Origin of the sequence: Streptomyces arenae (assembly GCF_022343545.1) — a bacterium.
Lineage (GTDB): Bacteria > Actinomycetota > Actinomycetes > Streptomycetales > Streptomycetaceae > Streptomyces > Streptomyces humi.
Genome location: NZ_JAKQYH010000090.1, coordinates 110,120 through 166,059 on the forward strand (window position 1 = coordinate 110,120; position 55,940 = coordinate 166,059).

Here is a 55,940-nt window from a genome sequence, read left to right on the forward strand (position 1 = left end):
TGGAGATGCTGCTGCGCAACGCGGGCCGTGTCCTGACCCGGATGCAGCTCATCGACCGGGTCTGGGGCGCCGACTACGTGGGCGACACCAAGACCCTCGACGTCCACGTCAAGCGGCTGCGCGCGAAGATCGAGCCGGACCCGGGCGCGCCGAGGTACCTGGTGACGGTCCGCGGTCTGGGCTACAAGTTCGAGCCGTAGATCGCCGAGCCGGTCCTACGGACCCTGTTCCGGCGACCGTACGGCGAAGGGCGGCACCCCGACGGGGTGCCGCCCTTCAGCGTTCTCGTACGACCGCTCAGCCCGCGTTCGCCGACTCCGACGCCGAGTCGCTCGGCGTGACCGAGGCGCTCTCCGACGCCTTGCCCTTGCCCGGCTTGGCGCTCTCGCTGGCCTTGCTGCCCGCGGCCGGGGAGCCGGAGGCGGACGCGGAGGCCGAGGCGGAGGCCGACGGGACCGAGCTCGGGCCCCAGCCGGTGAAGTAGCTCTCGGCGGGGACCACGAACGCCCGCAGGCTCACGTCACCGGTCTTGCTGAAGGTGAACGTGATCTTCTGGGCGTTGCCGTCCTTGACCGCCTCGCGGCTGCTGGGCAGCACCGCGGAGGCGTTGTCCTTGCCGCCCAGGATCAGCCGGCCACCGCCCGGGATGGTCAGCGGCTGCGACTTGGTGGCGTGCAGTTCGGCGGTCTTGTTGGTGCCGGCGACGACGATCGACTGAAGCGTCTGCGGCTCGGTGCCGGTGTTGAAGATGGTCGCGGAGACCACGGCGGGGCCGGTCGACGTGAGGTCGGGCTGGGTGATCACGGTCGCGTTCTGGACCTTGATGTCGCCGACACTGGTCGCGGCGTTGTCAGGCTTGATCTCCAGCGTCTGGGAGTTGTTGCCGGCACCGCACGCGGCGAGCGAGGCGACGGAGAAGGCGAGGGCGGAGGCGGCGAGGGCGCCGCGTCGAAGGCTGCTGCTCACGGCGGCGGCAACTCCTTGAACGCACGGGCGACTCCCTTATAAAGCCACCCTAAGTGTCTGTCAGCGGCCTTAGGTTACCGAGCCGTTCCCGCGCGACCGCACCCGACCCTCCCCAAGCCCCTCGCTTCCTTCGAGCAGGGGGTGCCCCGGGGCGCCACAAGTGGCTCTCCGGTCACTTTGCGGCGGCGCTCGTCAGGCATTCACATAACTCGTTCGCAACACGGGACGCAAAACTTGCGTGAAGGAATGCGCGACCACCGGGGAAATGGATCACGTACCGTTCGGTCGGACGCGTGTGATCAATTCCGGAAACGTCTGGGATCCGGTCCCGGATCCGGCTGCGGCCGCCGAACGGAGTAGCGGAAGTCGTACGCTTGGAAGCGGACATATGTGGACGTTAAGCCACTTGGGTGGGTGTCCGGATGTGTGTAACGTGCGCGTTTCTCCTCGCCCGGACAGCGGCTCCGACCTGCGAATACCTGCTTCCGGACGGCCCGCGCAGCACGTTCCGGTTGCTGTTGTCAAGCCCCGAGATATGCCCTGACCTGCGAAAACGCCATTCAGAACCGCCGGTTTCCGTGTTACCCTGGATAGCCACGGAAGGGGTACCTGTCACATGACGTTCAAGGTTGGCGACACCGTGGTCTATCCCCATCACGGGGCCGCGCTGATCGAGGCCATCGAAACTCGCCAGATCAAAGGCGTGGACAAGACCTACTTGGTGCTGAAGGTCGCCCAGGGCGACCTGACGGTACGTGTGCCAGCGGACAATGCGGAGTTCGTCGGCGTGCGTGATGTGGTCGGTCAGGACGGGCTGGACCGGGTCTTCGAGGTGCTGCGCGCGCCGTACGCCGAGGAGCCCACGAACTGGTCCCGTCGTTACAAGGCAAACCTGGAGAAGCTCGCCTCCGGCGATGTCATCAAGGTCGCGGAAGTCGTGCGTGACCTGTGGCGTCGTGAGCGCGAGCGCGGACTCTCCGCAGGTGAGAAGCGGATGCTCGCCAAGGCCCGCCAGATTCTGGTGAGCGAGCTCGCCCTCGCGGAGAACACGAACGAGGACAAGGCCGAGGCCCTGCTGGACGAGGTTCTCGCGTCCTGACGCGGTCCGGCTCGGCACGCTGAAACGCTGAACTCCGCACACGAAATGCCGCGGTGCCCGATGACACAGCAACTGTCGCCGGGCGCTGCGGCATGTCTGTACCCGAAGCCGCGTGCTGTCCGTACCCGAAGCCGCGTGCCGACTCGCCCGGGAAAACCCGCCGACCACTCGGATCACTCGGAGATTCCGGCCCCGAAGCCCACCCCGGCCCGAACCCCCGATACTAGGCGTGCCGGGCCCGGGCTGCTGGCTCGACCAGTGTCACGGAAGGGTCCGGTCAAGGCGTCGCGCCCGGCACTTCCCAGGCCATACCCACGCCAGGCCCGCACACAAACCTGACAGGAACCGATGTCTGACGATTCGCGTCCTTCGCGCACGGAACCGCCTTCGGAACCGCGCACCGCACCGCGCACGGCAGCCGTGATTCCCGCCGCCGGCCGGGGCGTACGGCTCGGTCCTGGCGCCCCCAAGGCGCTACGCGCGCTGAACGGCACCCCCATGCTGATCCACGCCGTACGCGCGCTGGCCGCCTCCCGCGCCGTCTCCCTCGTCGTGATCGTGGCCCCGCCCGACGGCGCCCCCGAGGTCAAGTCCCTGCTCGACGCGCACGCGCTTCCCGGGGGCACCCCCGGCGGCAGCTGGGGGAGCACCGACTTCCTCGTGGTCCCCGGCGGCGAGTCCCGCCAGGAGTCGGTCAAGCTCGGCCTGGACGCGCTGCCCCCCGACTACGACATCGTCCTCGTCCACGACGCGGCCCGTCCCCTCGTCCCCGTCGACACGGTCGACGCGGTGATCCAGGCCGTCCGGGACGGCGCCCCGGCCGTCGTGCCGGCCCTCCCGCTGGCCGACACGGTCAAGGAGGTCGAGCCGGCGGCCGTGCCCGGCGACCCCGAGCCGGTGGTCGCGACCCCGAGCCGGGCCCGCCTGCGCGCGGTGCAGACCCCCCAGGGCTTCGACCGCGCGACGCTGGTCCGCGCCCACGAGACGGTCACCGACAACGTCACCGACGACGCGAGCATGGTCGAGCAGCTCGGCGAGCAGGTCGTGGTCGTCCCCGGCCACGAGGAGGCCTTCAAGGTCACCCGCCCCCTCGACCTGGTCCTCGCGGAAGCGGTGCTGGCCCGCAGGAGGCTCAACGATGGGTTCTGAGGTCGTACTGCCGCGGGTCGGCATCGGCACCGACATCCACGCCTTCGAGGAGGGCCGCGACCTGTGGTGCGCCGGCCTCAAGTGGGAGGGCCAGGGCCCGGGCCTGGCCGGCCACTCCGACGCGGACGTCGTCGCGCACGCCGCGTGCAACGCGCTGTTCTCGGCGGCGGGGCTCGGGGACCTGGGGCAGCACTTCGGCACGGGCCGGCCGGAGTGGTCCGGCGCGTCCGGGGTGACCCTGCTGACGGAGGCGGCCCGGATCGTCCGGGCCGCGGGATTCGTGATCGGGAACATCGCCGTACAGGTCGTGGGCCCGCGCCCGAAGATCGGAAAGCGCCGGGACGAGGCCGAGAAGATCCTCTCGGACGCGGCGGGCGCCCCGGTCTCGGTCTCCGGGGCCACGACGGACGGTCTCGGATTCCCCGGCCGGGAAGAGGGTCTGATGGCGGTGGCGACGGCGTTGGTCGTCCGACAGGACTGACCGGTCTCGTACGAGGGGCGCGGGTGACCGCGCGCTCGACCCCCACTGACCCGTACACGCCCACGGTGCTTCACATACCGGTGCCACGCACCACCCTTCGCCCACTACCCTTGGTCCCGTGACTATTCGCCTGTACGACACCAACGCCCGGCAGATCCGTGACTTCGCCCCGCTCACGCCGGGCTGTGTCTCGATCTACCTCTGTGGTGCCACCGTGCAGGCGGCGCCCCACATCGGTCATATCCGCTCCGGCCTGAACTTCGACATCATGCGCCGCTGGTTCGAATACCGCGGCTACGACGTGACGTTCATCCGCAACGTCACGGACATCGACGACAAGATCATCGCCAAGTCCGCCGACCAGGGCCGTCCCTGGTGGGCGATCGGCTATGAGAACGAGCGCGCCTTCAACGACGGCTACACCGCGCTCGGCTGCCTCCCGCCGACGTACGAGCCCCGGGCCACCGGGCACGTACCGGAGATGATCGAGATGATGCGCGGGCTCATCGAGCGCGGGCACGCCTACGAGGCCGACGGCAACGTCTACTTCGACGTGCGCTCCTACCCGGACTACCTCCAGCTCTCCAACCAGGAGCTGGACAACCTCCGCCAGCCGGGGGGCGAGGGCGAGACCGGCAAGCGGGACCAGCGGGACTTCGCGCTCTGGAAGGCCGTGAAACCGGGCGAGCCCAGCTGGGAGACGCCGTGGGGGCGCGGCCGTCCCGGCTGGCACCTGGAGTGCTCGGCGATGGCCCACAAGTACCTCGGTGAGGCCTTCGACATCCACGGCGGCGGCCTCGACCTGATCTTCCCGCACCACGAGAACGAGATCGCGCAGGCCAAGGCGTTCGGCGACGACTTCGCCCAGTACTGGGTGCACAACGCCTGGGTCACCATGAGCGGCGAGAAGATGTCGAAGTCCCTCGGGAACTCGGTCCTCGTCTCCGAGATGGTCAAGACCTGGCGTCCGATCGTGCTGCGCTACTACCTCGGCACCCCGCACTACCGCTCGATGATCGAGTACAGCGAGGAGTCGCTGCGCGAGGCCGAGTCGGCGTTCGCGCGGATCGAGGGGTTCGTGCAGCGCGTGGTGGAGCTGGCCGGGGGCGCCGTGGAGCCCTCGTCCGAGGTCCCGCCGGCGTTCGCCGAGGCGATGGACGACGACCTGGGCGTCCCGCAGGCGCTCGCCGTCGTGCACACCACGGTCCGGCAGGGCAACAGCGCGCTCGCCGCCGACGACAAGGAGGCCGCGGTGGCCCGGCTCGCCGAGGTCCGCGCCATGCTGGGCGTCCTCGGCCTCGACCCGCTCGACGCCCACTGGGCGGGCGAGGCGGACCAGGGCGAGGACCTGCACGGGGTCGTCGACAGCCTGGTACGGCTCGTCCTCGACCAGCGCGAGTCCGCCCGCGGCCGCAAGGACTGGGCGACCGCCGACGCCATCCGCGACCAGCTCAACCAGTCCGGGCTGGCGATCGAGGACAGCCCCTCGGGGCCCCGCTGGACCCTCAGGTCCTGACCGTCGGTCGATCGCCGGTCGTTGAAGATCAACTGTGCCGCCCGGCCCCCCGGGCGGCACACTGCATAAGACGTACGTACGAAACGAAGCTCACGGAGACGGGTAACTCATGGCAGCCAACAACCGCCGCATGTCCGGCAAGAAGGGCGCGCAGGTCGGCAGTGGCGGCCAGCGGCGCCGAGGCCTGGAGGGCAAGGGCCCGACCCCGCCCGCCGAGATGCGCAAGGGTCACAAGAAGAACCGCATCGCCACCGCCAAGGCCAAGCAGACCCAGCGCCGTCCGGTGGCGCGCGGCCGGGGCGGCAGGGGCACGTCCGAGATGGTCGTGGGCCGCAACCCGGTCGTCGAGGCGCTGCGCGAGGGCGTGCCCGCCTCCACCCTCTACGTCCAGCAGTTCATCGACAACGACGAGCGGGTCCGCGAGGCCCTCCAGCTCGCCGCCGAGCGCGGTGGCATCAACCTCATGGAGGCCCCGCGCCCCGAGCTGGACCGCATGACCAACGGCCTCAACCACCAGGGTCTGGTCCTCCAGGTCCCGCCGTACGAGTACGCGCACCCCGAGGACCTGGCGCACGCCGCGGCCGACGAGGGCGAGGACCCGCTGATCGTCGCCCTGGACGGCGTCACCGACCCCCGTAACCTCGGCGCGGTCGTCCGCTCGGTCTCCGCCTTCGGCGGCCACGGCGTGGTCGTGCCCGAGCGGCGCGCGGCCGGTATGACGGCGGGCGCCTGGAAGACGTCGGCCGGTACGGCGGCCCGCACCCCCGTCGCCCGCGCCACGAACCTGACCCGGGCGCTGGAGGCGTACAAGAAGGCGGGGATCGCGATCGTCGGCCTCGCCGCGGACGGCGAGCACGAGGTCGGTGACCTGGAGGCGCTGTCCGGCCCGGTCGTCATCGTCGTGGGCAGCGAGGGCAAGGGCCTGTCCCGACTGGTCGGCGAGACCTGCGACTTCCGGGTCCGGATCCCGATGCCGGGCGGCGCGGAGTCGCTCAACGCGGGTGTGGCGGCGGGCATCGTGCTGTACGAGGCGGCCCGGCAGCGGGGCTGACGGCGGTACCGGGCGGCTGGGCAGCGGGGCCGGCGGCGGTGCGAGGCGCCTCGCCGCCCGGGTTGAACAAACGTCCGTAACCTCACCCGTGCGGGGTAATTCCGGCGTCCAGGACATCCTTGACGGGGTCCGGACACATCCGGCCGGTCAAAGCAGTGTCCTAACTCCACGTCACTCGGTTAGATGAGTGTGGACACCAGAACACCCCGCACACCCACGGGGGACCGCTCGCCGGGATTCCGCTCCGGATTCGCTTCCGGGCCCGACGACGCTCCCGCGCTGAGCATGGTGAAGGTGCCGAGCGATCCGGCGCAGGTCATCGTCAACCACGCGAGTTTCCGCGTGCAGCTGGGCGTATCGACACGGCGTACCCAATCCCCCCGGGTCGCACGGCACCTGAGCGCCACCGAGGACACCGCGCGCATCCCGGTCGCAGGCCCGGCGGGCAGAGCGGGGGCGGCACCCGGCCGGCGCCGCCCCGTCGTCTGGAGCGGCAAGTCCGCGCCCGACGACACCGGCGCCCACCGGCTGCTCCAGGCCGTCCGGGGCGGCAGCGTCCGGCACGCCGAGGAACGCCTCGAACCGGGCGGCGCCACCCAGGTCATCCCGCGGGTCGGCGACGGCTACGGCGCGCTCGACCAGACCGTCGAGACGCCGCTGGTCGGCCACCCGCGCTCCCCGGTCTCCGGCGAGAACCGGCTGCTCCCCGACCTGCCGACGGTCGGCAGCGCCTACGACGAGCCCGGCTACGGCGGACCGGGCTACGACGAACAGGGCTACGACGACGACCGGTTCGAGGACTTCGGCGAACCGCTGTCGAGCCGGCGGTCCGGCGACGGCGATCCGGCCCGGCACGCGTACTACCCCGGCCGCCGGATGAACCTCGGCGTCGTCCTGCTCCCGCTCCGGATCTTCCTCGGCTTCATCTCCATCTACGCCGGCATGGGCAAGCTGTGCGACCCCGTCTACTTCGACGGCGGCAAGCGCGGCTCCATGGTCAAGTGGCTCAACACCCTGCACCCGTGGGAAGTCGCCGAGCCGCTGCGGCAGTTCGCCCTCCAGCACCCGGTCGGCTCCGGCCTGGTCATCGCCTTCCTCCAGGTGATCGTCGGCGTGCTGACCGTCCTCGGCTGCTGGCAACGGGTCGCCGCGGTCGTCGGCGCGCTGCTCTCCGCGGCGCTCATCGTCACCGTCAGCTGGAAGACGGTCCCCGCGTACGACGCCCCCGACATCATCTACCTCGCCGCCTGGTCGCCGCTGATCATCGCCGGCGCCCCGGTCTACTCGGTGGACGGCCGCCTCGCGGGCAGCGCCTGGCGGCGCCTCGGCCCTCACTCCGACATCTGGGACCTGCGCGCCTTCGTGCTCCGCCGGGGCGCGCTGGTCACGGCCGTCACCATCGGCCTCACCCTGCTCATCGGCTCCCTGCTCGGCGGCGCGGTCCGCGACTCCAGCCGTGTGGTCGTCCCCGGTCCCGGCGAGGCCCCCCGCAACAACCTGCCCGGTTCCCCGCTGCCGGGCGAGCCGACGAAGCGCCGGGAGGCCAGCCCGCCGGCGTCCAAGGCGCCCTCCGCGGATGCCTCCGCCAGCCCGTCGCAGGCGGCGACCACCCCGGGCGCCACCCACAGCACGGGCACGACCACCACGACCCCCAGCCAGACCCAGGGCACGACGGGCCAGGCGCCGCCCCGGCACACCGCCCCGGCCCCGACCACCGCGGGCCCGACCTCGGGCGGCACCGCGACCGGCGGCACGTCCTCCTCCGGAGGCACGGGCGGCTCCACCGGCACCACCACCGGCGGCGGCACGTCCTCCTCCGGCCAGCCGGGCCTGGTGGGCGGCCTACTGGGCTAGCAGGACCAGCAGAGCAAGAAGCCCCGTACCGCGAGAGGTACGGGGCTTCTCGACGCGCGCCCGCTGCAAGCGCCCCTTTAGGGGCGCGGGGAACTGCGCGAGCACCCCCCCACGCACCCGCAGCCGACAACTGGCCGTAGGTCCCCTGTCGGCTACCGCCCCAGCGCGGTCAGCTCCTTCGCCGCCTCCGTCAGATCCTTCGCCGTGTCGATGGCCCGCCAGTACGCCCCCTGCGGGATCGGGAACCCCGCCAGCTGCCGGCTGCGTGCCAGGTGCGGGAACGTGGTCCGCTCGTGATCCCCCCGCTCCGGCAGCATCCCTGCGAACGCGGGGGAGAACACGTACACACCCGCGTTGATCTCGAACGTCGACGGCGGCGCCTCGATGAAGTCGGTGATGTGCCCGAAGCCGTCCGTCTTCACCGCGCCCCAGGGGATTCGCGGCCGGGCGAGCGCCAGCGTCGCCACCGCGTCCCGCTCCGTGTGGAAGTCGGCCATGTCACGCAGTGAGAACCGCGTCCAGATGTCACCGTTCGTGGCGTACCAGGGCCGGTCGGGGTGGGGAAGGTGCCGGGCGGCGTACTTGAGGCCGCCGCCGCGGCCCAGCGGCTCGTTCTCCACCACCGTGGTGACGGAGAGCGGCAGGTCGGCCGTCGCCAGCCACTTCTGCAGAACGTCGGCGAGATGGCCGCAGGAGACCACCACGTCCGTGACGCCCTCCTCGGCGAGCCACGTCAGCTGGTGGCCGATGATCGGCGTGCCGGTACCGGGGATCTCGACCATCGGCTTGGGCCGGTCGTCGGTGTACGGGCGAAGCCGTGAGCCCTGGCCACCGGCCAGGACCACGGCTTGAGTGGGGCGCAACGCGGCGTTCGGATGGGTCATGCCCCGAACTGTACGACGCGTCCCCGGTGCGGCTGCCCGCCGCCCGGGGACCCCTTAAGGAGCTGTTACCTGCGCACCCGCCGGCGGTCAGCTGTGCGCGGCCAGGACACCGGACGCGAACGACGTGTCACAGACCGGGCGGGCGTACCCCTGGGCGCGCGAGGCGCCATAGATGCGCACGGCGGCGCGGCCCAGCGCGCGGGCGATGGACGAGCAGTGCTCGGCGAGCGACGGGTGGCCGTTGACCGCCTGCTGAAGGTGGGTCAGGACCTGGCCGGGGTTCTTGTCCTGGAGCTCGGTCATCAGCTGGTCGCGCAGCACGTCCTGCGGGGCCTGGACGGTGGCCTTGCGGGACACTTTCGCGTCGGTCACGTCGGTCGCGGTGAGCACCGAGTTCCGCGGGCTCCCCGTCCAGTTGACGCGGGTGACGGCGAGGGTCCCGGAGAGCACCAGGACGACGGGGAGGACGAGGGCGAGTGTGCGGCCGATCCGGCGGGCAGGGCCGCCCCGGTGGCCACGTCGCGTCTGAGGGGTGGTGGAGTGCTTCACGCGTGTGAGGGTAGCGTGCGGTAATGATTTGGCGACATTTAGTCACCGGTTCGGGGGATGGAGAAGGGCTTTGTTCTGGGTAGGGGGTTGACGCACACTGCTCGAAAACCACCCGCTTGCCGGGGTAAATCGGGCAACGGAAAGGGCCCCGCAGCAGGCTGCGGGGCCCTCATCGTCAACCTGGGTAGATTCACCCTGGTCAGAGGTTTGTCACCGGGACGGGCGCTCAGTCGGAGAGACGCTCACCCGTGGAGGTCGAGAACACGTGGGTCTCGCCCGGGCGCGGCACGACGTGCAGGGTGGCGCCCTTCTCCGGGACCGCGCGGCCGCTGACGCGGACGACCAGGTCCTTGAGGTCGTCGCCGACCTTGGCGCTGCCGTAGACGTAGCCGTCGGCGCCGAGCTCCTCGACGACGTTCACGGAGACCGCGAGGCCGGCCGGGGCGTCCTCGGTGTCCTTGGACAGGGCGGAGGCGACCTCGCCGTTGTGCTCGACGACGTCGAAGTGCTCGGGACGGACGCCGACGGTGACCGTGCGGTCGCCCTTGTCGGAGGCGGCCTTGAGCGCCTCGCGGTTGACCGGCACCACGCTGTTGCCGAACTTCACGCCGCCGTCGGTGATCGGGACCTCGACCAGGTTCATGGCCGGGGAGCCGATGAAGCCGGCGACGAAGAGGTTGGCGGGCCGGTCGTACATGTTCCGGGGCGAGTCGACCTGCTGGAGCAGACCGTCCTTGAGGACCGCCACCCGGTCGCCCATCGTCATGGCCTCGACCTGGTCGTGGGTGACGTAGACGGTGGTGATGCCGAGGCGGCGCTGGAGCGACGCGATCTGCGTACGGGTGGAGACACGGAGCTTGGCGTCCAGGTTGGACAGCGGCTCGTCCATGAGGAAGACCTGCGGCTCACGGACGATGGCCCGGCCCATCGCGACACGCTGGCGCTGACCACCGGAGAGCGCCTTCGGCTTGCGGTCCAGGTAGTCGGTGAGGTCGAGGATCTTCGCGGCCTCCTCGACCTTCTGCCGGATCTCCGCCTTGTTGACGCCGGCGATCTTGAGCGCGAAGCCCATGTTGTCGGCGACCGTCATGTGCGGGTAGAGGGCGTAGTTCTGGAACACCATGGCGATGTCCCGGTCCTTGGGCGGCAGGTGCGTGACGTCGCGGTCGCCGATGCGGATGGCGCCGCCGTTGACGTCCTCGAGCCCCGCGAGCATGCGGAGCGAGGTGGACTTGCCGCAGCCCGACGGGCCGACCAGGACGAGGAACTCGCCGTCCTCGATCGCGATGTCGAGGCCGTCGACGGCGGGCTTGGTGGAGCCCGGGTAGATCCGGGTCGCCTTGTCGAACGTGACAGTGGCCATGGCTCAGAGGCCCCCTTCTACCGGCAGGAACGTGCCGGACGATCCGTTGTAGGAAGGTGGTGTAGTCCACGAGAGTGAACTGGCACAGGACGGTACCCGGCGTTCACCCCGTATGTCAGTACCTGGAGGCCTGTGAACTTCGCGGAAATTTTCGACAGGGCCCGTCCGGGACCTGGGTACACTGCACAGGCGCAGCGCCGCCGCACGCGCGCGCACGCCTCCTTAGCTCAGCTGGCCAGAGCAACGCACTTGTAATGCGTAGGTCGTCGGTTCGAATCCGACAGGGGGCTCGGACAAGGCCAGGTCACACATCGTGACCTGGCCTTCTGGTTGTGGTGTGCGTCTTGCGCGTCCGGTGGGGGAGTCCGGCGTCGTGGAGGTGATGGCCGTGTCCGGTGGGTCCTCCGCGGGTGAGTCCTCCGCGGGTTCGGGTTCGGGTGCGGGCGGGTTGTCGGGGGCGCGGGAGCGGTTGCGGGTGGTGGAGGCGTTGTCGGCGGCGGCTCGGGGGGTGGAGCCGCCGGCGGGATGATCGCCGAGCACGGCGGTCTGAGCGTGACCCAGGTCCAGCACGTCCTGCGCGCCTACGCGGTGCGCTCCCGCGAACGCCTCACCCACGTCGCCCACGCCCTGGTCCAGCGGACCCTGCCCCCCGACACCGTCCTCACCACCTCCTCGTAAGACAGCGGGACCGGCCCGGCTGTCCGCCCCGGTCGGTCCGCATCGGTCGTCGTGTCGCGGGCACTCGGCTGCGAGCACCCTCCTGCCGTCGGAACCGGCATCGGTGCCGAATCTGCTTGCCGCCCAGGAAGGTGCCGTGACCATGGCTGAGGGTGCGGATCCGTCGGACGACGTACGGCTCTCCCCGTACGAACGCCTCGCACTGCTGGGGATCGAGGCCGGACTGCGCCGCGACCGTCGCTTCGCGCGCCGGATGGGCGCCCCGCCCGCCCGGGGCTGGCTGTGGCTGTCCGTCGCGCTGCTGGGCGTGGCGTCCGTCTTCCTGATGGTCGTGGGCATCCGCACCTCGGACCCCGTCGTGCTGTGGTGCCTCGCCGCGGTGTGGCCGCTGACGTTGGTCCAGGGGATACGGCTGCTGTGCCACCCCGGCCGCGACGGGCGCCCCCGGAACAGGTACCGGCGATGCGGCTGAGAACCAGCGACGTGCACGCCCCGGGATACGCCCGGCGGCGCTGCGGTCGTGGCTTCAGCTACCTCGACACCGCGGGACGCACGATCACCGACCCGGCGGTGCGCGAGCGGATCGAGACCCTGGTGATCCCGCCGGCCTGGACGGACGTGTGGATCTGTCCCGCACCCGACGGCCATGTCCAGGCGACCGGCACCGATGCGGCGGGCCGCCGTCAGTACCTCTACCACCAGCGGTTCCGCGAGCAGCAGGAGGCGGCCAAGCACGAGCACGTGCTGCGGGCGGCCGCCGCCCTCCCACGGCTGCGCGAGCACGTGACCCGGGACCTCGCCCTGCGCGGCCTGTGCCAGGACCGTGTCCTCGGGTGCGCGGCCCGGCTGCTGGATCTCGGCCTCTTCCGGATCGGCAACGAGGCGTACACCAAGGACAACGACACCTACGGCCTCACCACGCTGCTGCGCGAGCACGTGTCCTGCCGCGGCGGCGAGGTGCGCTTCACCTACACCGCCAAGAACTCCAAGGACGTGGCACGGACCTTCGTCGACGAGCCGGTGTCCCGTGCAACCCGGGCCCTGCTGCGGCGGCCTGACGACAGCGCACGTCTCTTCGCCTACTGGCGGCACCGCTCCTGGCACGACGTCCACGCGGCCGATCTGAACGCCTACCTGCACGAGTCCGCGGGCACGGACCTGACGGCGAAGGACTTCCGCACCTGGCACGCCACCGTCCTGGCGGCCGTCGCCCTGGCCGTCTCCGCCCCGGTGGCCGAGGAGTCCGGCGCCTCCCGAAAGCGGGCCGTGCGGCGGGCGGTTCGGGAGGTCGCCGGCTATCTCGGCAACACCCCCGCGGTCTGCCGGGCGTCGTACATCAACCCGCGCGTCATCGAGTGCTTCGAGGAGGGCCGGACCATCGCCCCGGCCCTCGGCTCCCTGGGCGCCGGCACCGCGCCGGGCGGTCCGGCCACCCAGGGGGCGGTGGAACAGGCGGTGTTGCGGCTGATCGGCCCGTGACCACGGTGGCCGATGTTTGCGCGCGGGGCGGTGGGCTACTCGGTGAACAGGCAATACGCAGAGAGAAGATGAGACGCCGTGACCAGGCCAACCGCACAGAAGCCCGCCCTACGAGTGGCGAGGACCGGCTGGGCGAAGAAGCGTCATCTCCCGCGCAGGGGCGTCCGTACCTGTGTGGCCGCCGTCGTGGACGAGAGCGCGTCGCCCGCCGCGCGTGCCGGCGCCGAGTGGAACATCGTCCGAGGTGACGACTGAGCGACGGCCGGACCCCGGGCGGTCAACGTCCTCGGTCCTGGCACACCGTCTCCCGTGTGTCCTCCGAGCGGGTGCCCCCGCGGACCCGGGAGACGGCCGCTGTCAGCTCCCGCTGGACCGGTTCCGGCAGCGAGGCACCCTGCACCGTCGTCACCACGTCCTCCGCCAGCCGGTGCAGTTTGAGGTTGGTGTGCTGGGAGGTGAGGACCAGCGCCTGCCATGCCTGTTCGGCGTTCAGCCCGAAGGTGGCCATGAGGATGCCGCGCGCCAGATCGATGTCAGGGCGGGTCCGCAGCGCACGACGGAGCTGCACGACCTCGGCCCGCATGGCTCCGTCGGGTTCCGTGGGGGACGGGTCCGTGGCGTCGGCCGGGGCGGTGAAGAGGGTGTAGGTGTCCGTGAACGTCAGCAGGCGTTCGGCGGCCGGGCTGACGGCGGTGACGGTGACCGTCTTGTCCGCGGCGGCCGCCTGGCCGCGCACGGCCAGCAGCACGTTGAGCGCGGAGCAGTCCGCGAACGTCAGGTCGGAGAGGTCCAGGTCCACGCCCGCGGCCGAACGGCCGAGGGCGTCGTGCAGGGCGTGCCGGAGGGTCTGGTCGTCGTCGAGGCAGTACTCGCCGCTCACCGCGACGGTCACCCGGTCACCGGTCGGTCCCGCCTGCACCAGCATGTCGCCTCCTCGGTCTGTCTCCTCCAGATTCGTACGACCATGAAGACGCGTCAAGACATACGTGAAATTGTGTTCGTGTTTTTGTCTTCGTGAACAGACGGTCGTACGCTGAGGGGCATGGTGGGAGTTGACGCAGTTCCCGAGCCGCACAACGGGTGGACGTTCCTCACGAGCCATGCGCGGGTGCTGGCCAGCATCGCCGACAACCACAACGCGCGGATCCGGGACATCGCGGCCCGCTGCCGGCTCACGGAACGTGCCGTCCAGAAGATCATTTCCGACCTGGAGCAGGACGGTTACCTCTCCCACACCCGCAACGGCCGCGCCAACCAGTACCGGATCGACCCCAGCAAGGTGCTGCGCCACCCGGCCGAGGCGGGGCTCACGGTGGCTTCCCTGCTGGCGATGCTGGTCCGGGTCGAGGCGGAGCGCCAGGCCGGGCCGAGTTCGCAGGAGACGGAAAAGACCAGGTCACGTCGTACGTGACCTGGCCTTTCCGGGTGCGGTCGGTCAGCTGGAGGTGGGGAAGTCGAACCCGGCGGTGAGCTGCTGCCTGGGCTCGGGCCAGCGGGTGGTGACGACCTTGGGGCGGGTGTAGAAGCGGATGCCTTCGGGACCGTGGATGGGGTTGTCGCCGATGAGGGAGTCCTTCCAGCCGCCGAAGGAGTAGTACGACATCGGGACGGGGACGGGCACGTTGATGCCGATCATGCCGACCTTGATCTTGCGCTGGAAGCGGCGGGCGGCCTCGCCGGAGGCGGTGAACAGGGCGGTGCCGTTGCCGTAGGGGTTGGCGTTGATCAGGTCGATCGCCTCGTCCAGGGACTCGGCGCGGACGATCGCGAGGACCGGGCCGAAGAGTTCCTCCTTGTAGGCGTCCATGTCGGTGGTGACGTGGTCGAGGAGGGAGGGGCCGGTGAAGAAGCCGTCCTCGTGTCCGTCGATCTTCAGGCCACGCCCGTCGACGACGACGGTGGCGCCCTGCGCTGCGGCGCCCCCGACGGCGTTCTCGACGCGTTCCTGGGCGGCCTTGGTGACCAGCGGGCCCATCTCGGTGCCGGGCTGGTCGCCGGGACCGACCTTCACCTCGCCTGCCTTGCGCTGAAGGATCTCGACCAGGGCGTCGGCCGCGTCGCCGACCGCGACGGCGACGGAGACGGCCATGCAGCGTTCGCCCGCGGAGCCGTAGGCGCCGGCGGTGATGTGGTTGGCGGCGAACTCCAGGTCGGCGTCGGGCAGGACGACGGCGTGGTTCTTGGCGCCGCCGAGCGCCTGGACGCGCTTGCCGTGCGCGGTGGCCTGCTCGTGGACGTACCTGGCGATCGGGGTGGAGCCGACGAAGGAGACGGCCTCGATGCCCGGGTGGGTGAGGATCGCGTCGACCGCGTCCTTGCCGCCGTGCACGACGTTGAAGACGCCGTCGGGCAGGCCGGCCTTCTTGTACAGGCCGGCGACGAAGTTCGCGGCGGAGGGGTCGCGCTCGGACGGCTTGAGGATGAAGGTGTTGCCGGTGGCGATCGCGACCGGGTGCATCCACAGCGGCACCATCGCCGGGAAGTTGAACGGGGTGATGCCCGCGACGACACCGAGGGGCTGGCGGAAGTTGTGGACGTCCACGCCGCGTGAGACCTGGTCGGAGAAGCTGCCCTTGAGGACGTCGCCGAGGCCGCAGACGTACTCGACGACCTCACGGCCGCGGGTGATCTCGCCGCGGGCGTCGTCGACGGTCTTGCCGTGCTCGGCGCAGATGATCCGGGCCAGCTCCTCCTCGTGCTCCACGAGCAGCTGGCGGAAGTTGAACATGACCTGGGTGCGCTGCGAGAGCGAGGACTCGGCCCAGGTCTCGAACGCGGCGGAGGCGGCCTGGACGGCGGCGTCGACCTCGGGGGCGGCACCGAGGACGAGGCGGGCCTGCTCGGCGCCGGTGGCCGGGTTGAAGACGGGGGCGGTGGTCTCGGTGGTGACCTCGGCGCCGTTGATCCAGTGCGGGATGGTGTTCACGGGGTGGGGTGTCCTTAGAGGTAGTGCCGCTGGGCGCGCTTGTGGGTGGCGTAGGTGTCGTGGGCGGCCTGGGTGGTGTCGAGGGCGGAGACCTCGCTGACGGGGACGTCCCACCAGCCGTGGCCGGGCGGGTTGGGGCCGTAGAGGTCGGTCTCGACGTGCACGACGGTGGTGCGGGTGGCGGCCTTGGCCTTGTCCATCGCGGAGCGGAACTCCTCCACCGAGGTGGCGTGCAGGACGTCCGCGCCCAGGGAGGCGGCGTTGGCGGCGAGGTCGACCGGGAGGACGTCGCCGTCGAGCTGGCCCGAGTCGTCGTTGCGGTAGCGGTACTTGGTGCCGAATCGCTGCGAGCCGAGCGACTCCGACAGCGAACCGATCGAGGCGAAGCCGTGGTTCTGCACCAGCACGATGATGACCTTGAGGCCTTCGGAGACCATGGTGACGATCTCCTGGGCCATCATCAGGTAGGAGCCGTCACCGACGAGGACGACGACCTCACGCGAGGGGTCGGCCATCTTCGCGCCGACACCGGCGGCGACCTCGTAGCCCATGCAGGAGTAGGCGTACTCGACGTGGTAGGCCTTGGGGTCGCGGGCGCGCCACAGCTGCTGGAGGTCACCGGGCATGGAACCGGCCGCGTTGATGACCACCGCGCGGTCGTCCAGGACGTCGTTCAGCGCGCCGAGGATCTGCGTCTGCGCGGGCAGGTCGCCGGTGTTGCGGTCCGGTGCAAAGCACTCCTCCTCGATCTCCCGTGTGCGGGCGATGAGTTCACGGCTGTGACGCCGGTACTCCGGGGACACCTCCCAGCCGTCGAGGGCCCCGGCGAGGGCCTGGATGCCCAGGCGGGCGTCGGCGACCAGCGGCTCGGCGGAGTGCTTGACGGCGTCCAGGCGGGCCACGTTGAGGTTGACGAAGGTGACGTCCGGGTTGCCGAACACGGTGTGGCTGGCGGTGGTGAAGTCGCTGTAGCGGGTGCCGATACCCACGACGACGTCGGCCTCGCGGGCCAGCTCGTTCGCCGCGTACGACCCGGTGGAGCCGATGCCGCCGACCGCGTAGGGGTGGTCCCAGGGAACGGCGCCCTTGCCGGCGTGGGTGTCGGCGACCGGGATGCCGGTGGCCTCGGCGAAGGCGCGCAGCGCGGTCTCGGCTCCGGAGTAGACAGCACCGCCGCCGGCGACGATCAGCGGCTTCTTCGCGTTCTTGAGCAGGGTCACGGCCCGCTCGATCGCGGCGGGCTCCGGCACCGGGCGGCCCACGTGCCAGACCCGGCGCCGGAAGAAGTCGACCGGCCAGTCGTACGCCTCGGCCTGCACGTCCTGCGGCAGCGCCAGCGTCACGGCGCCGGTCTCGACCGGGTCGGTCAGCACCCGCATCGCTGCCAGCGCGGCCGGGATCAGCTGCTCCGGACGCTGGATGCGGTCGAAGTACTTCGACACGGCCCGGAAGGCGTCGTTCACGGTGACGTCGCCGCCGCGGGTGTCCTCCAGCTGCTGGAGGACGGGGTCGGCGGCGCGGGTCGCGAACATGTCGGAGGGGAGCAGCAGCACCGGCAGCCGGTTCGTCGTCGCCAGCGCCGCACCCGTGATCATGTTCGTCGAGCCCGGGCCCGTCGAGGCCGTGCACGCGAAGGTGGCGAGGCGGTCGCGCATCTTGGCGTAGGCGACCGACGCGTGGACCATGCCCTGCTCGTTGCGGGCGAGGTAGTAGGGCAGGTCGGCCTCGCCGGTGGTGGCGGCCTGGAGCAGGGCCTGCCCGATGCCGGCCACGTTGCCGTGGCCGAAGATGCCCCACACGCCGGGGATCAGGCGCTGTTCCTGGCCGTCGCGCTCGCTGTACTGGCCGGCCAGGAAGCGGACCAGGGCCTGGGCGGTGGTCAGTCGTACGGTGTTCATCGGTCCTCTCCGAAGGGCAGCCGGTCGTCCACGTCCTGGGCGTCCCAGGTCCCGCGCACCCAGCCGTGTGCGGGGTCGTCGCAGATCAGCCAGGCCCGGTCCGGTCCCGGACCGGCCATGACGTTGAGGTAGTAGAGGTCGTAGCCGGGCGCGGCGATGGAGGGCCCGTGCCAGCCGTGCGGGATCAGCACGGTGTCGCCGGAGCGGATCTCGGCGAGCACGTCGATCGGCCGCTCCGGGGTGCCGTACACCCGCTGGTAGCCGAAGCCGTTGCCGTCCTCGCCGGAGACCTCGAAGTAGTAGATCTCCTCCAGCTCCGACTCGACCGGGTTGCCGTCCGCGTCGACGCGTACCTCGTCGTGCTTGTGCGGCGGGTACGAGGACCAGTTGCCGCCCGGCGTGAGGACCTCGCACACCAGCAGCTGCTCGGCGTCGAACGTGCCCGGCAGGCAGTAGTTGTTGACCTGCCGCGAACACGCTCCCGCACCCCGCAGCTCGACGGGGACGTCCTCCTTGCGCCCGTACCGAGCCGGTTGACCTCCCCGCTCGGTACGGGCGGAGGGCAGCGCGAACCGTCCCCCGGCCGCGCTGCTGATCACGGCCTCGGCTTCGCGCGGGAGGTAGGCGAAGTCCGTGGCCGAGGCGAACACGCCCGTCCGACCGGCGAGTTCGAAGGTGCCGCCGTCCGTGGTGACGGTGCAGGAGCCCGCCAGCGGCAGCACCAGGAACTCGGAGTCCCCGGTGGACAGGGCGTGCGTCTGGCCCGGCCCGAGGGTCAGGATCCGCAGGCCGGAGTATCCCCAGCCCGCCGACTCCGGCGTGACCAGGAGGTCGTAGGGCCCGTCGGCCGAAGTCCCCTTCGGCAGGTGGTACTTGCTCGTGTCGCTCACAGCAGGCCCACCGCCTTGTCGACGGCGCCGGCGACGTCGCCGCCCGCCGGGTAGAGCAGGGAACGGCCCACGACCAGACCCTGCGCGGTCGGCTGCTTCAGCGCCCTGCCCCAGGACGCGAACGCCGCCTCGGCGTCCTTGACCTCGCCGCCCAGCAGCAGCGCGGGCAGCGTCGAGGCGGCCAGGACGCGCTCCATGTTCTCGACCACGGGCAGCTTCAGCCAGGTGTAGGCGGTGCGCCGGCCCAGGCCCGACGCGATGGTGACCGACTTGACCACGCCGTCGGTCGACAGGTCGTTGCGGATCTTCCCGTCCTGCCAGGTGGAGATGAACGGTTCGACCATCGCGATGAGCCGCCGGTCGTTGAGCTCGTTGACGGCGCGGGCGCTGTCCTCCAGGACGGAGGGGGTCGCCGGGTCACCGAGGGCGATGCGGGTGAGCATCTTGCCGCCGTCGAAGCCCATCTCGGCGATGGTCCGGGCGTCGTACCCGGTGAACCGGTCGTCGATCTCGAAGACCGAGCCGGCCAGGCCGCCGCGGTTCATGGAGCCGAAGACGGACTTCCCGTCCAGGACGCCGAGCAGCAGCAGATCTTCGAGGATGTCCGCGGTGGCCAGCACCCCGGTCACGCCCGGCCGCTCCAGGGCGACGCACAGGCGGTCGAGGAGTTCGAAGCGGTCGGCCATGGCGTTCGGGTCGTCGCCGACGCCGTTGGCACCGCGGGCCGGGTGGTCGGCGGCGATGATCATCGCCTTGCCGTGCTCGCCCAGCAGCGAGGTGGCCTTTATACGGCGGGCGGCGGCCGCCGCGATGGCACCGGGGTCGTTGACCCGGGCCGCCGCGATCCGGTTCAGCTTTTCAGACAGCACTGGTCACCTCGTCCAGCTTGGCGTTGACTTCGGCCTCGGTGGGCATCGCGTCGGAGCAGGACAGCCGGCTCGCCACGATGGCGCCGGCCGCGTTGGCGAAGGAGACCGTGCGCCGGGTCTCCCAGCCGGACAGCAGGCCGTGGCACAGGGCACCGCCGAAGGCGTCACCGGCGCCCAGGCCGTTCACCACGTCCACCGGCACGGGCGGGATCTCGGCGGCCGAGCCGTCCCGGTCCACGGCCAGTACGCCCTTCGGGCCCTGTTTCACCACGGCCAGTTCCACGCCCGCCGCCAGCAGCGCCTGCGCCGCCGCGTACGGCTCGCGCTCGCCGGTGGCCACCTCGCACTCGTCGAGGTTGCCGACGGCCACGGTGGTGTGCCGCAGGGCTTCGGCGTAGAACGCGCGGGCCTCGGCGGGCTCCCGCCAGAACATCGGGCGCCAGTCGAGGTCGAAGACCGTCGTGCCGGACTTCGCCCGGTGGGCCAGGGCCGCGAGGGTGGCGGAGCGGCTGGGCTCCTCGCTCAGTCCGGTGCCGGTGATCCAGAAGATCCCGGCGTCCCGGACGGCGTCCAGGTCCAGCTCGTCCGGCTGGATGTCCAGGTCGGGGGCCTTGGGGAGGCGGTAGAAGTACAGCGGGAAGTCGTCCGGCGGGAAGATCTCGCAGAACGTCACCGGGGTCGGGGCGATGTCCGACGTCCCGACGAAGCGGGTGTCCACGCCGTAGCCGTCCAGGGCCGTGCGGACGAAGTCGCCGAAGGGGTCCCGGCCGGTCTTCGTGATCACGGCCGCCGACCGGCCGTACCGGGCGGCCGCCACCGCCACGTTGGTCGGGCTCCCGCCCAGGTACTTGCCGAACGAGGTGACCTCGGCCAGCCCCACGCCGGTCTGGAGCGGGTACACGTCCACTCCCACGCGGCCGACGGTCAGCACTTCGAACGACATCAGACTGGTTTCCCTTCACCTGGGGTGCCCCACTGGGGCGCTCCGTCCAGAGTATGTCAGGACATACTGATGTCAATATCCAGGGCGGTGAGGTTTCTCCCGGCAGTGCGACGCCCCCCGTGATCACCGATCACGGGGGGCGTCGCACTGCCGGGCTGAGGTGGTGGGGTCAGTGCCGTCCCGCCACCCGGTCCGCGACCTGGGCCAGCCGGGACGAGGTGGTGCTCGGATGCAGGCGCTCGCGCTGGTCGGCGGCGCGGTAGGTGGCGTACATGCCCTGGACGCCGAGCCAGCGCAGCGGCTCCGGCTCCCACTTGCGGACCTTGTGGTTCACCCACGGCAGCTCGGTCAGGTCGGTGCGGCCGGCCTGCCCCGAGTCGAGCTGGACGAGGTCGCGCAGGGTCCGGGCGGCGAGGTTCGTGGTGGCCACCCCGGAGCCGACGTACCCGCCCGCCCAGCCGAGGCCGGTCGAACGGTCCAGGGTGACGGTCGCGCACCAGTCACGAGGCACCCCGAGCACCCCGGACCAGGCGTGCTCGACGGCGACCCCGGCCAGCGACGGGAAGAACCGGACGAGGATCTCCCGCAGTGCCTCGACGGTCGCCGCCTGCGTCCGGCCGTCGTTGTCGGTCCGCGAGCCGAAGCGGTACGGCACCCCGCGCCCGCCGAGCGCGATCCGCCCGTCGGCGGTCCGCTGGGCGTACATGTAGGCGTGCGCCATGTCGCCCAGGGTCTCCAGGCCCGACCAGCCGACCGACTCCCACTGCTCCCCGGTCAGCGGCGCGGTGGCGATCATCGAGGAGTTCATCGGCAGCCAGGTGCGCCGCTGCCCCTTGAGGTTCGCGGTGAAGCCCTCGGTGCAGCGCAGCACGTAGGGGGCGCGGACCGTGCCGTACGGCGTGACGGCGTGCTTGGGCCGGATCTCGGTCACCGGGGTGGACTCGTAGATCTCCACCCCGAGCGCCTCCACGGCCGCCGCCAGCCCCTTCACCAGCTTCACCGGGTGCAGCCGGGCACCGTGCGGGGTCCAGGTGGAGCCGACGGCGTCCACGACCCGGATCCGCTCCCGGGTCGCCCCGGCGCCGTACAGCTCGCGGTCCTTCTCGCCGTACGACAGCTCGTGCTCGTGGAAGGCCCGCAGACGGGCCAGCTGGGCCGGGGTGGTGGCCACTTCGAGGACCCCGCCCTTGTGCAGGTCGGCGTCGATGCCCTCGGCCCGGGTGACCGCGACGACCTCGTCGACGGTCTCGTTCATCGCCTTCTGGAGGCGTACGGCCGCCTCCCGGCCGTGCAGCGCGGCGTACCGGTCGCGGCCCGCGACGCCGTTGTACAGCCAGCCGCCGTTGCGGCCGGAGGCGCCGTAGCCGCAGAACTTCTGCTCCAGGACGGTCACCCGGAGGAAGGGGGCGGCCTTCTTCAGGTAGTACGCGGTCCACAGACCGGTGTAGCCACCGCCGACGATCACCACGTCCGCCGAGGCGTCACCGGCGAGCGGCTCCCGGACCGCGGGGAGACCGTCGTGCGCGTACCAGAAGGAGATGCCACCGTTGACGACACTGCTTGCCGAGCTGCTCATGCCGGGACGCTAACCCTTGAGAGCGGCCAGTGTCTCCTTCGGATTCCATGCTTTTCCGCGCCCTCCGGCCAGCGGGTAACAGGCGAGACCGATCAGTACGGCGACGAAATGTCCCAGGTCGGTGAAGCCCGGGGACTCGGTCAGGGGCAGTCCGTACACCAGCAGGACGACCACGGCGTACCCGTACCGCCAGGGCGTCGCGATCCGGTACGAGAGCACCCCGATCACCCCGGCCAGCGCGTAACTCACCCCGATGTCGAGGGTGTTGACCGCGGACGGCGGGGCGAGGCCGTCGTGGATGCCCGCCAGCAGGGCGCCCTCGCTGATCAGCGTCGCCAGCACGTGCGCGAGGACGCACACCGCCAGCCAGCGCAGCGTCCCCAGCCAGCGTTCGGCGGGTGCGTGGAAGACGGTGTAGAGCAGGGCGTACGGCACCCAGTGCCCGCCGTCGATCCACATCGCGCTGGCGATCAGCACCCGTACCGGGTTGTCCGACAGTTCCCGCAGGTTGGTGGAGCGCTGCCGCAGGAACTGCTGCTCGAACTCCGGGGACATGTGGTGCAGCGCGACGGTCGTCACGAAGAGGATCGCCAGCCAGACGTACGTGCCGGGGGCGCCGCGGACGTACGCCCACGCCCTGCCGCCGAGGCCCCGGAGAAATCCCATGAGGCGATTCACGCACGACCGTAACGTCACATGGGTGATTGACATTCCGGCATCGGCGTCTCGGCCGGACTGTCGTGCTTCGCGGGTTCCGCCGTCACCAGCAGGCCCGCGACCAGGCCGGCCAGCAGCATCACGCCGGCCGCCCACCAGATGGCGACCGTGTAGCCGTGCACGACGGCCGCCGGGACCACCGCCGCCCTCCGCGCGGGGTCGTGCAGGTGGGCGGTGAGGTAGGCGGCGCTGCTGGTGGTGGCGACGGTGTTGAGCAGTGCCGTGCCGATGGAGCCGCCCACCTGCTGCGAGGTGTTGACGGTGGCCGAGGTGACCCCGGCGTCCCGCGGGGCGACACCCGAGGTGGCGGTGGCGAAGACCGGCATGAAGGTCAGGCCCATGCCGAGGCCCATCAGCAGCAGGGCGGGCAGGATCTCGGTGGGGTAGGAGGAGTGGACCGTGATCCGGGTCAGGAGCAGCAGACCGCAGGCGGCGAGCAGCGTGCCGGGGACCATGAGCAGCCGCGGGGCCAGCCGGTACAGCAGGCGCGCGGATATCTGGGTGGAGCCGATGATGATCGCCACGGTCAGCGGGAGGAAGCCGAGACCCGCCCGGACGGGGGAGTAGCCGAGGATGACCTGGAGGTAGTAGGTCAGGAAGAGGAACAGCCCGAACATGGCGACCGTCGCGAGGGCCATCGTCAGGAAGCTGCCCCCGCGGTCGCGGTCCCTGACGATGTGCAGGGGCAGCAGCGGGCTCGGCGCGCGGGTCTGCCACCGCACGAACGCGACGAGCAGGACGGCCCCGGCCGCGAACAGACCGAGCACCAGCGGATCGCTCCAGCCGCGCGGCTGGGCCTCGCTGAAGCCGTAGACGATCGCGACGAGCCCGCCGCAGCCGAGCAGCGCGCCCGGTACGTCGAGGCGGCCGCCGCTCTGGCCGGGCCGGTCGCGCAGCAGCACGAGCGCGCCGGCCACGGCCAGGACCGCGATGGGCACGTTGACGTACAGGCACCAGCGCCAGTTCAGGTACTCGGTGAGCAGCCCGCCGACGATGAACCCGATCGCGGAGCCGCTGCCCGCGAGGGCGCCGTAGATCCCGAAGGCCTTGCCGCGCTCGCGCGGGTCGGTGAACGTGGTGGTGAGCAGGGAGAGCGCGGACGGCGCGAGGACGGCGGCGAAGGCGCCCTGGAGGGCGCGGGCACCGAAGAGCATCCCCGGGGTCTGGGCGGCGCCGCCGAACGCGGAGGCGGCGGCGAAACCGATCAGCCCGATGACGAAGGTGCGCTTGCGGCCGACCAGGTCGGCGACCCGGCCGCCCAGCAGGAGCAGGCCGCCGAAGGCGAGCGTGTAGGCGGTGATCACCCACTGCCGATTGCCGTCGGACATCCCGAGGGCACGCTGCGCGGACGGCAGCGCGATGTTCACGATCGTCGCGTCGAGTACGACCATGAGCTGGGCCAGCGCGATGACGACCAGCCCCCACCAGCGGCGCGGATCGGCCCCGTCGGCACCGGCGTTCGTCCCACCCGTCCGGGCGCTGCTCATTCGGTCAGAAGACCACGGATCGGGACGGGCCGCATCCCGTGCTGTGCTGTTCCTGGTCATGGCTCCAGGACCCCCTTTCCGGCCGTACCGGCCGAGGACTGCGCGTCATGCGCTTCATGCGCGGCACGCGCTTCATCGCCGGTACGACGGATCGGCGGGGCCGGAATGTGACATCGCCGGGGCCGGCCGGGCGTTGGTGCTGCTCGGGGGCGTTGTCAGTGGGGGGCTGCACTATGAGGGCATGGCGAGGACTGGGACCGGCGCGGCCGGCGGCAACAGGGTGAAGGGCGCACGGCGGCCGGAGTTGCGGCTGCCACCCCTGGAGCCGTGGAGCGACGGCGCACTGGAGCCGGACGGGGACTACGACGGGGTGGAGATCCGGGGCGCGGACCTCGCCGGGCAGGACGGCGCGGGCGCCCGCTTCATGGACTGCGCGCTGACGGACTGCGCCTTCGACGAGACGGGACTGCGGCACGCCCGGGTGCTGGACAGCGTCCTCACCGGGGCCAGAGGCGTCGGCACCGACCTGGCCGAGGCGACCCTGCGCGACGTCGAACTGGTCGACGCCCGTCTCGGCGGCACCCAGCTGCACGGCTCCGTGCTGGAGCGGGTGGTGATCCGCGGCGGCAAGATCGACTACCTGAACCTGCGCACGGCCAGGCTCAGGGACGTGGTCTTCGAGAGCTGCGTCCTGGTGGAGCCGGACTTCGGGAACGCGAACCTGGAGCGGGTGGAGTTCGTGGACTGCACGGTGAAGGCGGCCGACTTCAGGGGGGTGACGATGAAGGACGTCGACCTGCGGGGCGCCGCGTCCCTGGAGATCGCCAGCGGGGTGGAGAGACTGGCCGGGGCGGTGATCAGCATGCCCCAACTGATGGACCTGGCCCCAGTACTGGCAGCACAGCTGGGAATCCGCGTGGAGGACTGACCGACCTGGGATCAGCGCGCCCCGAAGGGGCGCGGGGAACTGCGCGACAAGCCCCCACCGGCCCGCGGCCGAGAACCGGCACTCAGCTCACGGGAGGCACGGCCGCCGCCTTCTTCCGCAGGCCCAGGTGGTCGTCCGGATCCTGGACCCGGTCCGGCTGGGCGGCGAGCATCCGGCGGACCGCCGGTTCCGGCATCCGCACCACCACCGGCCGCGGCAGCGTCAGTTCCCGCACGGCCGTGCCGGTACGGCCGGCGCGGACCCGGTCCGTCACCCGCGCGACCACCCGCACGTCCAGCGTGAACTGCACCAGCACCGACGCGGACTTGGGCTTGTGCAGCGGCATCGAACCGGCCGCGTTCGCCGCCAGGCCGGCCGCGCCGCCCGCGCCACCGGCGTTGCCCATCAGCTGGTTGAGGCGGAACTCGTCGGCGTTGAGCAGCCCCGCGCCCGCCAGGCCGCGCGCCGACCTGCCGTGGTCGGCCGAGCTCAGCCCGTCCGTCTGGGTGGGCCGGGGCGCGCCCGGGTGGCTCTGCCCCACCGTCTCGAAGGTCATCTTGTCGCCGACGCCCAGCACCCGCCCGTCCCGCAGCCGTGCGTGCAGCGACGCCCGCAGGTCCTGGCCGGTCGCCCCCGTGGCGTGCACCGGCGGCAGCTCCGCCCCCGCGGCGGTCAGCAGCGGCAGCGCCGCGGTCAGCCACTCGGTGGAGACGGCCTCGTGCAGGGTGTACGCGGCGGCCTGGCCCTTGCCGCGGAAGCGTTCGCCGCCGCCCGCCTCCCGGACCGCGGAGTTGACCAGTTCCCGCACCTGCGGGGCCCCCTGGAAGCCGTTGACCTGCGCCTCCATCGGCAGCCGTGCGCCTGTGGAGCGCCAGGCGCCGAGTGCGGCCGGGCGGTCGTCGCGGACGCCGGACGCCGGGCCGGGGGCGGCTGCCGGGCCGGGGGCGGTGGCTGCCGGGCCGGTGGCGGTGGCGGTGGCGCTCGTGACCGGGGCCGGGCGCGGTGCGGTGAGCCGGCCGAGGGCGGCGAGGTCCTGGTCCAGGACGCGGTGGGTCAGCGTCTGGCGGCCCAGGGAGACCAGTGCGACCCGGCGGTCACCGCGGTGCAGTTCGAGGGTCGCCTCGATCGGCACCCGCATCCTCGACGACTTCGCGGTCTTCGCCTCGGCGACCGTCTTCATGCCGAGCTGGCCGCGGCCCGCCGTGCCGGAGCGCCGGGCGCCGCCCCAGCCGACGCCGAGCCCCGCCGCGCCGCCCGTGCTCTTCAGCTGCCCGGCCCCGCCGTCCGGTTTGCCGGAGCCCGCGAAGATCCCCTCCACGCCGGTCGTCACGCCCTCGTCGTGGGCGGTGGCCTGCTGGGCGACGGCCGCGGTGATGTACTCCATGTCCCGGCCGTCGCCCGCCGCACCCTCGTAGCCGCCGTCACCGAGACGGTTGACCTTGAACACCGCCCAGTACGGGATCCGGCGGCCGTCGAACAGCTCGACGGTGACCCCGCCGTCCATGGCACCGGAGAGCAGCCCGGTGCTGCCGTCGCGGTCCAGGACGCGCAGCAGCCGCTGCACGTTGTCGTTGCGGTCGGCCAGCTGCCGCCGGGGCAGCAGGTCGTCGGCGAGGCGCTGCTGTCCGCTCTCCGCGAGGCGGGTGCGCAGCCGGGCCAGCAGCGGCACGAAGTTCGGCAGGTTCTCGATCATGCCGAAGCCGAGCGGGAGACCGCGGTCGAAGGCCGGACCGGTGCGCGACGGTACGGAGGTGGACGACCCGCCCTCGCGCCCACCGCCCGCACGAGACCCGCCGACCGTCCGCGCCCCCTCCGCCGTCCGCGACCCCTCGGCCGTTCGGGAGCCCTCGGCCGGCCGCGAGCCCTCCGCCGTCCGCGACCCGTCGGCCGTCCGTGCCCTCTCCGCCGTCCGTGTTCCCTCCGTCGGTCGGCGTCGCGGTCGGGGCGAGGGCGCCGGTGAGGTCATCAGGGGCGGTTCGGGGTCGAGTCCCAGCTGCCGGCGGATCGCCGCCGGCAGCTGTGCCTCGGTCAGCCACACCGCCGCCTCGGCCGGCAGGGTGCGGCCGGCCGTCGCCACGTACGGGCCACCGCCGGTGACCTTGACCTCGGCGACCATGGTGACCAGCAGATCGCACTGGACCAGGTAGAGCGGCGCCTTCTTCGGGGTGTGGGCGTTGCGCTCGACCGTGCCCGACAGGGCCGCCGCCCTGGTGTCCCCCGCGCTCGTGGTCCGGCTGCCGGAGAGGCCCTGGCCGAGCCGCCACTCGGCGTCGTTCTCCGAGCCGGTCGCGCCGAACTGCCAGGTGCTGGTGGTGGCCTCCCCCTCCTGGCCGGCGGCCTGGTGACCGCCGAGCACGAAGGTCTCCGTGCCCGGCCCCGCGCCCCGGTGCAGGAACTTCGGGTTGGTCAGGGTGAGCCGGGTGCCGACCGCCCCGTCGAGCGCGGCGAGCCGCCGCGGATACCGCAGGTTCTTCACCACCCACCCGGAGGACGCGGCCTGCCGCAGCGCCGCCGTGATGGCCTGCGGCGCGAACCGCTCCTCGATCGCCAGCCGCGGCGCCAGCCCCTCGGCCCCCAGCGCGGGATCCTCGCGTACGCCCTTGTCGCGGGCGGCGGCCCGGGACAGCAACCGGAAGGCGAGGTCGCGGACGGCCTGGCCGTCGCCGACCGTCTCCACCAGCTGCCAGTCCCGCAGCGGCTGTCCGGCGGACGGCCGGGGCACCAGCGTGGCCAGGTCGCCGATGCCCTCGGCGGTGACGGCGTGCTCGGGGCGCGGTGCCTGTGCCGTGCGCCGAGCACGTACGGTGTCGCGCCGCTGCCTGCCCTCCTCGTCGAGGGTGAACTCCGCGGGGGTGACCAGCCGTACGTCCTGCTCGTCCAGGCGCAGGCCCGCCAGCGGGGTGGCCTCCGGCGTGTCCCGGCCCGGGGTGCCGGGGGTGAGGGCGCGGCCGAGCTTGCGCTGCCGGGAGGTCATGGTGACGTCGACGTCCAGGCGCAGGGCGGCGCCGAAGGTGGCGGCCTGCTCGGAGCCGTTGGTGAGGACGTCCGTGCGGGTGCCGGGTCCGGCCTGGTTGCGGCGGGTGCCGGTGTGGTGCTTCTCGTAGCGGGCCGAACCGGTCAGGGCGCCGGGGACGAGCCGGGCCTGGCCGAGCACCAGACCGCCGATCGAACGGGAACTGCCGCGCCCGCTCTGCGCGTTGGCGGTGACACCGGAGTGACTGCGTACCAGCCAGTTGTCGGTGTCGCCGAGGTAGCCGGTCTCGCGGAGCTGCCCGCGGACGCGGAGCTGTACGTCGTGCGCGTGCAGGGCGGTCTTGCGGCGCAGCCGGACCCGGATGCCGGTCGAGGTCAACTGGTCCTTGTTGACCCGCAGGTTGGTCTCGGACAGCGCGGCCATCAGCTCGCGGTGGTTGCGCCGCTGGAGCGCGGCCTCCTCCTTGCCCGGCGTCGAGGTCACCGCCTCGGTACCGAAGCCGGGCAGGTAGCCGGCCAGCCGGGGATCGGTCGCGAACAGCTCCCGCACGGCCCGCACCATCGGGCCGGTGTCGAGTTGGCTGAGGGTGACGCTGGAGCCCATGGCGCCGAACGGGAGGTGCCGTTCGACGTCGGTCTCGTTGCCGTCCGCGTCGGTCCGCTTCGGCTTCTCGACGAACTCCCCGGCCTCGGTGCCGGGCGGCAGCGGCAGCCCGAGCGACTGCGCCTCGTCGGCGCGCAGGCTCATCCACACCCGCATCGAGTGCCGGGCGACCCGGGTCCCGGGGCGCAGGATCATCTCCGCTGAGCGCGGACCCGTGCCCTCCGCGGTGATCCGCACGCTCGCGAGGTAGAGCACCTTGTCGCCGCGCACCTCCGCGCCCTGCCGGCTGGACACGGTCTGCTCGGCCACGGTGAACCGCGCCTTGCGGGCCGCCGCGACCGGCATGGCCGTACCCCGCAGGACGGCGGCGTTGCCGGCCGCGCCGACCCCGATGGCCGGGCCGAGGCCGCCGGCGAGGGCGCGTCCCTTGCCCGCGCTCTCGGTGACCGTGTGCTGGGTCTGCTGGTGGGTGCGCAGCTGGGTGCCGCCGGTGCCCCAGGCGGGCGACATCCCGGTGATCTCGGCGTGCATACGGTAACTGCCCACGCTGCCGCCGTCCTTGGACGACAGGTCCTCGCCGGTGACGCCGTCCCGCAGCAGCCGGGGCAGGTCCTCCAGGACGGTCGCCGTGGACGTCGCCTCGTGGAGCCGGGCGCGGCCGGGTGCGCCGGGGGCGGTGAGCGAGGGGTGCAGCACGGAGGCGACCGCGTCGAAGAGCCCGCCGCCGCCCTGGTGCGGGGCGGCGGTGTCGGTCACCGCGACCGGGGCCATGGAGTCGGCGAGCGAGACCCGCCGGGCGGTGTCCGCCCCGACGGCCCGCGGAGCTGCGGGCGCCAGGGTGCCTGCCGGCACGAGGTGCTCGGTGGGCACCCGCTGGGTGAGGGTGCCCGACCCGTGGAAGGTCCGCACGTTTTCGGCGCCGTGCTTCTTGATCCGTACGCCGTACCGCACCTTGCGCGGTGCCTCGACCGAGCCCTTGTCGCTGCGCAGCACCCGTGGTTCGGCCACGTTGCGCTGGCTGCGGGACTCCCGCGAGGACTGCCAGGGCTGCGCGTTCACCATCCCGGCGCCACCCAGCCACAGTCCGGGGACGACGGGCGCGAGCCCGAAGGCCATGCCGCCCACGCCCTTGCTCGACCCGCCGCTCGCGGTGGTCGCGACGGTGGCGGCGGTGTTGTGCTGGACGTCGACCTTGGTGTCCTTGCCCTCGGCCTCGTCGACGGCGGCGAGCGGCGCCCCGTCCGGGTCCGGCACCGTCTTCGCGAGCAGGTGCTCCGGGTGGAAGACGGGCGGCCGGTCGTCGGGGGCGCGGGAGACGGTGACCGTGACGTCGTACCACTCCTTGCCGGTCCTGCCCCGCACGGCGAGGGCGCGGCCCTGCCCGTAGTACGACTCGGGGCGGGCGGCCAGGTCGGCGGCGAGGGCGGCGACCGTGCCGTCACCGTGGCCGACCACGGCGGCCACCGCGTTGCGCACGAACTCCTGCCCGGTCAGCGCGTAGGCCGTGGACAGCCCGGCGGCCTGGAACTCCGTCAGGTACGGCGGCAGGACCAGGCCCGGTGCGGTGTGCTCCTCCTCGATGGCGGCGGACGGCGCGGGCCGCCGGCGTTGCGGCGCCGGCCGGGAGACGCCCTTGCCCTTGCCGCCGCCGAGCGCCAGCGTGGTGGCCGTGTTCCCCGCCTTGCCCTGGAGGGCGAGCATCGCGTCCTCGGTGGGACCGGTGAGCCGGGCTCCGGTCGCCGCCCGGGAGGTCCCGGGGACGGCGTCCCTGCCGTTGTCGCCTGCCTGTCGCTGCGTCCGCACGGAGTCAAGGTATGCAGGCCAGGGCCGGCCGGAACGCCTTCCGCGGACTCCGGTCCCAGTTGTCACCCCCGCCTCAGCGGCGAGTCAACTCCCGTACACACGACGGTCGTTCAGCAGGACCGGGGGAGGTTCAGGAGACTCGCGGGAAGCGGGCCTGGAGGGTCCAGACCGCCGGGTTGTCGGCCAGCTCCTCGTGCATGTCGGTGAGGTCGGCGAGCAGGTCGTGCAGGAAGTCCCGGGCCTCCCGGCGCAGTTCCGCGTGCGAGAAGGTGAGGGGCGGCTCCTCGGCCGGCATCCAGTCCGCCTCGATGTCCACCCAGCCGAAGCGGCGCTCGAAGAGCATGCGGTCGGTGGACTCGGTGAAGTCGAGCTCCGCGTGCTGCGGGCGGGCGGCCCTGGACCCCGCCGGGTCCCGGTCGATCCGCTCCACGATGTCGCACAGCGCCCACGCGAAGTCGAGCACCGGCACCCATCCCCAGGCTGTGGACAGTTCCCGGTCCGCCTTGGTGTCGGCGAGGTAGACGTCCCCGCAGAACAGGTCGTGGCGCAGGGTGCGCACGTCCACCCGCCGGTAGTCGGTCTGGGGCGGGTCCGGGAAGCGATTGGAGAGGGCGTAGCCGATGTCGAGCACGTAGCCGATGGTGTCATGGCGTCCTACGATCACGAGCGTGCCCCGACGCGTCCCACTGGTCCCCTCCGTCCTGCTCTGTCTCGCGCTCACCGCCTGTGGCGGCGGCGTGCACGGCACCCCGGGCGGCGCGGGCCTGCGCGACCCCTACTTCCCGAAGGCGGGCAACGGCGGCTACGACGTCGGCCACTACGCCCTCGACCTCGGCTACGACCCGGGCACCGGCGAACTCACCGGCACCGCCGTCATCACCGCCCGTGCCACCCGGGACCTGACCGCCTTCGACCTCGACCTGCGGGGACTGGACGTCGACGCGGTCACCGTCGAGGGCCGGACCGCCCGCTGGAACCGCGCCGGGCAGGAGCTGACCATCCGCCCGCACGACGACCTGGCCAAGGGCGAGACCTTCGCCACCACCGTGCGCTACTCGGGCCGCCCGGAGACGATCACCGACCCCGACGGCTCCAAGGAGGGCTGGCTGCGCACCGCGGACGGCGCACTGGCCCTCGGCGAGCCGGTCGGTTCGATGGCCTGGTTCCCCGGCGACGACCACCCCTCCGACAAGGCGTCGTACGACATCACGGTCACCGTCCCCGAGGGTCTCCAGGCCGTCTCCAACGGCGAGCTGCGGAGCGAGACGACGAAGAACGGCCGGACCACCTTCGCCTGGCGCACCGCCGAGCCGATGGCGACCTACCTCGCCACGGTCGCCGTCGGCCACTACACGGTCACCCGGTCCACGCTCCCCGGCGGCCTGCCGGTGTACACCGCCGTGGACCCGACGCAGGCCGAGGCGAGCCGGGCGGTGCTGGCGAAGCTCCCCGAGATCATCGCGTGGGAGCGGTACAACTTCGGCCCCTACCCCTTCTCCTCCACCGGCGTGATCATCGACCGTCCGGGGGACGCCGGGTACGCGCTGGAGACCCAGAACCGGCCCGTCTTCCCCGGCACCCCGGACACCGAGACCCTCGTCCACGAACTCGCCCACCAGTGGTACGGCGACTCCGTCACCCCGCGCACCTGGCAGGACATGTGGCTCAACGAGGGCTTCGCGACCTATGCCGGGTGGCTGTGGCAGGAGGACCACGGCGGCCGGACCGCCCAGAAGATATTCGACGAGGTCTACGCCACCGCCGCGGACGACGCGACCCTGTGGGGTTTCGCCCCCGCGAAGCCGCCGAGCGCCGCGTACATCTCGGAGCGGCCGGTGTACGAGCGGGGCGCGATGGTCCTGCACAAGATCCGGCAGACGGTGGGCGACGACCGTTTCTACGACATCATCCAGGGCTGGGCCGCCGCCCACCGCCACGGCAACGCGGACACGGCCGAGTTCACGGCGTACGTGCAGAGGATGGCACCGGGAAAGAACTTCTCCGCGATCTGGAAGACCTGGCTGTACGGCGACGGCAAACCGGCCCACCCGTAACGGGTCAGCCTTCCCGGCCGCCCAGTTCCTTCCGCAGGATGGCGCACGGACGCCCGAGCTGGAGATCCGGCCGGTGACCGATCACCTCGTACCCGAGGGCGGTCCAGAAGGCGAGCCCCTTCGGGTTGTTCTCCAGTACGGCGAGCCGGACGGCGTCCCGGCCGGCCGCCCGGAACCGCTGCTCGACCTGGTCCACGATCCGCCGCCCGTACCCCCTCCCGTGCGCCCCCGCGTCCACCATCAGCAGCCCGATCCACGGGTCCGGGTCGGCCGGGTCGGGGTGCCGGGCGAGCGTCACGACCACGCCGACCAGCAGCCCCTCGGCACGGGCCAGCAGCACCTCGACGTCCGGGTTCGCCAACTCGTCGGCCAGTTGCGCGGCCACCTGCTCGGGCCGGATGTCGTCCGGATCCGGGAAGTCGCCGCTGAGCGCCTGGAACTCCCGGTTGGACGCGTACAGGGCGGTGAGCTCGGTGAGGACCGGCGCCGGAATGTCGGCACCGGCCCGCACGGCCAGGGACTGGAGGATCATGCGGGCAACCTATCCGGGCCGGGGGTCCGGCCGGGGTCAGCGCTGGCTGGCAGGCTTGCCGGGAAGTGCTTCGCGGCTCCCCCGGCAGGAGTACACGATCTCCACCGCACCACCGGGGAGCGCCCGCTGACGCTGGAAGGCCAGTCCGGCGTCGGGGCTGAGCGCGGGCGTCAGCCGCGTCCCCTCGCCGAACAGCATCGGCAGGACGACGAGTTCGAGCGTGTCGAGCGCACCGAGCGCGTGGAACGTCCCGATGGTCCGCGGCCCTCCGACGAGGTGGACGTCGCCGCCCCGGTTGGCCGCGCGGAGCTTCTCCAGCAGCCGCACCGGGTCGCTGTCGGTGGTGACGTGGTCGGGGGTGCCGTCCGGGCGGTGCGAGCCGAGCACGAACACGTCGAGGGTCGGCCACGGCCAGCGGCTGTTGGTCAGCGCGGGCTCGAAGGTGGCCCGCCCCATCAGCGCCGCCTCGCAGCCCTCCAGGAACTCCCGGATCCCGTGACTCTGCCCCGGCACGAACGAGGGGTCGGCGGTCAGCGCGGGCCACCCGCTCGGCGTGGTCACAAAACCATCGGCACTCATGCTCACACGGGCACGGATCTGCATGATCTCTCCTAGGGCAGTACGACGGCCGGCTCTGTTCCGGATGCCGGTCTCTGCCCATGCGTCGAACGGAAACCCCACGGATCGACACAACCCCCTGACGAATTACACCGCAGGACGTAGGCCCCGCGCCTCAGGCGCCCTCCGCGCCCGCCTGGCCCAGGGTCGGTCGGCGAGCACGCGGCTGGAACGGCAGCGGTCCCTCGCCGACGGAGCGGGTCATGGTCGTCGGCAGGCGGTCTGTCCGAGCAGCCAGGTCTGTGCTGCCTGAAGGATCTCGTCGTGGTTGCGGGCCGCCGGGCGGGGGTCCTTGACGATCTCCTCGTCCGGTGGGATCGCCGCGTCGTAGGTACGGCCCGTACGGTCCCCTTCCCTGACCTCCGTCAGGAACAGCAGGGCGCCGTCGGACAGGCGGTGCGGCTCGTTCCCCGTGGGGACGCCAAAGGTCGGCTCACCGAAGGACCGGGTGCCCGGACGCCCTCGGAAGGCCACCACGACCGCTTCCCCCGCACTCGCCGTCAGCCTCCCGGTCAGGACCGCGACCGGTGGCATGCTCCCGGACACGGGCCGACCGGGGCCCCAGCCGGCCGACTTCCCGTCCTGGTAGGGCGCCCCGTGCTCGATCGACCAGAGTGACTTCCTGCCGTCGGCATCCACGAACATGCCGACCTTCCCGTCGCCCAGGACGGGTCCCACGACGGCGAGCATCGGCCACATGTTGCCGCCCGTGTCCGAACGCAGATCCACCACCCAGCCACAGGCCCCCGCCCGGTCCACCTTCGCCACGGCGTCCCGTCCCCGCCGTACGTACGCGTCATACGTCTTCTGGGACCCCTCCACTCCGGGGAGGGAGAGGTACCCGATGCCGTTCTTCAGCGAACGGCCCTGCAGGCCGTCGAGAGCCGGGGAGGCCCCCACGTTCTCCTTTGCCTGCTCCGGCTCCCAGAAGGTGCTGTGGCCATCGCCGAGAGACCGCAACGCCGCGCCGATCGCCTCGTAGGTGTCCGCGGGCTTTCGCGCACCACGGGCCTGCGCGAACGCCTTGGCCCGCACGTCCGCCCAGTCGACCTGGCGGCGGAGAAGAGAGCGCTCCTCCATGATGCTCAGCGCCTTCGACAAGTACGTCCGCGCGTGGGGCGCCATGCGGTCGTCCGGTGACTCCTGCGAAGGGCTCGTGCACCCCGTCGCCACGGCGACGACCGCGACCAGCCCGGCACAGGCCGACCTGCACAGCAAACGTCCCGACCTCATCCGCCCCCCGGCCGTCGATCCCGGAGGCAACCATAACTTCACGTCGGCCAAGGGACTTCGGCGGCGCCGCTACCGGTCAGGGGACCCGTAGCGGGGCAGGCCGTCCGTCGGGATCGTCCAGTCCCCGATCGTCACGTCCTCGCCGTAGACGAAGTCCTTGCGGGTCGCGTAGCGCGGGCCGTCGGGGGTGGGGTGGATGTCGGTGAGGACGGCACCGGTGCCGGTACGGGGGTCGAAGACCGCGTAGACCGGAACGCCGATCAGGGGGTAGTCGCGCATCTTGGAAACCCAGTCGTTGTCCGGGTTGGAGCGCGAGACGATCTCGATGGCGGCGACGAGCGAGCGTGCGTCGAAGGAACCGTCCCCCCCATCTCCGCCTCGCTGATCACCATGACATCGGGGCGACGCATGACCCCTTCAGGTTCGTCCTCTACGTCGGGCGTGCCGGTGTGTGCCACCAACTCCTCCGGCATCGCTGCTTCCAGGCGTTTGCGGAGGCGTGTCCGTGTCAGTTCGTGGGGACCGTTTGGGGTGTTCAGGACGTGGACGATGCCCTCTCGGGTGATCTCGAACTTTCCGGGGACGGTGTCGTCCGTCGACTGCGCAAGGTCCCGCATGGCCCGGTAGACGTGGGGGTGCCGTTTCATGGACCGACGCTTTGATCCGGCTCAAGCGGAAGCGGGGGCTGTTCCGCCGCTGGTCCCAGGTAGGTGTACTCGGTGGACCGTGCGATGCCCATGGCGTCCAGTTGCTGCCTGAACCGGACCCGGAAGTGGACGTTGTCGCCGAGACCGGGACGCATGCGCAGTAGCTCGTCAGGTTCCTCGAAGCGGACGTCGTATGCGGGTGCGTTCTTGGCGGTCCCCGTCTTGACCTTCACCATGCCGCTTTCCCGTAGTTCGGTGATGCGACCGGAGATGGTGATCTCCTGGTCGCGATCCCTCGTCTCACGCAGCCGTTTGACATAGCTCCTGCCCCGCTCGGTCAGGCGGGCGCGGCGCAGGCTGCCGTCGGCGCCGTACCAGGTGACGCCCAGATCCAGCGCGTACCTGCTCAGAGCCCGGGACACCGTTTCGACCGCGTCGAAGAGCTTCGCCCACTCATGGATGTCGCGTTCCGACTCAAGGGCGTCGAGCAGCGCGGTGAGAGTGCCGAGGCCCGTCGAGGCAGCCGACGTGACGGGCGCGTCGAGGGCGTCGGCTCGGCTGGACTCGACGGGTGTGGTGACGGGTCGGGCGTGTACGACGGTGCTGCCTGCCGAGATGCCCGTCAGTTCCAGCTGGACGGGCGTACCTGCGGCGACGGAGATCAGCTGCTCCATGGGTTCGAGCAGCGCGTCGCCCCACTGGAAGCGAAGAGCGCCGCCGTCCGCGTCCGGCCCGGTCAGACGCAGCTGGAGTTCTTCTTCGAGCACGGCGTCCGGTGCGTACTCACGTGTCGCCGCGAGCCGGCTCGCCCGGTGTTCCGCCTCGATCTCCTCGTCGTCCCGCTCCTCAGTTCCCCATGCGTCCAGCAGGCGGGCAGCCTGCTGGGATGCGGCCGGATCGTCGCCCTGAAGCGCGCGCCTGCGCTCACGCCAGCTGTCGCCGGTCACAGTCGCACCTCCAGATAGCCGCGTGCCGGGGCGGCACTTTCCTCGGATGGTGAGCGGTCGCTCGTGTCCGGCAGTCTGCAGCGCTGCCACCAGTCGTCCCACACACCTCGTTGTGTGAAGTATGTCCGTTCGTCCGGTGTGAAGCGTTCCGGCTCGAAAATGCGGGCAACGGGTCGGTACCCGATGCGAAGCGGTGAGACGCCGAACTTCTCGCGCATCCTGGCCCTGCTCTGGAAAGCCGTGGTCAGCCACTTGGAGCCCGGCTTCCCGCGTAGGGTGCGCTCGGCCCGTGTGTCGATCAGGACGGTCACATCAATGTTCGCGGGATCGATCTTTGCGCTGACGAAGCTGCCGCCCAGCCACAGGCTGTGGATGAGAGGAACGCCGTCGAGGGCAGCGGCGTAGGCGTCCTCCAGCGTGAGGAGCGGGTCGAGGTAGCTGTGCAGGCCGTCCCAGAGGTCTGCGCGTGTCACGGATTCCTCGAACTTCGGAGCGCTGACCAGCATGGACTCTGCCTCGTCGAAAGCGACGGAGTAACGGCCCAGAGGGAGAAAACCGGTCGCGGTGAATGAGGGCGGCATGGGAGTCCTGTCTGGCGAAGGGTGGTCAACCTGCCCGGTCGTAGCGGCAGTCGCGGCAGAGCCCGGGCGCGGGGGAGCGGAAGGGTCGGTCGCAGCCGTCGCAGGTCTGGAACGGGTGTCTCGGCTGCGGGGCCGGTGCGGCAGGGGGTCGGAAAGGGGGTGGTGGCGGGAGCTGTGCCGTCAGGCGGTGGGCCAGGAGGGCGGCTGGGCGGGTCAGGGGTTCCGTCGGCAGGTTCTCGGTGAGGGCGTGGCGTACGGCGGTGGGGGCGATGTCGCGCTCCAGCCAGGCGGCGACACCCGGGGCCAGGTGTTCGGCGTCCGTGGCGGAGAGGAGGAGCCGGGGGTCGCGGCGGCGGAGGCCGACGAGGACGTCGAGGGCTGTGCCGAGGAGTGCGGGGGAGGTGGTGGCGGGCTGCGGTACGGCGGGGAGGCGTTTACGGGGAGGCGGCTTGTCCGTGGTGGTCGCCGTACGGCGGGCGGGTCTGTCGGGGGTCTCGGTCCGGGTGGTCCGGTGGCCCGGCCTGTTGCAGGAGACCGTGCGGGTGACGATCCGTCCGTCGGGGATCCGCTCCCGCTCGCGCCGCAGATAGCCCTCGGCCTCCAGCTCCCGCAGGGCCGCGCCGATGCGGTCCCTGCCCTCCGGGAAGCGGAGCGCCAGGCTCTTGATGTCGACCTGCGCGCCCTTGGGAAGCGACTGGATGTGCACGCCGAGGCCGATGGCCAGCGCCGAGAGGGTGGGGTGCTGGGCGAGATGGTTGCCGATCACCACGAAGTGAGAGGTGTGGCGGGCGTTGTCGTGCAACAGACCGCCGGACCCCCGGATCGGGTGCTTCCTGGCGGCAACACGGGACTCGGCGCACGAGGGCGCGCTAGGGTTTTTCGTATCCATCGGGAAGAGCGCTACTTCCTAGGTGGTCAGGCCCTCGCACTGGGATTGCCGTCCCGGCGGGGGCCGAAGTTTTTCTGCGGTTGGTGCGCTGAGCGTAGGGCACGCAACCCGCCTCAAAGCCAGCCGAGTTGGGCATATTCACCCGCGGGAGTGACTCTGCGCGACGGGCGGGAGGGGTGGGGTTTGGGCGGGTTCTTTCTCCCCGTCGTTCTTTGTCGGTGACGTCCCTCGCGGCCGAAGCCCGCGGTTGCGGGCTACGGTGACACGTCGATCTCGGCCCACACCGTCTTGCGCGGCGCCAGGCCCGGTGTCACGCCCCACTTGTCGGCCAGCGCGTCCACGAGGACGAGGCCCCGGCCCGACTCGGCGTCCGGGGTGAGGGATTGGGGACGCGGCTGTAGGTCACCGCGCGTGTCCGTGACCTCGATGCGCAGGGTGTTCCCCACGACGTACAGCACGAGGCCGAAGTCACGCCCCGACACCCTGCCGTGCGTCGCCGCGTTCGCCGCCAGCTCCGCCACGATCTGCGTCGCCGGGTCCAAGGGCAGTCCCCAGCTGCGCAGTTGCTCAGCGGTCAACAGCCGCGCCAGGCGTGCGCCTCGCGGAGTGGGGGAGAGACGCAGGCTCATGTTGCGGACGGGGGTGGAGATTTCATCGTTCACGTCACCCAGCGTGGCCGCGCGTGCGTACGGTGAACAGTGACGGAGGGCTTACGTACGGTGACTGTCCGGCGCTTGTCCAGTGCTGTCTTGGCTGTCGGCGAGAGGGGTGTGGGGGATGACTGTGGACGGCGAGGTGGCCGAGCCGGGCTGGGAGGTCGACCCGGACGACGACTGGGGTGTGGCGGTCATCGCGACGGTCGGACGTCAGCTGAAGCTGCGGCGCGAGGCGGTGGGGATGCGCGCCGCCGAGTTCGGTGAGGCCGTCGGCTACGGGGAGGACATGGTCTACAAGGTGGAGGGCGGGAAGCGGATTCCCCGCCAGGAGTACCTGAGCAGGGCGGACGAGGTTCTGGGCGCGGGCGGGCTGATCTCGGCCACCTGGGAGGACGTGAAGAGGGTCCGGTATCCGAAGAAGGTGCGGGAGCTTGCCAAGTTGGAGGGGCAGGCCGTAGAGATCGGGTTATATGAGTGCAACATCATCGCCGGGCTTCTTCAGACGCCTGAGCACGCGCGAGCGGTGATCTCGGCCGCGCAACCCCCCTACTCGCCGGACGACGTGGAACGCATGGTGACGGCTCGTCTGGCTAGGCAGTCGGTCTTCGAGCGCGACCCCGCTCCGTCCATCCACTTTGTGCTGGAAGAGGCGCCATTGCGCCGCCCCATCGGAGGGGCAATGGTGTGGCGACGGCAACTTGAACGTCTGCTGGAAGTGGGGCGGTTGCACAACGTCACGCTTCAGGTGATGCCGTTGAACTCCGAGGTCCACTCCGGTCTGGACGGACGGATCGAGGTGCTGAAGTTCCCGGACGGTACCGCGGTTGCGCGCTCCGACGGTGCCTTCAACGGCCGAGCGACATCCGACCCGAAACAGCTCCGCATCCTTGAGCTGCGGTATGGCACCATCCGGGCGCAGGCTCTCTCACCACGGGAGTCGCTGGCCCTGATCGAGCAACTGCTGGGAGAGACATGATCCGCAAGGCCCCTCCCGGGGACGCTTCCGAACTTGCGTGGTTCAAGAGCAGCTACAGCGGTGGCAATGACGGCGAGTCCTGCGTCGAAGTCGCCCTCGCCTGGTTCAAGAGCAACTACAGCGATGGCACCAACGGCGAGTCCTGCCTCGAAATAGCCCCCACCCCCACCACCATCCACATCCGTGACTCGAAGTACCCGCACACACCCGCCACCCCCGGCCCCCGGCTCGCCCTCGCCCCCTCCGCCTGGGCGGCCTTCGTGCCGTACGTGGCGGCGAACTGATCCGGCGATACACCGGAGCCCCCGGCCGCACCGGCCAGGGGCTCTCGCTCAGCGCAGCGTCTCTCAGACGTTGACGCCGAAGTCCTGGGCGATGCCGACCAGGCCCGACGCGTAGCCCTGGCCGACCGCGCGGAACTTCCACTCCGCGCCGTTGCGGTAGAGCTCGCCGAAGACCATGGCCGTCTCCGTCGCCGCGTCCTCGGAGAGGTCGTAGCGGGCGATCTCGGCGCCGCCGGCCTGGTTGACGATACGGATGTAGGCGTTGCGGACCTGGCCGAAGTTCTGGCCGCGGTTCTCCGCGTCGTAGATCGAGACCGGGAAGACGATCTTGTCGATGTCGGCGGGCAGGGCGGCCAGGTTGACGTTGATCGCCTCGTCGTCGCCGGCGCCCTCGCCCGTGCGGTTGTCGCCGGTGTGGACGATCGAGTTGTCCGGGGTGTTCTTGTTGTTGAAGAAGACGAAGTGGGCGTCGGAGTAGACCTTGCCCTGCGTGTTGACCGCGATGGCCGAGGCGTCCAGGTCGAAGTCCGTGCCGGTGGTGGTGCGGACGTCCCAGCCGAGGCCCACGGTGACGGCGGTCAGGCCCGGTGCCTCCTTGGTGAGCGAGACGTTGCCACCCTTGGACAGGCTTACAGCCATGGTCGGGAGTCCTTTCCCTCGTTTGCGTACGGCCGTGCGGCGTACGGACTTGAAGCTACAGCTACCGGTATGAACGCCACGAGGGGTACCGAAGGTTCCAGCTCCCTTTACTTTCTTTGCCAAACGGACGATGAACTTATTCGCGTGACGTGCCCCGGTCAGCCGCGCGACCATGGGGGCATGTCCGGTCCTTACGTCATCCGTGGCTCCGTCCCACTCCCCGAGGCCGAGCTCCACTGGCGTTTCTCGCGCTCGTCCGGGCCCGGCGGCCAGCACGTCAACACCAGCGACTCCCAGGTGGAGCTGCGCTTCGACCTCGCGAACACCGAGGCCCTGCCCCCGGTGTGGAAGGAACGCGCGCTGGCGCGGCTGGCCGGCCGGCTCGTCGACGGCGTGGTCGTCGTACGGGCGTCCGAGCACCGCTCCCAGTGGCGCAACCGCGAGACCGCCGCCGTACGCCTGGCCGCGCTGCTCGCCGAGGCGACCGCGCCCCCGCCCAAGCCGCGCCGGCCGACCCGTATCCCACGCGGCATCAACGAACGCCGGCTGCGCGAGAAGAAGCAGCGCTCGGAGACCAAACGGGGCCGGACGGGCCGCGACTGGTAGCCCTCGCCGCACCCGGCAGCCCACCAAAGCCCGCAGCCCACCAAAGCCCGCAGCCCCCAAAGCCCGCAGCCCCCAAAGCCCGGCAGCCCTCCCCAACGTCCGGCAGTCCTCCCCTTAAGCCCGGCAGCTCTCGTAATACCCGACCGCGCGGTCCGCGCCGGCGATCATTTCGCGGTGCGTCCGGCCCCGTCGGCACGCGCGCACACCGGTTTTCGACCGATGTTCAATTCGCGGAAGTGACTTCTGCGGAGGGGAGTTCGGCGGTCTCCCGCGGAATTGCGGAAAACAGACCGCGTGGTTTCATCCCAACTGGCGATAGCGGCCGCGGAAATACATCAGCGGGCCGCCTTCGGTGCTCGGGAGCCGGGCCGCGAGGACGCGGCCGATGACGAGGGTGTGGTCGCCCGCCGTCACCCGCTGCTCGGTGCGGCACTCCAGGGTCGCGAGCGCGCCGCCGACCAGCGGGGCGCCGGTGGTCTCGCCGCGTTCGTACGGGATGTCCTCGAAGAGCAGCCGGTCGCTGATGCGGCCCTTCATCGCGAACCGGCCGGCGATGTGCCGCTGGCTCTCGGTGAGCACCGAGACCGCCCACAGCGGCTGTTCGTCCAGCAGGTCGTCCATACGGGCGCCGGTACGCAGGCTGACCAGCACCAACGGCGGATCCAGCGACACCGAGAGGAACGCCGTGGCGGTCATGCCGACGTCCTCGCCGGCCGGTGCCAGCGGATCGTCCGGATCCAGCGGCGGTTCCTGCGCGGTCACCAGGACCACACCGGCGGCCAGCCGGGACATCGCGGCCTTGAACGCTTCGTTGCTCACCCCCACAGCATGCCCGGTGGCTTCTGCGGCGGCGGAGGAGGGAGTCTTCAGCACACCGGAAACGCTAATGTCGGCTACAGCGCCGCCGCATCGGCCATCGGCCCGAGCCGGGTCCTAGGACCAACGGCGGGCGCGGGGCCGTAACGTGCATGATGTGCGCACAGCCGCAAAGACCGTGTTCAGTAAGCACACAGGAAAACGCAGAAACTCCACGCAATTGTTCACCTTCTCCTGTGACTTGAGTCACAAGGGGCCTTAATTGTTGACCCTGTGTACCGAGTGGGCAGCGCGCTGTGATTCAGTGGCGGGGAAAAGTAGCGCCGAAGCAGACCCTTGATTCGCTACGAGGTCTCGGGGGGAGGGCGAGCATGGAGACCGAGTCGGAGCCCTACGTCCGCCTTGCGTCCCTGCGACAGCTGCACCAGGTCATGGCCGACATGAACACGGCCCGCAGCCTGGCGGACACACTGCAGACCGTCGCCGACGGCGTGATCACCGCCCTCGGTTACGAGATGGCGTGCGTCAACCTCGTGCGCCCCGACGGGGACCTCGTGGTCGCCGCCTTCTCCGGCAACTCCGCCGCCGAGGCCCTGATCACCGGCCGGGTCGGCTCCCGGGACTCCTGGGACCGGCGGCTCGGCATGGGCGAGAAGTGGGGCGACCTCGTCTTCATACCGCACACCGAGGGCTGGGTCCTCGACGACGACGACGTCCCGCAGTGGTACACCGACGGCCCCGCCCCCCGCTTCGAGGACGAGTGGCACCCGTCCGACCGGCTCTTCGCCCCGATGTACACGCCCGGCATATCGGGCAGCTCCTGCGGTGAACTGCTCGGCGTGATCTCCGTCGACCGCCCGCGCAACGGCCGCCACCCCGGCGCCTGGGGCCGCGAGGCCCTCCAGATGTACGCCTTCCAGGCCGCGATCGCGATCAGCAACGCCCGGCTGCGCGCCAACATGCAGCGGGCCCTGGTCAGGCTGGAGCGCGAGCAGCAGGCCCTGCGCGCCAGCGAGGAGAGCTTCCGGCAGGCCTTCGAGTACGCCCCCTCCGGCATGGCGATCGCCGAGATGGGCGGCGACCAGCACGGCCGAATACTGCGCTCCAACGACGCCCTGTGCCGCCTCCTGGGCCGCCCCGCCTCCGCGATGCGCCGCTACTCCTTCTCCGACCTGGTCCACCCCGAGGACATCGGCACCCTGCTGCGGACCTCGGCCGAGGGCGGGCGCGCCGAACTCCGCCTGGGCCGCCGCGACGGCACGTACGTGTGGGTGTCGTTGCGCAACAGCGTGGTCGCCGACGCGGCCGACGGCCCCCGCTTCCTCCTCACCCACGTCGAGGACATAGAGGAACGCAAGCGCCGCGAGCTCCAGCTCGCCCACCGCGCCTCCCACGACGCCCTCACGGGCCTGCCGAACTCCGCCGAGCTGCGCTCCCGCCTCACCTCCCGGCTCTGTCGCCGCACCGGCAGCGGCGCCGAGCTGGAGTCCCTGGACGCGGCCTACGGCCACCCCGCCTACGACGTCAACGGCCACGGCTTCGACTTCGCCGGCGGGGCGGCCGGCTCGACGGCGTCGTACGACGGCTTCGACCACCACGTGCACACCGTCGCCCCCGACGCGAACCGGGACGACGGCGCCAAGGGGCTCGCGGTGCTCTTCTGCGACCTCGACGGCTTCAAGTCGATCAACGACCGGTTCGGGCACAACGCGGGCGACGCGGTCCTCATCGAGGTCGCCCGGCGGCTGAGCCGGGGCGTGCGGGACGGCGACACCGTGGCCCGGCTCGGCGGCGACGAGTTCGTGATCCTCGCCGACGGGCTCGGCCAGGCCGACGCCCAGGACCTCGCCGTACGGCTGCGCAACGAGATCATCCAGCCGATCCGCGCCGAGGGCCGGGCCGTCCGGGTGGGCGCCAGCTTCGGCATCGGGTGGGCGCACTGCGGCATGACGGCGGACGAAGTCCTGAAATCCGCGGACGAGCGGATGTACGTAGAGAAACGATCTCGTCCCAAAGCGCACCGGCGTGCCGGATGATGCGCAGGTCAGCTCGCTGATGCGGTCCGAGTCACCCGTTTGGCTCAGTCAGACCGGGTAGGCTCGACTCTCAATAGCTGTACTGCATCCGCCCGCACCTGTTGAGGAGTACCAAGGGATGACGCCCGGCGACAACGGCGCGAGCACGCCCGAGGACGACGACCCGTTCGGCTACCTGTACGCCGACGGCCAGGCCCGAGGGGCCCAGCCGCCGTCCGGCTCCGGTGGTTACGGCTACCCGAACGCCGTGAGCAGAGTGCGTCCGGTCGGCGAGCGCACCTACGGCGGGCAGCAGCAGACGGCACCGCAGTACGGCGGCCAGACCATCCCGCAGCAGCCCGGTGGGTACGGCCAGCAGCCCAGCGCGGCCTACCAGGCCCCGGAGACCTTCCCGGGCGGCGCCCCCACCACCCGCCAGACCCCGCCCGGCCAGACCCGCGGCCGGGGCCCGAACACCAAGGGCCTCCTCATCGGCGCCATCGCGGTCGTGGCCGCGGTCGTCATAGGCATCAGCGTCGCCATGCTGAACGGCAACGACGACGACAACAAGGCGAGCAACGGCGCCTCCACCACCCCCACCCAGTCCGCAAGCGCGTCCCCGTCCCCGTCCAGCTCCAGCTCGGTTTCGGCGTCCGGTGACATCGATCCGGTCGACGCCAAGGCGTTCCGGCTGGACGGTGGCGCGAGCCTGGCCTCGGACGTCAAGGGGGCGAGGGCCGACGGCGGTATCTACGTCACGAACCTCAACCAGACGGGCGCCGGCGTCACCTGGACGGTCGACGGCATTCCGGCGGACGGCCTGTACACGGTCTTCGCGCACTACAGCGCGGTCACGGACAGCACCATGACGTTGAAGATCAACGGCAAGGAGTTCGGCAGCAAGTTCCCGCTGGACAACTACACGCACCAGAGCGACCCGGCCAACGCCTGGACGACCAGCTACACCTACCCCACCCTCACCAAGGGCACCAACACGATCTCTCTGTCCTGCCAGAGCGGCGACAGCTGCAACGTCCTGCTGGACCAGCTGTGGGTGAAGCAGGGGAAGCACACGAACAAGGGCTAGGCGGCCGTCGTCCCGCCCGTCACCGTGACCTGGGTCAGCAGCTTCTCGTAGGTTGCGCGGTCGAACTCGCCTGCCGTCGGGGCGCGTACGGCTGCCGCTGACAGGGCCACCGCGCGGGTCAGGCGGGTCGGCCAGGGGAGTTGTTCTGCCTGGGCCGACAGCAGGGCGGCTACCGCCGCGTCGCCCGCGCCCGTGGGGTTGCCGTGTTCGCGGGTCGGTGGGAGCGCGCGCCAGGTGCCCTCCGGGGTGAGGGCGAGGAGACCCCGTGGGCCCAGGGAGGCGACGACCGCGCGGGCGCCCCGGCGGCGGGCGTCCTGGGTCGCCCGGGCCGGGTCGTGGGAGCCGGTCAGTTCGGCCAGTTCGTCGGCGTTCGGCTTGATCAGGTCCGGCCGGGCCGCCACCCCGCGCCGCAGCGGCTCCCCGCCGGTGTCGAGCAGCACGGGCACCCCGGCGGAGCGAGCGGCCTTTATCAGCCCGGCGTACGCCCCGACCGGCACCCCCGGCGGCAGACTCCCGCACAGCGCCACCGCCGAGGCCCCGGCCAGCAGTCCCTCGTAGTGGTCGAGGAAGGCGCCCCACTCGGCGGGCGCTATCTGCGGACCCGGCTCGTTCAACTGGGTCGTGTCGCCCGTCAGTTCGTCCACCACGGCGATCGTGCGGCGGGTCGCCCCGGCCACCGGCAGCAGCGCGTCCACCACCCCCGCCGTCTCCGCGAGCCGCTCCCGCACCGCCGCCCCGGTCGCCCCGCCCGCGAACCCGGTCACGGTCGCCGGGTGCCCGAGCGCCGCCAGCACCCGGGCCACGTTCACCCCCTTGCCGCCCGGCCGTTCGGTCACCGCCGAGACCCGGTGCGAGGCATGCGGGCGCAGCGCACCGACCCGGTAGGTGATGTCGAGCGCGGTGTTCAGCGTGACGGTGAGGATCACCGGGAGAACCTCCCTCGCGGGGTGCGACCGTGGCGTTCGTCGGGGGCCTCGATCATGCCAAAGAGACGGCGGCCGGGCCTAGGTCGCCGTCTCTCGAACCACGGTGATGTTCAGGGAAGTTCGGGTGCGACCAGCCACGTGCCCTTTCGCATCACGCCCTTCAGCGTGAAGTCCGCGTCCAGGACGAGGAGATCGGCGTCCTTGCCGGGCTCCAGGGAGCCGACGCGGTCGTAGAGGCCCAGCAGCCGGGCCGGGTTGGCGGACAGCGCGGCGACGGCGTGTTCGACGGGCAGCCCGTCGACGGTCACCGCCCGCCGGAGCGCGCGGTCCAGGGTCAGCGTCGAGCCCGCGATCGAACCGCCCTCCACCAGCCGGGCGACGCCGTCCGTGACCTCGACCTCCAGCGGGCCCAGCAGGTAGCGGCCGTCGCCGCCGCCCGCCGCGTCCATGGCGTCCGTGATGAACGCCACCCGGTCCGGGCCCGCGTGATGGAACGCCAGCTGAAGCGCCGCCGGGTGCAGGTGCGTGCCGTCGTTGATGAGCTCCACCGTGACCCGCTCGTCCTCCAGGAGGGCGGCGATCGGGCCGGGAGTGCGGTGGCCCAGCGCCGGCATCGCGTTGAAGAGGTGGGTGGCGACGGTGGCGCCCGCGTCGATCGCCTCGGCCGTCTGCTCGTAGGTCGCGTCGGTGTGGCCGACGGCCGCGATCACGCCGTGCTCGGCGAGCAGTCGTACCGACTCGATGCCGCCCGGGAGTTCGGTGGCCAGCGTGACCATCTTCGCGTGCCCGCGCGCCGCGTCGACCAGCTTGCGGACCTCCGCCGGGTCCGGGTCGCGCAGCAGCGCCTCGGAGTGGGCGCCCTTGCGGCACGGGGAGATGAACGGGCCCTCGAAGTGGATCCCGGCGATCTCCCCCTGCTCGGCGAGTTCGGAGAGGAGGCCGGCCTGGCGGGCGAGGACGTCCATGTCGTCGGTGACGGTGGAGGCCACCAGGGTGGTGGTGCCGTGCAGCCGGTGGGTGTGGACGCCGGTGAGGATCTGTTCGGCGGTGCCCGAGCTGAAGGAGGCTCCGCCGCCGCCGTGGTTGTGGAGGTCGACGAACCCGGGGATCAGGTAGTGGCCGGTGAGGTCGATCAGCTGGGCGTTCGGCGGGGCTTCGGCGGCGATCTTCGTGCCCTCGACCGCCAGGTGGCCGTTGTCGACCACTCCGGTCGGGAGGACTGTGCGGGCACCGTGGAGGACCAGTCCGGCAGACCCCGGCTGCGGGTGCGTCGTGGCTGATCGCGCAGTTCCCCGCGCCCCTGAGGGGGCGCTGTCCTTACGCTTGTCAACAGCCATCAGGGGGTTACCTCCGCAGTAGTCGTCGTCTTCAACAGGTCCTGGGCCAGGAGTCCCGCGCCCAGGCAGCCGGCTGTGTCTCCCAGTTCGGCCGGGACGACGGCCGGGAGCTTCTGGAAGGTCACCCGGCGTTCCACCGCCTCCCGCAGGGGCTCGAAGAGCACGTCTCCCGCCTCCGCCAGGCCGCCGCCGATGATCAGGACGCGCGGGTCCAGCAGCGTGAGGGCCGTGACCAGGCCGTCGGCCAGGGCGTCCACCGCCCCGCCCCACACCCGTACGGCGTTCGGGTCACCGGACGTGACGGCCTTCGCGCAGTCCGCGGCGTCCGCGTCCGGGTCGCCGCAGGCCTGCGCCCACGCCTCGCTCACCGCCGCCGCCGACGCGTACCGCTCCAGGCAGCCGCGCTGCCCGCAGGGACACGGCGCGCCCTGCGGTCGTACGACGATGTGGCCGATCTCGCCCGCGAAGCCGTGCGCGCCCGACTCCACCCGGCCGTCCAGGCCGAAGCCGCCCGCGATTCCGGTGCCGAGCGCCACGAAGAAGAAGCGGTCCGCTCCCCGGCCCGCGCCGAGCCTGCCCTCGGCGAGACCGCCGGTGCGGACGTCGTGGCCGAGGGCGACCTGGACACCGAGGCGGTCGGCGAGGAGCGCGCGCAGCGGGACGTCACGCCAGCCGAGGTTGGCCGCGTAGACCGCGGTGCCGGCCCGTTCGTCGACGATGCCCGGTACCGCCACGCCGGCCGCGGCCGCCGGTTCGCCGAGCTGCTGTTCGCCGTGGGCGCGCAGGTCGGCGGCGAAGTCGAGGATGGCGGCCACGACGGCGTCGGGGCCGCGGTCGCGGCCGGTCGCCCGGCGGTCCTGGTGAAGCAGCTCGCCGTCCGGGCCGACGAGCGCGGCCTTCATTCCGGTGCCGCCCACGTCCAGGGCGATGACATGTCTCACGGGAACAGTGTGGCCCGTGGACCCTCAAGAGGTCTAGTCCACTTGCGTGGTGTAGACCTTATGTGTCCACATGTTGAACGGCGACACAGTTAGATCGAGGTAGTGCGGGTGCGGCGGCGTAAGGCAGGAATGATCGCGGTGGTGTCCACTCTGGGCATGACGGCGGTCCTCGGTGGCTGTGGGACGACCGGATCATCGGACGTCACCCTCAGACTCGTCGCCGCAGACTACGGAGACTCCGCCGCCAACAGCTCCCAGAAGTACTGGGACAAGCTGGCCAAGGCGTACGAGGCCCAGCACTCCGGGGTGAAGATCGACGTCACCGTCTACTCGTGGAACGACGTCGACCGCAAGGTCAAGGACATGGTCGCCGCCGACGACGCACCCGACCTGGCGCAGATCGGCTCGTACGCCGACTACGCGGCGGCCGGCAAACTGTACGAGGCCGGTGATCTGCTCTCCATCCCCGTGCAGGCCGACTTCCCGTCCCAGCTCGCCGAGGCGGGCCAGTGGAACCACGCGCAGTACGGCATACCGTTCGCCGCGTCCACGCGCGTCCTCTTCTACAACAAGACCCTCTTCGCCGACGCCGGCATCACCCCGCCCAGCACCTGGAAGGAGCTGGCGGCCGACGCCGAGGCGCTCAAGGCGCACGGCGTGAAGTACCCGTACGCGCTGCCGCTCGGCCCCGAGGAGGCCCAGGCGGAGACCATGCAGTGGCTGCTCAGCGGCGGCAGCGGCTACACCGACGACACCGGCACCTACACGATCGACTCCTCGCAGAACATCGACACCCTCACCTGGCTCAAGGACGACCTGGTCGGCAAGGGCCTGACCGGCCCGACCGCCCCCGGCAAGCTGAACCGCGCCACCGCGTTCGCCGCGTTCGCCGACGGCCAGGTCGGCATGCTCAACGGGCACCCCACGCTGATCAAGCAGGCCGAGAAGAAGGGCGTGAAGTTCGGCGCGGTCCCGATGCCGGCCCGCGGCGGCCAGAGCACCAGCACCGCGTCCATGGGAGTCACCGACTGGATGGCGGCGTTCAAGCAGAACGGCCACGCCGAGCAGGTCGGCGACTTCCTGAACTACGTCTACAGCGAGAAGAACGTCCTCGACTTCTCCCGTGAGTACGGCCTGCTGCCCGTCACCACCTCCGCGTCCCAGACGATGACCGACTCCGGCCGGGCCGAGGACAAGCAACTGCGCCCCTTCCTGGAGGAGCTGCCGACGTCCCAGCTGTACCCGGCGGGCAAGACGTCCTGGGCGGCCGTCAGCGCCGACCTCAAGAAGCAGATCGGTACGGCGGTCAGCCCGTCCGGCAACCCGACCAGCGTGCTCACGGCGATCCAGGCCGAGGCGGCCCTCGCGGACAGCCGTACGGCGGCGGCGACCGGCTGAACGCGTACGGTTCTCGGCATGGACCGGCAAGAACTGGGCGCACGCGAGCTGACGATCCTCGCTCTGGAACGCCGGGGCTTTCCGAGCCCCGGCGCGAAGGAACGGGCCATACGGGAGGAGCTGGACCTGGCGCCCGTGCGCTACTACCAGCTCCTCAACGCGCTGCTGGACGACGAGCGGGCGCTGGCCCACGACCCGGTGACGGTGAACCGGCTGCGGAGGGTGCGGGAGGCGCGGCGCGCGGAGCGGTGAGGGTCGCAGGGGATCTTCGGGACGCTTGAAACCAGGGCGCTCGGATACTGTCAGCCGTATGGGCAACCACAGCACGGACCCCCACGCCACGGAACCCCTCCCGACGCCACGCACCCCCGCCGGCCGCGACGGGCTCGCCGCCCTCCTCGCGCGGCCCCGCTCCGCCCTCGTCGGGCTCGACTTCGACGGGACGCTCGCGCCGATCGTCGCCGACCCCGAGCAGGCGCGGGCCCACCCGGACGCCGTACCGGCCCTCGCCGCCCTCGCGCCCGAGGTGGCCGCCGTCGCCGTGATCACCGGCCGCCCGGCCGAGGTGGCCGTCCGCCACGGCGGGTTCGCCGAGGTCCCCGGCCTGGAGCACCTGGTCGTCCTCGGCCACTACGGCGCCGAACGCTGGGACGCGGCCACCGGCCGGCTCACCGCACCGCCGCCGCACCCCGGCATCGCGGCCGTCCGCGCCGAACTCCCCGCCCTGCTCGACCGCGTCGGCGCCGCGCACGGCACCTGGATCGAGGAGAAGGGCTTCGCGGTGGCCGTCCACACCCGCCGGGCCGACGACCCCCAGGCCACCTTCGACGCCCTCCGCGCCCCCCTGACCGACCTGGCCACCCGGCACGGCCTGATCGTGGAACCGGGCCGCCTGGTCCTGGAGCTCCGCCCCCCGGGCATGGACAAGGGTGTGGCACTCCGCGAGTTCGCGAGGGAGATCGGCGCGGGCGCGGTCCTCTACGCGGGCGACGACCTGGGCGACATCCCGGCCTTCGCCGCGGTCGAGAAACTGCGCGAGGAGGGCGTCCCGGGCCTCCTGGTGTGCAGCGGCAGCGAGGAGGTCACCGACCTCGCCGACCGAGCCGACCTGGTGGTCAACGGCCCGGAGGGAGTCGTACGCCTCCTGAAGAACCTGGCTCACCAGAGCGCCCCTTAAGGGGCAGCGCCCCTTAAGGGGCGCGGGGAACTGCGCGACCAGCCCCCACCGTCCCGCACCCGACGACCTACCCCCTCAACGCACCCAACTGCTCCAGGAACCAAGCCGCGGGAGGCAACGCGGTCGCAGCCGCCGACAGGCGTTTGCACCGCTCCGCCCGTTCCCCCGCCGGCATGGCCAGCGCCCGCGCCAGCGCCTCCGCCGTCCCCCCGATGTCGTACGGGTTCACCACCACCGCGTCCTCGCCCAGCTCCTCGTACGCCCCCGCCTCCCGCGAGAGCACCAGCGCGCACCCCTCGTCCGACACCACCGGGATCTCCTTCGCGACCAGGTTCATGCCGTCCCGGATCGGGTTCACCAGTGCCACGTCGGCCAGCCGGTACGCCGCGAGCGACCGAGCGAAGTCGTCCTTGACGTGCAGCACCACCGGCGTCCAGCCCGCCGTGCCGTACGCCGAGTTGATCTCGTCGGCGACCCGCTGCACCTCGGCCGTGTACTCCCGGTACACGGCGAGGTCCTGCCGCGAGGGGTACGCGAACGCGACGTGCACCACCCGCTCCCGCCACTCGGGGTGGTCGTCGAGCAGCTGCCGGTAGGCCAGCAGCCCCCGCACGATGTTCTTCGACAGCTCGGTCCGGTCGACGCGCACGACGGTCCGGCGATCCGCGCCGCCGATCTCCTCGCGCAGCGCCCGCATCCGCTCGGCCACGTCGGGTTCGTGCGCCCGCTTGCGCAGGAAGTCCGCGTCGGCCCCCAGCCCGTGCACCCCGATCCGGGTGTCCGAGGAGGGGATCCCCGGGCCCAGCACCGCGTGACAGCAGTCGACGAACGCGTCCGCCCAGCGCCGCGTCAGGAACGCCGCGTGGTCGGCGCCGAGGATCCCGCTCAGCAGCTCCGCGGCGATGTCGTCGGGCAGCAGCCGGAAGTAGTCCGGCGGCGCCCAGGGAGTGTGGGAGAAGTGGCCGATCCGCAGGTCGGGGCGCAGCTGCCGCAGCATCCGGGGCGCGAGCGCCAGGTGGTAGTCCTGGATGACCACCACCGCCCCCTCGCCCGCCTCCTCGGCCAGCGCCTCGGCGAACGCGCGGTTGTAGGCCTGGTACGACGCCCACTGGCGCCGGAACTCCGCGTCGAAGACGGGCTCCAGCGGGGTCTGGTAGAGCATGTGGTGGACGAACCACAGCACCGAGTTGGCGACGCCGTTGTACGCGTCCGAGAACACGTCCGCGTCGATGTCGAGCATCCGGACCTGCTGGCCCCCGGTGTCCGCCGCCGGCAGCCGGCCGCCCGCGGCCCGGCGGACCGCCTCGCGGTCGCCGTCGCCCAGCGCGGCGCACACCCACACCGCGTTCGCGTCCGGCCCGATCGCCGACAGCCCGGAGACCAGCCCGCCGCCGCCCCGTTTGACGTGCAGCGCGCCGGCCGGGTCGTCAGGGCGCACCTCGTACGAGACCGGGCCGCGGTTCGACGCGACCAGTACTTCGGCACCGCCGGTGGAAGCAAGGGGAGAAGCCATACGCCTGAACCTAGCCCGGCCCGTAAACGCTCAAACGTACGGCTGTGCCCGACGCCCGGAAGGTATACGAGGTCACGCCACCCGGCGCTCGGCGTACTCCGCGATCTCCACCATCGGCGGCCGCTCCTCCGTGTCCACGGAGTACGTGCGCGGTTCGAAGCCGTTCTCCCCCCGCTCGAACTGGGTCAGGGCCGGGCGGACCAGGTGGCCGCGGGCCAGCCGCAGCTGGGCCGTGCGGTAGATCGCGGCGGACATCCGGCCGAGCGCCTGGCCGTCCTGGTGGCGGTGCTTGCGGACCCCCACGTCCACCTGGGCGAGGGCGTCCAGGCCGACCAGGTGCAGGGCGTCCACCAGCATGCCCAGCTCCACGCCGTAGCCGACCGGGAAGGGCAGCTGTTCCAGCAGGCCGCGGCGGGCCGCGTACTCGCCGCCGAGCGGCTGCACGAACCCGGCCAGCTGCGGCCAGTGCATGTTCAGCAGCGGGCGGGCCATCAGCTCCGTGACCCGGCCGCCCTGCCCGGCCGCGCCGGCCAGCGGGCGGTCGTACATCGCCTTGACCAGGTCCACGCCGGGGTCGGTCAGCAGCGGGCCGACGATCCCGGTGACGAAGTCGGAGGAGAAGTCCCTGAGGTCCGCGTCGACGAAGCAGACGATGTCCCCGGTGGTGACCAGGAGGGAGCGCCAGAGGACCTCGCCCTTGCCGGGGACCGCGGGGATGCGCGGCAGGATCGAGTCACGGTGGACGACCCGCGCGCCCGCCGCGGCGGCCACCTCCGCCGTACGGTCGGTGGACCCGGAGTCGACGACCACGATCTCGTCGACGAGCGGCACCTGCCGCATCAGGTCGTGGCGGATGACGGCGACGATGTCGCCGACCGTCTCCTCCTCGTCGAGCGCGGGCAGCACGACGGAGACGGACTGACCGGTGCGCTGCTTGGCGGCGAGTATCCGGTGCAGCGGGCGGTCGTTCACGGACCAGGAGCGGGTGGCCAGCCAGCGCTCGACTTCTTCCAGCACAGTCAGCGGCTCCTCACTGTCACGATCACACTGCGAGGTGTGATCCATCTCGCGGTACGGACGACTATCTCAACTGTCCTGGCCTTCGGTTACAGTCTTGAACAACGCCGGTGACCATCGCATGTCCTGGGGCCACCGCCCGTTGACAACCGAATACAGCTCATCCAGAGGGGCAGAGGGAAACGGCCCGATGAAGCCCCGGCAACCCTCCAGTCGGTACTCGTGCTCTCAGCGAGGCTCCCGGCTAGGGAAGGTGCCAAATCCGTCTCACGGCGAGATGCGTCGTGAGGAAGATGAGGAGAAAGGGCCTCGCCTCACATGGCTGCGCAGACTGTTGCAACCGATTCCCCGAAGACCGTAGACCTCGGCCCCGCCACGGCGCTGTCCTGCCGCGAGTGCGGGCACCGGGTGCCGCTCGGCCCGGTCTTCGCCTGCGAGGAGTGTTTCGGCCCGCTCGAGATCGCGTATGACTTCTCGGCCTACGACGCCGAGGAGCTGCGGAAGCGGATCGAGTCGGGACCCGCGAACATCTGGCGCTACGCGCCGCTGCTGCCCGTCCCGGCGGACGTGACGACCAAGCCGAACATCAACCCCGGCTGGACCAAGCTGGTGCAGGCCGACAACCTGGCCAAGGAGCTGGGGGTCACCGGCGGGCTGTACGTGAAGGACGACTCCGGCAACCCGACGCACTCCTTCAAGGACCGGGTCGTCGCCCAGGCCGTCGAGGCCGCCCGCGCCTTCGGCTACACCACGCTCTCCTGCTCCTCCACCGGCAACCTGGCCGGCGCGGTGGGTGCCGCGGCCGCCCGGGCCGGCTTCCGTTCCTGCGTGTTCATCCCGCACGACCTGGAGCAGGGCAAGGTCGTGATGGCCGCGATCTACGGCGGCGAGCTCGTCGGCATCGAGGGCAACTACGACGACGTGAACCGGTTCTGCTCCGAGCTGATCGGCGACCCGGCCGGCGAGGGCTGGGGCTTCGTCAACGTCAACCTGCGGCCGTACTACGCCGAGGGCTCCAAGACGCTCGCGTACGAGATCTGCGAGCAGCTGGGCTGGCGGCTCCCGGACCAGCTGGTGGTCCCGATCGCCTCCGGCTCGCAGCTCACGAAGATCGACAAGGGGCTCCAGGAGCTGATCAAGCTCGGGCTCGTCGAGGACAAGCCGTACAAGATCTTCGGTGCGCAGGCCGAGGGCTGCTCCCCGGTGTCGACCGCGTACAAGGCGGGTCACGACGTGGTCCGGCCGCAGAAGCCGGACACCATCGCCAAGTCGCTGGCGATCGGCAACCCGGCCGACGGTCCGTACGTCCTCGACATCGCCCGGCGTACCGGCGGCGCCGTGGAGGACGTCGACGACGAGCAGATCGTCGACGCGATCAAGCTGCTCGCGCGGACCGAGGGCATCTTCGCGGAGACCGCCGGCGGGGTGACCGTCGGAGTCACCAGGAAGCTCATCGAGAACGGGCTCATCGACCCGTCGAAGTCGGTCGTCGTACTCAACACGGGTGACGGACTGAAGACGCTGGACGCGGTCGCGGGGACCGGTCTGACGGCGACCATCCGGCCCACTCTCGAGTCGTTCCGTGAGGCTGGGCTGACCCAGTAGGCAGTCGTCGTTCCGCGGGCCGGTGGGGGCTGGTCGCGCCCGCGCGGCGGCAGCCGCACATCGACTCGGTCCCGCGCCCCTGAAGGGGCGCCACACAGCTACCGGAGGTTCACACGTGAGCGTCACCGTCCGCATCCCGACCATCCTGCGCACCTACACCGGCGGCAAGGCCGAGGTCACCGCCGAGGGCGCGAACCTCGGCGAGGTCATCGCCGACCTGGAGAACAGCCACACCGGAATCGCCGCCCGCGTCCTCGACGACCAGGGCAAGCTGCGCCGCTTCGTCAACGTGTACGTCAATGACGACGACGTGCGTTTCGAGCAGGGCCTGGAGACGGCCACCCCGGACGGCGCCGGCGTCTCGATCATCCCGGCCGTCGCCGGCGGCTGAGCGCCCCGGCCGCCTGACGTGATGGCCGAATGACCGAACATTACCTTCGGTAACAGCCATCACCCATTGTTCAATCGATTGCCCCCTCCGCGAGAGAAGCGGAGGGGGCAATTCTGTGTGGTTGAGCGCGGTACAGTTGGGGAACACGGTCCGGATCTCCGGGTCACGGGCCCTGTTATTCGATACCGCGAGCCCGCCAAGAAGTAGCCAAAGTGTGTGGGTCGTATGCGGCTTTTGTGGCTTTTATGGGGCCCGACTTGCCCTGAATTCGGCCGAATTCTCGCTACATTCCGGACCCTTCCCGCCCAGAATTCTCGTCCGATTGACCTGTTGCAGACGGCAGTTGGACAGATACATTCAGCCGCGGTCGAC

54 protein-coding genes, 1 tRNA gene, 1 pseudogene and 1 riboswitch (1 of these 57 cut by a window edge) are annotated in these 55,940 nt (G+C 71.4%); of the genes and pseudogenes, 26 read left to right on the forward strand and 30 right to left on the reverse strand.

Annotated elements, in window-relative coordinates; translation table 11 throughout:
- A protein-coding gene (locus tag MB828_RS42550) for a response regulator transcription factor (protein WP_010358452.1) crosses the window boundary here: on the forward strand, positions 1–200 show its final stretch. 481 nt of this gene lie to the left of the window's left edge; 200 of the gene's 681 nt are visible here — the last part of the coding sequence; its start codon lies off the left edge, out of view; its stop codon occupies positions 198–200.
- 97 nt (positions 201–297) lie between these two features.
- Here MB828_RS42550 and MB828_RS42555 read toward each other — a convergent pair whose 3' ends face one another.
- Positions 298–966 carry a DUF461 domain-containing protein gene (locus MB828_RS42555; RefSeq protein WP_133026716.1) on the reverse strand — a complete coding sequence of 223 codons (669 nt, stop codon included), beginning with the start codon at positions 964–966 and terminating at the stop codon, positions 298–300.
- A 616-nt stretch (positions 967–1,582) separates the two neighbouring features.
- Between MB828_RS42555 and MB828_RS42560 the strand changes: the two genes are divergently transcribed.
- The 6 genes from MB828_RS42560 (at position 1,583) to MB828_RS42585 (ending at position 8,116) form a co-directional block, all read left to right on the forward strand.
- Complete coding sequence (locus MB828_RS42560) at positions 1,583–2,065, forward strand: CarD family transcriptional regulator (RefSeq protein WP_003953493.1); 483 nt, start codon at positions 1,583–1,585, stop codon at positions 2,063–2,065.
- A 348-nt stretch (positions 2,066–2,413) separates the two neighbouring features.
- On the forward strand, positions 2,414–3,214 hold the full coding sequence (gene ispD / locus MB828_RS42565) for a 2-C-methyl-D-erythritol 4-phosphate cytidylyltransferase (RefSeq protein WP_301652834.1): 801 nt from the start codon (positions 2,414–2,416) through the stop codon (positions 3,212–3,214).
- On the forward strand, positions 3,204–3,695 hold the full coding sequence (gene ispF, locus MB828_RS42570) for a 2-C-methyl-D-erythritol 2,4-cyclodiphosphate synthase (protein ID WP_301652835.1): 492 nt from the start codon (positions 3,204–3,206) through the stop codon (positions 3,693–3,695). Before ispD ends, ispF begins: the two co-directional genes overlap by 11 nt.
- A gap of 118 nt (positions 3,696–3,813) precedes the next feature.
- On the forward strand, positions 3,814–5,211 hold the full coding sequence (gene cysS, locus MB828_RS42575; protein WP_301652836.1) for a cysteine--tRNA ligase: 1,398 nt from the start codon (positions 3,814–3,816) through the stop codon (positions 5,209–5,211).
- Between the two features lie 109 nt (positions 5,212–5,320).
- Positions 5,321–6,262, forward strand: coding sequence for a 23S rRNA (guanosine(2251)-2'-O)-methyltransferase RlmB (gene rlmB, locus MB828_RS42580; protein ID WP_133026712.1), 942 nt, complete (start codon positions 5,321–5,323; stop codon positions 6,260–6,262).
- 183 nt (positions 6,263–6,445) lie between these two features.
- Entirely contained in the window at positions 6,446–8,116 is a 1,671-nt protein-coding gene (locus tag MB828_RS42585) for a DoxX family protein (RefSeq protein WP_301652837.1), read from the forward strand.
- A gap of 152 nt (positions 8,117–8,268) precedes the next feature.
- On the opposite strand, the gene MB828_RS42590 is transcribed toward MB828_RS42585, so the two are convergent.
- The 3 genes from MB828_RS42590 to MB828_RS42600 all read right to left on the reverse strand — a co-directional run bounded on the left by MB828_RS42590 (position 8,269) and on the right by MB828_RS42600 (position 10,912).
- A complete protein-coding gene (locus MB828_RS42590) occupies positions 8,269–9,000 on the reverse strand; it encodes a nucleotidyltransferase family protein (protein WP_301652838.1) in 732 nt (243 codons plus the stop codon).
- 87 nt (positions 9,001–9,087) lie between these two features.
- Complete coding sequence (locus MB828_RS42595) at positions 9,088–9,549, reverse strand: hypothetical protein (protein WP_046730996.1); 462 nt, start codon at positions 9,547–9,549, stop codon at positions 9,088–9,090.
- A 226-nt stretch (positions 9,550–9,775) separates the two neighbouring features.
- Positions 9,776–10,912, reverse strand: a complete 1,137-nt coding sequence (locus MB828_RS42600; protein ID WP_046730995.1) for an ABC transporter ATP-binding protein — start codon at positions 10,910–10,912, stop codon at positions 9,776–9,778.
- Between the two features lie 216 nt (positions 10,913–11,128).
- Here MB828_RS42600 and MB828_RS42605 point away from each other — a divergent pair.
- The 5 genes from MB828_RS42605 to MB828_RS42625 all read left to right on the forward strand — a co-directional run bounded on the left by MB828_RS42605 (position 11,129) and on the right by MB828_RS42625 (position 13,324).
- Positions 11,129–11,202 (forward strand) — tRNA-Thr (locus MB828_RS42605).
- Positions 11,203–11,437: 235 nt separating this feature from the next.
- Positions 11,438–11,590 (forward strand): hypothetical protein, encoded by a 153-nt coding sequence (locus MB828_RS42610; protein WP_301652839.1) that lies wholly within the window; start codon positions 11,438–11,440, stop codon positions 11,588–11,590.
- Positions 11,591–11,732: 142 nt separating this feature from the next.
- The gene (locus tag MB828_RS42615; RefSeq protein WP_133026711.1) at positions 11,733–12,062 is read left to right on the forward strand and encodes a DUF3040 domain-containing protein; all 330 of its coding nucleotides are present in this window, start codon (positions 11,733–11,735) and stop codon (positions 12,060–12,062) included.
- The gene (locus MB828_RS42620) at positions 12,053–13,069 is read left to right on the forward strand and encodes a DNA topoisomerase IB (protein WP_301652840.1); all 1,017 of its coding nucleotides are present in this window, start codon (positions 12,053–12,055) and stop codon (positions 13,067–13,069) included. Before MB828_RS42615 ends, MB828_RS42620 begins: the two co-directional genes overlap by 10 nt.
- 78 nt (positions 13,070–13,147) lie before the next feature.
- Positions 13,148–13,324, forward strand: a complete 177-nt coding sequence (locus MB828_RS42625; protein WP_301652841.1) for a hypothetical protein — start codon at positions 13,148–13,150, stop codon at positions 13,322–13,324.
- 22 nt (positions 13,325–13,346) lie between these two features.
- Here MB828_RS42625 and MB828_RS42630 read toward each other — a convergent pair whose 3' ends face one another.
- Entirely contained in the window at positions 13,347–13,994 is a 648-nt protein-coding gene (locus tag MB828_RS42630; protein ID WP_301652842.1) for an ANTAR domain-containing protein, read from the reverse strand.
- 117 nt (positions 13,995–14,111) lie between these two features.
- On the opposite strand from MB828_RS42630, the gene MB828_RS42635 reads away from it, so the two are divergent.
- Entirely contained in the window at positions 14,112–14,480 is a 369-nt protein-coding gene (locus MB828_RS42635) for a MarR family transcriptional regulator (protein WP_301652843.1), read from the forward strand.
- Between the two features lie 24 nt (positions 14,481–14,504).
- On the opposite strand, the gene MB828_RS42640 is transcribed toward MB828_RS42635, so the two are convergent.
- The 8 genes from MB828_RS42640 to MB828_RS42675 all read right to left on the reverse strand — a co-directional run bounded on the left by MB828_RS42640 (position 14,505) and on the right by MB828_RS42675 (position 24,375).
- Entirely contained in the window at positions 14,505–15,995 is a 1,491-nt protein-coding gene (locus tag MB828_RS42640) for a CoA-acylating methylmalonate-semialdehyde dehydrogenase (RefSeq protein ID WP_301652844.1), read from the reverse strand.
- A gap of 14 nt (positions 15,996–16,009) precedes the next feature.
- A complete protein-coding gene (gene iolD / locus MB828_RS42645; protein ID WP_301652845.1) occupies positions 16,010–17,893 on the reverse strand; it encodes a 3D-(3,5/4)-trihydroxycyclohexane-1,2-dione acylhydrolase (decyclizing) in 1,884 nt (627 codons plus the stop codon).
- Positions 17,890–18,783 (reverse strand): 5-deoxy-glucuronate isomerase, encoded by an 894-nt coding sequence (iolB, locus tag MB828_RS42650; RefSeq protein ID WP_301652846.1) that lies wholly within the window; start codon positions 18,781–18,783, stop codon positions 17,890–17,892. Before iolB ends, iolD begins: the two co-directional genes overlap by 4 nt.
- Entirely contained in the window at positions 18,780–19,649 is an 870-nt protein-coding gene (locus MB828_RS42655; protein WP_430381518.1) for a Cgl0159 family (beta/alpha)8-fold protein, read from the reverse strand. The genes iolB and MB828_RS42655 overlap by 4 nt, the downstream gene beginning before the upstream one ends.
- Complete coding sequence (gene iolC / locus MB828_RS42660; RefSeq protein WP_301652848.1) at positions 19,642–20,595, reverse strand: 5-dehydro-2-deoxygluconokinase; 954 nt, start codon at positions 20,593–20,595, stop codon at positions 19,642–19,644. The genes MB828_RS42655 and iolC overlap by 8 nt, the downstream gene beginning before the upstream one ends.
- A 169-nt stretch (positions 20,596–20,764) precedes the next feature.
- Complete coding sequence (locus tag MB828_RS42665) at positions 20,765–22,171, reverse strand: NAD(P)/FAD-dependent oxidoreductase (protein WP_301652849.1); 1,407 nt, start codon at positions 22,169–22,171, stop codon at positions 20,765–20,767.
- 9 nt (positions 22,172–22,180) lie between these two features.
- Complete coding sequence (locus MB828_RS42670; protein WP_301652850.1) at positions 22,181–22,837, reverse strand: rhomboid-like protein; 657 nt, start codon at positions 22,835–22,837, stop codon at positions 22,181–22,183.
- Positions 22,838–22,863: 26 nt separating this feature from the next.
- The gene (locus MB828_RS42675) at positions 22,864–24,375 is read right to left on the reverse strand and encodes an MFS transporter (RefSeq protein WP_301652851.1); all 1,512 of its coding nucleotides are present in this window, start codon (positions 24,373–24,375) and stop codon (positions 22,864–22,866) included.
- 241 nt (positions 24,376–24,616) lie between these two features.
- On the opposite strand from MB828_RS42675, the gene MB828_RS42680 reads away from it, so the two are divergent.
- Complete coding sequence (locus MB828_RS42680; RefSeq protein WP_301652852.1) at positions 24,617–25,303, forward strand: pentapeptide repeat-containing protein; 687 nt, start codon at positions 24,617–24,619, stop codon at positions 25,301–25,303.
- Between the two features lie 82 nt (positions 25,304–25,385).
- Here the strand turns inward: MB828_RS42680 and MB828_RS42685 are convergent, their stop codons facing one another.
- Both MB828_RS42685 and MB828_RS42690 read right to left on the reverse strand, forming a co-directional pair.
- Positions 25,386–30,683 (reverse strand): hypothetical protein, encoded by a 5,298-nt coding sequence (locus MB828_RS42685; protein WP_301652853.1) that lies wholly within the window; start codon positions 30,681–30,683, stop codon positions 25,386–25,388.
- Positions 30,684–30,813: 130 nt separating this feature from the next.
- Entirely contained in the window at positions 30,814–31,314 is a 501-nt protein-coding gene (locus MB828_RS42690) for a hypothetical protein (RefSeq protein WP_046730968.1), read from the reverse strand.
- Between the two features lie 7 nt (positions 31,315–31,321).
- Between MB828_RS42690 and MB828_RS42695 the strand changes: the two genes are divergently transcribed.
- Complete coding sequence (locus tag MB828_RS42695) at positions 31,322–32,737, forward strand: M1 family metallopeptidase (RefSeq protein ID WP_301652854.1); 1,416 nt, start codon at positions 31,322–31,324, stop codon at positions 32,735–32,737.
- A gap of 4 nt (positions 32,738–32,741) precedes the next feature.
- Here the strand turns inward: MB828_RS42695 and MB828_RS42700 are convergent, their stop codons facing one another.
- The 3 genes from MB828_RS42700 to MB828_RS42710 form a co-directional block, all read right to left on the reverse strand.
- A complete protein-coding gene (locus MB828_RS42700; RefSeq protein WP_301652855.1) occupies positions 32,742–33,269 on the reverse strand; it encodes a GNAT family N-acetyltransferase in 528 nt (175 codons plus the stop codon).
- A gap of 36 nt (positions 33,270–33,305) precedes the next feature.
- Positions 33,306–33,872 carry a dihydrofolate reductase family protein gene (locus tag MB828_RS42705; protein ID WP_301652856.1) on the reverse strand — a complete coding sequence of 189 codons (567 nt, stop codon included), beginning with the start codon at positions 33,870–33,872 and terminating at the stop codon, positions 33,306–33,308.
- A 216-nt stretch (positions 33,873–34,088) separates the two neighbouring features.
- Positions 34,089–34,967 carry a S41 family peptidase gene (locus MB828_RS42710; RefSeq protein ID WP_301652857.1) on the reverse strand — a complete coding sequence of 293 codons (879 nt, stop codon included), beginning with the start codon at positions 34,965–34,967 and terminating at the stop codon, positions 34,089–34,091.
- Here MB828_RS42710 and MB828_RS42715 point away from each other — a divergent pair.
- The gene (locus MB828_RS42715) at positions 34,966–35,211 is read left to right on the forward strand and encodes a hypothetical protein (protein ID WP_301652858.1); all 246 of its coding nucleotides are present in this window, start codon (positions 34,966–34,968) and stop codon (positions 35,209–35,211) included. The two genes, MB828_RS42710 and MB828_RS42715, sit on opposite strands and share 2 nt — an antisense overlap.
- Here the strand turns inward: MB828_RS42715 and MB828_RS42720 are convergent.
- From MB828_RS42720 to MB828_RS42740, 5 genes and pseudogenes are all read right to left on the reverse strand, one after another.
- Positions 35,190–35,767, reverse strand: a pseudogene (locus tag MB828_RS42720) (Uma2 family endonuclease). The gene MB828_RS42715 and the pseudogene MB828_RS42720 sit on opposite strands and share 22 nt — an antisense overlap.
- Positions 35,764–36,714: a hypothetical protein gene (locus MB828_RS42725; RefSeq protein WP_301652859.1), complete on the reverse strand. Its 951-nt coding sequence runs from the start codon at positions 36,712–36,714 to the stop codon at positions 35,764–35,766. The pseudogene MB828_RS42720 and the gene MB828_RS42725 overlap by 4 nt, the downstream one beginning before the upstream one ends.
- Positions 36,711–37,295, reverse strand: coding sequence for a DUF6932 family protein (locus tag MB828_RS42730; protein ID WP_301652860.1), 585 nt, complete (start codon positions 37,293–37,295; stop codon positions 36,711–36,713). Before MB828_RS42730 ends, MB828_RS42725 begins: the two co-directional genes overlap by 4 nt.
- Before the next feature lie 25 nt (positions 37,296–37,320).
- A complete protein-coding gene (locus tag MB828_RS42735) occupies positions 37,321–38,184 on the reverse strand; it encodes a helix-turn-helix domain-containing protein (RefSeq protein ID WP_301652861.1) in 864 nt (287 codons plus the stop codon).
- Positions 38,185–38,438: 254 nt separating this feature from the next.
- Positions 38,439–38,846, reverse strand: coding sequence for an ATP-binding protein (locus MB828_RS42740; protein WP_430381512.1), 408 nt, complete (start codon positions 38,844–38,846; stop codon positions 38,439–38,441).
- 115 nt (positions 38,847–38,961) lie between these two features.
- On the opposite strand from MB828_RS42740, the gene MB828_RS42745 reads away from it, so the two are divergent.
- Entirely contained in the window at positions 38,962–39,816 is an 855-nt protein-coding gene (locus MB828_RS42745; RefSeq protein WP_301652862.1) for a helix-turn-helix domain-containing protein, read from the forward strand.
- On the forward strand, positions 39,813–40,100 hold the full coding sequence (locus MB828_RS42750) for a DUF397 domain-containing protein (protein WP_301652863.1): 288 nt from the start codon (positions 39,813–39,815) through the stop codon (positions 40,098–40,100). The genes MB828_RS42745 and MB828_RS42750 overlap by 4 nt, the downstream gene beginning before the upstream one ends.
- Before the next feature lie 63 nt (positions 40,101–40,163).
- Here the strand turns inward: MB828_RS42750 and MB828_RS42755 are convergent, their stop codons facing one another.
- Positions 40,164–40,739, reverse strand: a complete 576-nt coding sequence (locus MB828_RS42755) for a TerD family protein (RefSeq protein ID WP_133026692.1) — start codon at positions 40,737–40,739, stop codon at positions 40,164–40,166.
- 180 nt (positions 40,740–40,919) lie between these two features.
- Here MB828_RS42755 and arfB point away from each other — a divergent pair, with 180 nt between their 5' ends.
- Positions 40,920–41,345: an alternative ribosome rescue aminoacyl-tRNA hydrolase ArfB gene (gene arfB, locus MB828_RS42760; RefSeq protein WP_133026691.1), complete on the forward strand. Its 426-nt coding sequence runs from the start codon at positions 40,920–40,922 to the stop codon at positions 41,343–41,345.
- Positions 41,346–41,645: 300 nt separating this feature from the next.
- Here the strand turns inward: arfB and MB828_RS42765 are convergent, their stop codons facing one another.
- Positions 41,646–42,164, reverse strand: coding sequence for a flavin reductase family protein (locus tag MB828_RS42765; RefSeq protein ID WP_343236247.1), 519 nt, complete (start codon positions 42,162–42,164; stop codon positions 41,646–41,648).
- A 368-nt stretch (positions 42,165–42,532) separates the two neighbouring features.
- Between MB828_RS42765 and cdgB the strand changes: the two genes are divergently transcribed.
- Positions 42,533–44,197, forward strand: a complete 1,665-nt coding sequence (gene cdgB / locus MB828_RS42770; protein ID WP_133026690.1) for a diguanylate cyclase CdgB — start codon at positions 42,533–42,535, stop codon at positions 44,195–44,197.
- A 118-nt stretch (positions 44,198–44,315) separates the two neighbouring features.
- Positions 44,316–45,263, forward strand: a complete 948-nt coding sequence (locus tag MB828_RS42775; RefSeq protein WP_301652865.1) for a carbohydrate-binding protein — start codon at positions 44,316–44,318, stop codon at positions 45,261–45,263.
- On the opposite strand, the gene MB828_RS42780 is transcribed toward MB828_RS42775, so the two are convergent.
- The 3 genes from MB828_RS42780 to MB828_RS42790 form a co-directional block, all read right to left on the reverse strand.
- The gene (locus MB828_RS42780; RefSeq protein WP_301652866.1) at positions 45,260–46,189 is read right to left on the reverse strand and encodes a 1-phosphofructokinase family hexose kinase; all 930 of its coding nucleotides are present in this window, start codon (positions 46,187–46,189) and stop codon (positions 45,260–45,262) included. The two genes, MB828_RS42775 and MB828_RS42780, sit on opposite strands and share 4 nt — an antisense overlap.
- 110 nt (positions 46,190–46,299) lie before the next feature.
- A complete protein-coding gene (gene nagA / locus MB828_RS42785) occupies positions 46,300–47,526 on the reverse strand; it encodes an N-acetylglucosamine-6-phosphate deacetylase (protein WP_301652867.1) in 1,227 nt (408 codons plus the stop codon).
- Positions 47,526–48,467 (reverse strand): ROK family protein, encoded by a 942-nt coding sequence (locus MB828_RS42790; RefSeq protein ID WP_301652868.1) that lies wholly within the window; start codon positions 48,465–48,467, stop codon positions 47,526–47,528. The genes nagA and MB828_RS42790 overlap by 1 nt, the downstream gene beginning before the upstream one ends.
- Before the next feature lie 129 nt (positions 48,468–48,596).
- Here MB828_RS42790 and MB828_RS42795 point away from each other — a divergent pair, with 129 nt between their 5' ends.
- From MB828_RS42795 to otsB, 3 genes are read left to right on the forward strand one after another with little or no spacing between them, the layout of a single operon-like run.
- A complete protein-coding gene (locus MB828_RS42795) occupies positions 48,597–49,865 on the forward strand; it encodes an ABC transporter substrate-binding protein (RefSeq protein WP_301653023.1) in 1,269 nt (422 codons plus the stop codon).
- A gap of 18 nt (positions 49,866–49,883) precedes the next feature.
- On the forward strand, positions 49,884–50,117 hold the full coding sequence (locus MB828_RS42800) for a DUF3263 domain-containing protein (protein ID WP_301652869.1): 234 nt from the start codon (positions 49,884–49,886) through the stop codon (positions 50,115–50,117).
- 58 nt (positions 50,118–50,175) lie between these two features.
- Positions 50,176–51,042, forward strand: a complete 867-nt coding sequence (gene otsB, locus MB828_RS42805) for a trehalose-phosphatase (RefSeq protein ID WP_301652870.1) — start codon at positions 50,176–50,178, stop codon at positions 51,040–51,042.
- A 67-nt stretch (positions 51,043–51,109) separates the two neighbouring features.
- Here the strand turns inward: otsB and MB828_RS42810 are convergent, their stop codons facing one another.
- Together MB828_RS42810 and MB828_RS42815 are read right to left on the reverse strand one after the other, a co-directional pair.
- Positions 51,110–52,555, reverse strand: coding sequence for an alpha,alpha-trehalose-phosphate synthase (UDP-forming) (locus MB828_RS42810; RefSeq protein WP_301652871.1), 1,446 nt, complete (start codon positions 52,553–52,555; stop codon positions 51,110–51,112).
- A gap of 72 nt (positions 52,556–52,627) precedes the next feature.
- A complete protein-coding gene (locus MB828_RS42815; RefSeq protein WP_133026682.1) occupies positions 52,628–53,572 on the reverse strand; it encodes a glucosyl-3-phosphoglycerate synthase in 945 nt (314 codons plus the stop codon).
- 157 nt (positions 53,573–53,729) lie between these two features.
- Positions 53,730–53,872, forward strand: a riboswitch (SAM riboswitch).
- Between the two features lie 18 nt (positions 53,873–53,890).
- Here MB828_RS42815 and thrC point away from each other — a divergent pair.
- On the forward strand, positions 53,891–55,177 hold the full coding sequence (gene thrC, locus MB828_RS42820; protein ID WP_301652872.1) for a threonine synthase: 1,287 nt from the start codon (positions 53,891–53,893) through the stop codon (positions 55,175–55,177).
- Positions 55,178–55,292: 115 nt separating this feature from the next.
- The gene (locus tag MB828_RS42825; protein ID WP_301652873.1) at positions 55,293–55,568 is read left to right on the forward strand and encodes a MoaD/ThiS family protein; all 276 of its coding nucleotides are present in this window, start codon (positions 55,293–55,295) and stop codon (positions 55,566–55,568) included.
- Positions 55,569–55,940 lie beyond the last annotated feature (372 nt).

Bases quoted from the DNA above. Each gene is read 5' to 3' on its own strand.
- MB828_RS42585 (WP_301652837.1), top strand. From the start codon at position 6,446: ATGAGTGTGGACACCAGAACACCCCGCACACCCACGGGGGACCGCTCG.
- MB828_RS42610 (WP_301652839.1), top strand. From the start codon at position 11,438: ATGATCGCCGAGCACGGCGGTCTGAGCGTGACCCAGGTCCAGCACGTC.
- MB828_RS42750 (WP_301652863.1), top strand. From the start codon at position 39,813: ATGATCCGCAAGGCCCCTCCCGGGGACGCTTCCGAACTTGCGTGGTTC.
- MB828_RS42730 (WP_301652860.1), bottom strand. From the start codon at position 37,295: ATGCCGCCCTCATTCACCGCGACCGGTTTTCTCCCTCTGGGCCGTTAC.
- MB828_RS42715 (WP_301652858.1), top strand. From the start codon at position 34,966: ATGATGCTCAGCGCCTTCGACAAGTACGTCCGCGCGTGGGGCGCCATG.
- MB828_RS42705 (WP_301652856.1), bottom strand. From the start codon at position 33,872: ATGCAGATCCGTGCCCGTGTGAGCATGAGTGCCGATGGTTTTGTGACC.
- iolC (WP_301652848.1), bottom strand. From the start codon at position 20,595: ATGTCGTTCGAAGTGCTGACCGTCGGCCGCGTGGGAGTGGACGTGTAC.
- MB828_RS42670 (WP_301652850.1), bottom strand. From the start codon at position 22,837: ATGGGATTTCTCCGGGGCCTCGGCGGCAGGGCGTGGGCGTACGTCCGC.
- MB828_RS42615 (WP_133026711.1), top strand. From the start codon at position 11,733: ATGGCTGAGGGTGCGGATCCGTCGGACGACGTACGGCTCTCCCCGTAC.
- MB828_RS42635 (WP_301652843.1), top strand. From the start codon at position 14,112: ATGGTGGGAGTTGACGCAGTTCCCGAGCCGCACAACGGGTGGACGTTC.
- MB828_RS42710 (WP_301652857.1), bottom strand. From the start codon at position 34,967: ATGGAGGAGCGCTCTCTTCTCCGCCGCCAGGTCGACTGGGCGGACGTG.
- MB828_RS42680 (WP_301652852.1), top strand. From the start codon at position 24,617: ATGGCGAGGACTGGGACCGGCGCGGCCGGCGGCAACAGGGTGAAGGGC.
- MB828_RS42735 (WP_301652861.1), bottom strand. From the start codon at position 38,184: ATGGATACGAAAAACCCTAGCGCGCCCTCGTGCGCCGAGTCCCGTGTT.
- ispD (WP_301652834.1), top strand. From the start codon at position 2,414: ATGTCTGACGATTCGCGTCCTTCGCGCACGGAACCGCCTTCGGAACCG.
- MB828_RS42600 (WP_046730995.1), bottom strand. From the start codon at position 10,912: ATGGCCACTGTCACGTTCGACAAGGCGACCCGGATCTACCCGGGCTCC.
- MB828_RS42755 (WP_133026692.1), bottom strand. From the start codon at position 40,739: ATGGCTGTAAGCCTGTCCAAGGGTGGCAACGTCTCGCTCACCAAGGAG.
- thrC (WP_301652872.1), top strand. From the start codon at position 53,891: ATGGCTGCGCAGACTGTTGCAACCGATTCCCCGAAGACCGTAGACCTC.
- ispF (WP_301652835.1), top strand. From the start codon at position 3,204: ATGGGTTCTGAGGTCGTACTGCCGCGGGTCGGCATCGGCACCGACATC.
- MB828_RS42620 (WP_301652840.1), top strand. From the start codon at position 12,053: ATGCGGCTGAGAACCAGCGACGTGCACGCCCCGGGATACGCCCGGCGG.
- MB828_RS42695 (WP_301652854.1), top strand. From the start codon at position 31,322: ATGGTGTCATGGCGTCCTACGATCACGAGCGTGCCCCGACGCGTCCCA.
- MB828_RS42775 (WP_301652865.1), top strand. From the start codon at position 44,316: ATGACGCCCGGCGACAACGGCGCGAGCACGCCCGAGGACGACGACCCG.
- arfB (WP_133026691.1), top strand. From the start codon at position 40,920: ATGTCCGGTCCTTACGTCATCCGTGGCTCCGTCCCACTCCCCGAGGCC.
- MB828_RS42675 (WP_301652851.1), bottom strand. From the start codon at position 24,375: ATGAGCAGCGCCCGGACGGGTGGGACGAACGCCGGTGCCGACGGGGCC.
- MB828_RS42630 (WP_301652842.1), bottom strand. From the start codon at position 13,994: ATGCTGGTGCAGGCGGGACCGACCGGTGACCGGGTGACCGTCGCGGTG.
- MB828_RS42810 (WP_301652871.1), bottom strand. From the start codon at position 52,555: ATGGCTTCTCCCCTTGCTTCCACCGGCGGTGCCGAAGTACTGGTCGCG.
- MB828_RS42560 (WP_003953493.1), top strand. From the start codon at position 1,583: ATGACGTTCAAGGTTGGCGACACCGTGGTCTATCCCCATCACGGGGCC.
- nagA (WP_301652867.1), bottom strand. From the start codon at position 47,526: ATGGCTGTTGACAAGCGTAAGGACAGCGCCCCCTCAGGGGCGCGGGGA.
- otsB (WP_301652870.1), top strand. From the start codon at position 50,176: ATGGGCAACCACAGCACGGACCCCCACGCCACGGAACCCCTCCCGACG.
- MB828_RS42745 (WP_301652862.1), top strand. From the start codon at position 38,962: ATGACTGTGGACGGCGAGGTGGCCGAGCCGGGCTGGGAGGTCGACCCG.
- iolD (WP_301652845.1), bottom strand. From the start codon at position 17,893: ATGAACACCGTACGACTGACCACCGCCCAGGCCCTGGTCCGCTTCCTG.
- MB828_RS42700 (WP_301652855.1), bottom strand. From the start codon at position 33,269: ATGATCCTCCAGTCCCTGGCCGTGCGGGCCGGTGCCGACATTCCGGCG.
- cdgB (WP_133026690.1), top strand. From the start codon at position 42,533: ATGGAGACCGAGTCGGAGCCCTACGTCCGCCTTGCGTCCCTGCGACAG.
- MB828_RS42795 (WP_301653023.1), top strand. From the start codon at position 48,597: ATGATCGCGGTGGTGTCCACTCTGGGCATGACGGCGGTCCTCGGTGGC.
- rlmB (WP_133026712.1), top strand. From the start codon at position 5,321: ATGGCAGCCAACAACCGCCGCATGTCCGGCAAGAAGGGCGCGCAGGTC.
- MB828_RS42800 (WP_301652869.1), top strand. From the start codon at position 49,884: ATGGACCGGCAAGAACTGGGCGCACGCGAGCTGACGATCCTCGCTCTG.
- MB828_RS42665 (WP_301652849.1), bottom strand. From the start codon at position 22,171: ATGAGCAGCTCGGCAAGCAGTGTCGTCAACGGTGGCATCTCCTTCTGG.
- MB828_RS42590 (WP_301652838.1), bottom strand. From the start codon at position 9,000: ATGACCCATCCGAACGCCGCGTTGCGCCCCACTCAAGCCGTGGTCCTG.